Raw genomic sequence first — 56024 nt, 5'->3', positions numbered from 1 at the left:
ACGAACGTTTCGAGACGATGCCCGACTACATGAATCAGACAGTGACCGCGATCAACGAGCGCGACCCCAACATGCCGGACGGCTTGGCCCATGATGCTAATTTCGCCGGTTATCAGGGGCTCAACGTCCTCTACATCACCGGCAATCTCTACGATGTCAGCATCATCAAGCAGGTCAGTGTGCTCGGCGATTCCGACGATGTGACGCAGGCCGCGGCCAGGGTTATCGAGAACAACGAGGATGCGACCGTCCATATCGACACCGGCAGCAACGCCGTCGTCAATCTCGCACAGATCATCGATTACGACAGCTTCGGATCAACGACATATGTCGCCGGCGGCGTCTATTCCGACGCGATACTCATCCAGGGCGGCATTATCGAAAATGACATGTCGCAACCCCAGCACGGCCAGCTTGCAAACGAGGTCATCGCCTTTCTTCACGACGATCCGGCCACAATCGAAAACGAATCCGATGGCGTCATCAATGCCGGCCATGACCTGTCCTGGTCGAACGCGCATTCCGCCGACGTCATGCAGACGGTGACCGCGTAGCTCTGACTGGCGGGGCGGCATGCGCCCTCCGAAGTCGAACCGCAGACACCGTGAGAACACCGAGGGGACGGATAAAAATGGATCATATATCAAGAAAAACCATTGCCGATGGGCAATCGCTGGACCTGCCGCTTGATCAGGACGTGGAAGACAGCAAACTGACAGCCGCCTGCATTTCAGCCATCAACGAAGCCGTGGAAAACCTGCGCCATCTCTCCGGTTCAGACCAGGAATCAAGAGTGACATCAGCGCCCACTCAGTCCCCTCCCTCACAGGCTCTTTACCAGCCGCAGATAAAAGCGTCCCAGGCGGAGCAATTGCGGGATATTCCCTCGGCAAAACCAGCCCCGCAGCCAGACCGGCAACCCGCCTCCCCACCACAACCGCAGGCCAAGGTCGACAGTCCCGACCTGCCTTTCGTCAAGACCATCGACAATAATGTCGGTCCAATTCGTGAAAATGAACGCCGTGCGGCAACGGGTGGTGGCGGCAAAGAGCCAATAGAGAATGGCAACGGAGGTGGTGGTGGCGGCGGTGGAAGCCAGAGTGGCTTTCACAAGCGCAGCGAGCCGATCAACTTCGCCGCAAGCCTTGCCAAAGGCATCGCCGCGGTCCGGCGCAACATGGTGGTGGTGATGCTGTTCACCATCGCCATCAACATCCTGCTGCTCGCCATTCCTCTTTATCTGTTCCAGATTTCCGACCGCGTGCTGACCAGCCGCTCCATGGATACGCTCGTCATGCTGACGGTCGCGGTCCTCGGCGCTGTTCTGTTGCAGGCCTTCATGGATGCCATCCGCCGCTTCATTCTGATGCGCACCGCCGTTGAACTGGAAGTCCAGCTTGGGGCACCCATTCTATCGGCCGCTGCCCGCGCCTCACTGCACGGCAGCGGCAAGGATTATCAGATCCTCCAGGATCTTCAGCAACTGCGCGGCTTTCTGACATCGGGCACGCTGATTGCGTTTCTCGATGCACCGCTGATGCCGCTCTTCATCGTGGTGGTCTATCTCGTCCATCCACACCTCGGCATCATCATCATGGTCTGCTGCGCCGTCCTTTTTGGCATTGCCTGGCTCAACCAGCGTTTTACCGCACGGCAATTTGCCGAGGCATCCGGTTATGCCAGCCGCGCCAACTTTCACCTCGACTCCATGTCGCGCAATTCGCAGATCATCAATGCGCTCGCCATGATCCCCGAGGCGGTGAAGATGTGGGGCCGCGAGACCGCAGGCTCCCTCAAGTCGCATGTGGCGGCGCAGGACCGCAACATCATGTTCTCGGGTGTATCCAAGGCTGCCCGCATGATCACCCAGGTGGCGCTGCTTGGCTGGGGCGCGCATCTGTCGCTGTCGGGTGAGTTGACGGGCGGTATGGTGATCGCGGCTTCGATCATTTCCGGCCGCGCGCTTGCGCCCATCGAAGGCGCAATCGAAGGCTGGCACCAGTTCAACAAATCCGCAGCCTCCTACGGTCGCATCAAGCAGCTTCTGGTCAATTCGCCGCTGAACTTTCCTCGCCTTCGCCTCCCGAATCCCGAAGGGCGGCTCGATGTGGAGCGCATCCTCTTCGTGCCGCCGCCACAGAAAAAGGTGATCTTGAACGGCATTTCCTTTTCGCTGAAAAAAGGCGAGTCCCTGGCAATTATCGGCAACTCCGGCTCCGGCAAGACGACGCTCGGCAAAATGCTCGTGGGCTCCATCCTGCCGACATCCGGCAATGTGCGCCTTGACCTCATGGATCTGCGCAACTGGGACCAGCGGCAGTTCGGCGAAAGCATCGGTTACCTGCCGCAGGACGTGCAGCTTTTCCCTGGCACAATCAAGGCCAATATCTGCCGCATGCGTGACGATGTCGAGGACCGACAGATTTATGAAGCCGCTGTGCTGGCCGACGTACACGAGCTGATCGCTGGCTTTCCTCAAGGGTACGAGACCGTGGTTGCCGCCGATGGCGCACCGCTCTCCGGTGGCCAGAAGCAGCGCATCGCGCTTGCCCGCGCCTTCTTCGGCGATCCGAAATTCGTTGTGCTTGACGAGCCGAACTCCAATCTGGATACGGCTGGCGAACAGGCTCTGGCAAAAGCCCTGCTGCACGCCAAGAAGCAGGGCATTACGACCGTCACCATCACCCAACGTCCGGCGCTTCTGCAATGCGTCGACAAGATCATGGTGCTGAAGGACGGGTCCGTCGCCATGTTCGGTGAAAGATTGGATGTGCTGAAAGCGCTGTCCGGCAACGGCCGTCCGGGCAGCCAGTCCCCGCAGATCGAGGGTTGAGGATCGTCATGTTTAAGAAGAAGAATGCCGTCGCAGAGGTCAAACCGCAGGGTCAGCTGGAATGGTACAGCGAGGTTCCCCGCTCCATTCGCCTCCACAGTTCGATTGGCCTTGCCGTTTTGCTCGCCTCCTTTGGCGGCTTTGGCTACTGGGCGGGCACAGCTCCGCTGTCCTCCGCCATCATCGCACAGGGCAGCTTCGTCGCCACGGGCAACAACAAGGTTGTTCAGCATCTGGAAGGCGGCATCATCAAGGAAATGATGGTGAGCGAAGGCGACACGGTCAAGGTCGGCGATGTGCTTCTCACACTCGACAAAACGACCGCCCTTGCCAATGAGCGCATGCTGCAATTGCGCCGTCTGCGCCTCGAAACCATCGTCACGCGACTGCGCGCCGAAGCTCAGGGGGAAAAGAACTTCAAGGTTCCCGAGATCGTGATGAAGGAGGCGGGCGATCCCGATATCAAATCCATCATCCAAAGCCAGAACATCGTCTTTCACAGCAAGCTCGTAAAGCTGGAAGAGCAGCTGAACCTCATCAACAAGAACATAAAGTCACTTGAGTTTCGGTATGCAGGGTATGATGGGCAGAAGCAGTCTTTCGACCGGCAGCTGGCGCTTCTCACCCAGGAACGCGATTCCAAGGAGCGACTGGCCAAGGACGGCGTCATTCGCAAGACGGACATGCTGGCGCTCGAGCGCGCAATCGCCGATGCCATGGGCGATATCGCCCGTCTGACGGGGGAGATGAACCAGAGCGAAGCGGAGATCGCCAAATTCAAGCAGGAAGCCATCATCGCCGTCAACGCCAACAAGCAGGCGGCGCTGGATGCTCTTGAGACTGCGGAAGCCGATCTCGACAGCGTGCGCGAACAGGTACGCGGCGCCGCCGAAGTGCTGGAACGCACCGTCATCCGCTCCCCCGTCAACGGCACGGTCGTGCGCGCTTATTACCATACACCCGGCGGCGTCATCACGACGGGCAAGCCGATCATGGAAATCCTGCCGGCGCATGTTCCGCTGATCCTTGAAGCGCAGGTGCTCAGAACCTCCATCGACCAGCTGCATGAAGGCCAGACGGCAGCAATCCGCCTCTCGGCGCTGAACCGCCGCACCACGCCGGTTTTAAACGGCAAGGTCTTCTACGTGTCGGCCGACAGCATCGAAGAAAATGCCGGTCTCCAGGTGAAGGATGTCTACATCGTTCGCGTGCAAATCCCTGACGAAGAAATCGCCAAGGTCCATAATTTCCACCCCGTGCCCGGCATGCCGGCCGATGTCCTGATCCAGACGTCAGAGCGTACCTTCTTCGAATATCTGACGAAGCCGATCGCCGACAGCATGTCGCGCGCCTTCAAGGAAAGATGAATAAATTACAGCAGTGTAGACTGTCTTTCGGTGGTGCGTCGACCTATAATGACCTCCTCGGTGCCGGGCTCGGGAGAAGCAAAATGGCGGTAATGTCGGACGTATTGCTGCTGGTCGGCAGGTTGAATTACGTGTGGACCAACACCGAAAGCCTGATGATCTATCTGATCGTCCATCTCCTGAAAGTGGACAAGGAGGCCGCCATCGTCGTGTTCCTCACCCTCAATACCACGCGCGCGCGCATGGACCTGATTGAGCGACTGGCAAAGCTTCCCACCTCCGATGCAAAGGATCGCAAGACGATCCTGTCCATCATGGCACGCCTGAAGAAGGAAGCGAAAACGCGCAACAAATATAATCACTGCATTTATTCGTTCGACGAGAAAGGCGAAATCGCCAGCACGCAGCTGATGCGGTTGGTGGAAGATGACAGACAGGTGCGCTACGGCAAGGTAGAAAAGATGGACGAGAAGGAAATCGAGCACCTCGAAAAATCCATTGCCGACATCGTTGCGGTCAGTAAGGACATGTGGAGTTTCATCCACGCCAGCCCGCATGTCTCAGCGGATTATCTCTAGGCTTTTGTCTGTAGTCGCATGCCGATCGCCGGATGAAGCTCGCTACCCCGCGCTGCCCTTGCCGGAAGACACAGCTTGCCCGCCGCGAAATAGAGCAGGAATGAGCCTATCTGGTACGGGAAGATGATGTCGATCTCGACGAATGACCGGACGACAAACAGTGCGCAGATCGCAAACAGGATGAGGCCCTGCGGATCGCTCCTGCGCATCAGAACCGAGCGAAGATGCCCGAGCAGGGTTCCGTAGAGCACGATCGCGAGCAAAACCATGCCGACGAAGCCGTTTTCGACGACCGTTTCGATATAGGTATTATGGAAATGGAAACCGCTGCGGCCGGTGATGAAGAAATCATTCCAAAGCCGTTCTGCATCCGCAAAACCCACCACCCAGAAACCCTGATACCCGACACCCAGAATGGGATTCTGTTTTGCCGCCTCGATACCCTGCTGCCATAGATAGGTGCGGCCGGTCAGCGTCGAATCCTTGCCGAATATGCCGAGGATCGCGTCTAGCAGGCCAAACTGCAGGGACGCCACAGCCAAGAGAGCGCCGAGACCGCCGAGCGCAAAAAACGTGATCTTGCGGTTGGCAGGGGACAGCATGCCCATCGGAATGAAACCGACGATGAGGGCGACCACAGCCGCCGTGGTGATGGCTGATGTCGCAGACTGCGACGCCACCAAACTATAGGCAGACAACAGGCCCGCAACTCCGGCAATCGGCAACCAAATGCCTCGCTGCTTCAGAACCAACACGGAGGATGCGGCGAAGATGACGCCAAGCGACGCATAAAAGCCGAGCTGGTTCTTAGAGGAGAAAGCACCAACGAAACTATAGGTGCCGTCAAGCGCATCGAAGAGATAGATGCCGAAGAGAAGCGAATAAAGCAGCACAAGGGCGATGCCGATGAGCGCACCCCGTGTCATCGTCCGTATGGAAATTACCCGCATGGCGATGAGCGCGCAGACGATATGCGTCATATATTGGATTGAAGCGCGCATGGTCACGGAGACCGCCTCTGACCAGAAGCTCGACAGGACGGTGAGGATGCCGAAAGCGAATATCCATAAGTAGCGCGGATAATTGCCAAGCACCCGCCGGTAATCTACGAGCACAAGCGGCAGCCACAGGCCATAATAGGCCAGAACCGAAACCATTCCGAAGCGCGACGAATAAGCGAAAACGAAGAATGACAGCGCGATGGCCGCCATTCCGTAGATCTCGTTGCGTTCAGGGTCGATCAGGGCCGATTTGGCAATCCGCATGAAGACCTCACTGCATCAGGATTTCAGACGAAACCTTGATGACATCCCCGGGCTGAAGTAAGGCGTTTTCATCCACTTTCAGCTCTTTCGGCGTGCCGTTTTCCTCACGGACGACGACGTAAGAGATGGTGGCGGACTTGCCCGACGGGTCGAAACGGATCGCTTCTGCCGACTGCGCGAGCGCCTCCGACATCAATTCCCGGCTGGTGGTGAGCTGCAGATTGAGCTTGTCGAGTTCGGCTTCCGTGTCCTGCAATTCCTTGGAGCGCTGCGCCACCCAGTCATTGCGCAGGTTGATCTCATCCTGAGTCGCCTTGTTGATATCCTGCTTGGCGCGCAGCGACTGCGTGTCGATATCAAGCAGCGTGGATTCGACCTCGGCCGCGCGCTCTTCCGCGGAAATACGGCGCTGCGACAGTGCCAATCCCTGCTCGTTCAGCCGGTTGACGCGATCGCGGTCCTCGTTGGCAAGCTGAAGCTGGCGGTTCTGGGTTTCGGATTTTTTCTTCAGGGATTCGACCTCACTCTGCAACAGCGCATGCAGGTCGGTCAGGGCCTTGAGCTGCAGGGTGTAACGCTCGGTTCGAGACTTCATCAGTGCGCTTTCGCTGGCAAGGAGAGTATCGATCTCGGCAATTTTCTCCATCTCCGGCGTCTTGGTGATCGACTGATCGCCCTTGACCTCGGCAATCAAGCGCGCCTGACGCGCCAGCAACCTTGCCCGCTGGTTGTCATAAACGGCGGCATCACCGCGCGCATTGATGAAGTCGCGTGCAAAGCGCTGCCCCGCATCGGACCGTCGCAACCCGCCAGCCAGGCTGACAGCCTTGAGAACGGTGATATTGGGGGCATAGGGGTACTCACCCGGCGTCTGCACGTCACCGCTCAAAAAGATCGGCCGGAACTGCGCGATCTCGACGGAGGCGGAAGGCAGGTTGCGCAGGGCAAACTTGCTTTGAAGCTGGGCGCCGATCTCTTCGCTGACCTCGGACGGCGTTTTGCCTGCGACGTCGAGCTGACCGATGAAGGGCAACGACAGTGAGCCGGATGGTCCAACGGAATAATCACCGTTGATCACATCCCAGTTCCGGATACTGCCATCCGCCGGTTGCCATTCAGCGACACGGATGCGCAGCTTGTCGGCGGTGCCGAGTTTATATTGGGCGCCGTCCGCAGCCGAGGCGGAAAGCGGCGCGGAAAAGGCAACGGAGGCCGCGAGAAGGAGAGCCACAAACGAGCGATGGGCGGGGCGGCGGGCGGCAGAAAAGCCGTTCATCGGGAAACTCCCTGTTAGCGGATCGCCTTACCGGCGATCAGGCCGTCGCGCGACCCGCGGGCCGCGCCGCAAAAGCGGCCGATACGATTAGCACCAATAACGCACCCAAGGACCGGACTTGGGATCCCGGTCAGGGTGCGCGTCGAAACGAAGATCGATAAAGCCGAACTCAATATCGGTATTCAGTAGCTTCCGCGTGACAGGCACACGGCGGGGATCGTCTTGACGATAATGAACACATCCTGGCGCATGGACCAGTTCTGTACATACTGCGTATCGAAGGCGACGCGGGTCTTGTAGGACACGTCGTTGCGGCCGCTGATCTGCCACAGGCCGGTGAGACCCGGACGGGTGCTCAGGTAATAGGCGGCAGCATTTTCGTAGTAGCTGAGTTCCTCATCCACGACAGGACGCGGACCGACGACACTCATTTCCCCACGAATGATGTTCAGGAGCTGCGGCAGTTCGTCGAGCGAGAGCTTGCGCAGAACGGCACCGACGGCCGTGACGCGCGGATCGTTCTTGAGTTTTCGGGTCGCACGCCATTCCTCGGCGGCTTCCGGATTGGCGGCAAGATATTGCCGCAGGATCTCATCACCGTTCATCGCCATCGTCCTGAATTTCAGGCAATGGAAATAACGGCCATTATGGCCCACACGACGGTGGCCATAAAAGATCGGGCCAGGATCAGACAATTTCACCAGCACTGCGATCAACAGGAATATCGGGCTGAAGATAAGCAGCGCAAGTGCAGCAGACGTCACATCGAAGCTGCGTTTTGCGATGCCTCCGATAGGGAAACTGACATCGAAATCTTCGGAGCTGCTGAGTGTCTGTTCAGCCGATTGGGTCGCGGACTTCATAGAGAGAACTCCATTTATGTTTTGCGATTGGTCGGTGCCCGGAGGCGCGTCTTTCCGTCTTAAGGAGATAACAAGTGTGTGTTCGGAATTTGATGCTAATGGATTTTTTGTAAGGCACATTGGCCATCACCGTCTATGCGATTTCTTGCGCAAGCGGCCGATCAACGTTCGGGCAATATTAACGGTTGCATAAAAAAGAAACAAATGTGTCGACGGCCATGTGTTCAGAGCATGGGTGTCGCCTGAACATGTATTGGATTTTGTGCGGTCAGCGGTCTGTTCTTATGTGTTTCTTATGACTTGGCGCGACGGGACAGAAACGATAAGAACAGCCAAGGATCTGGTGAACTATTAAATTTTTTTGCGCCGCAGCAAGATTGTGGCAATGCATATAAAATTTGACATATCGTCGCGCTGTTTTTTGTACGATACCGTGCTTTGAACAAGAAAAAGCGATGGAAAAATCGCTAAAGCGCAGCAAACGCGGCAAAACCGTGGCGAAATACCGCGGTTTCCTCATAGCAGCCGCGCGCTAATCGCATAGCTCAAGGCGCTTTTTTTACCGCGGCGGGGCCTCGCGGCCTGCCATTCGCAGATTTTGGGGCAAAAGTCCGCGGGAATCAGAAGGTCGGAGGCGTGCACGCGCTGATGACTTCGCATGGAACCGGACCGACACAGCGAAAGCGGTGAGGCCTTCGGCTTTCGAAATAATAGGCATCGCCTGGCCCGAGCACGCGCCTTTCCTCGTCGACAGTCACCTCCAGCCGCCCGGAGAGGATGATACCGCCCTCTTCGCCATCATGAACCAAAGGCACCTTGCCGGTATCGGCGCCGGGCTGATAACATTCCTTCAGTATTTGCAGGCTTCGGCCGAAGACATTGTCACCCACCTGCCGGAAGGAAATCGGACCCTTGCCGATTTCGACGAGCTCATCCGCCCGGTAGAACGCCTTGCGGCTTGTTTCGGGCTCGAAGGCGAAAAACTCGGCAAGGCCGATCGGTATTCCATCTAGGATGCGCTTCAACGCTCCGACAGATGGGTTGGAGGTGTTGGATTCGATCAGCGAAATGGTTGAATTTGTGACCCCGGCGCGTCTTGCGAGCTCCCTCTGGGAGATATTGTGGCGAAGCCTCAAATGACGCAAACGTCCACCGATATCCACCGACATGCCTGCTCTCCCGTTGCCCTTGTTCGAAATATCGAAAACATGCCTTCAGGCGAAGAGCAATATCAATAGCTTGGGCACGAATAGAAAAGGGCTTGTTCCGTCGCCAAAATAGCTTTCAATCGCGGCCACGAACAGGAGACTATCATGGACAACCCGAGCCGATCCAATTCCACCTCTCTCGACAGCTACTGGATGCCGTTCACTGCCAACCGGCAGTTCAAGGCAAATCCTCGCCTGCTGACCAGCGCCGAAGGCATGTATTACACCAGCAACGACGGCCGTCAGGTTCTGGACGGCACCGCTGGTCTGTGGTGCGTCAATGCCGGCCACGGTCGCCACCAGATAGCGTCCGCGGTCAAGCACCAGCTTTCGACGATGGATTATGCGCCTTCTTTCCAGATGGGCCACCCGATCGCCTTTGAATTTGCCGAACGGCTGGCGGAAATCGCGCCCGGGCCGGAAGGGGCGAAACTGGACCGTGTCTTCTACACCGGCTCTGGATCGGAATCCGTCGATACAGCCCTGAAGATCGCCATCGCCTATCAGCGCGCTATCGGACAGGGCACGCGGACGCGTCTCATTGGTCGGGAGCGCGGTTACCACGGCGTTGGTTTTGGCGGCATCTCGGTGGGTGGCCTCGTTAACAACCGTCGCGTCTTCCCGCAAATCCCCGCCGACCATCTGCGACACACCCACGATCTCGCGAAGAACAGCTTCGTCAAAGGTCAACCCGAGCACGGCGCAGAGCTTGCGGACGATCTGGAACGGTTGGTCGCCCTGCATGGGGCCGAAACGATCGCTGCCTGCATCGTTGAGCCCGTGGCCGGCTCGACCGGCGTGCTTGTGCCACCGAAGGGTTACCTCGAACGCCTGCGGGCCATCTGCGACAAGCACGGCATCCTTCTGATTTTCGATGAAGTCATTACCGGTTTCGGCCGCATGGGCTCGACCTTCGCCACGAACTATTTCGGCGTTACCCCCGATATCGTCACCACGGCCAAAGGCCTGACCAATGGCGCGATCCCGATGGGTGCGGTCTTTACCAGCCGCAAGGTGCATGACGCCTTGATGCATGGGCCGGAAAACCAGATCGAGCTTTTCCATGGCTACACCTACTCCGGTCACCCGGTGGCCTGCGCCGCCGGCATCGCCACACTTGATATCTATCGCGACGAAGGTCTCTTCACCCGCGCTGCCGAACTGCAGGATGCCTGGCACGACGCCATCCACTCGCTGAAGGACCTGCCCAATGTGATCGACATTCGCACCATCGGCTTCATCGCCGGCATCGAGTTGCAGCCACGTGACGGTGCTGCGGGCGCGCGCGCCTATGATGTCTTTGTGGATTGCTTCGAGCGTGGCCTGCTGATCCGCGTGACCGGCGACATCATCGCTCTGTCGCCGCCGCTCATCGCCGAAAAATCCCATTTCGACGATATCGTCTCCATCTTGGGTGAAGCGCTCAAACGGGCGCAGTGAAATTACTGATCACTAATAAAGAAAAGGCTGCAATATATTTTGCAGCCTTTTTTGACTACCATCAAGCCTGGAACAAATAGAGCATTCATTAAACATATTCTATTATCGTCTTGCAGTATAACAACTGCGTGGGAACACCCTTATGGCTTCGATTCAAAGCAAAATCATATTGGCGAGCATTGCAATATTCTCCATCACCGGCAGCGCCGCCGGTATCGGCATATGGTCAGCGGCTAAGCTGAACAGTAACAGCGAATATGTCGGCCTTTCCGCCGATGTCCTGCGCAACCACATGCAGGCAGACATGATGCATGACGCGCTGCGCTCTGATGTACTTGCCGCCATCCTTTCCTCCGATGCCCGGATGAATCTCGACCTCAAGGACGTCAAGGCCGATCTTGACGAGCATGAAGCCAGCTTCCGCGAGGCGATCGAAGCCAATAAGTCGTTATCATCAGGCACCGATGTCAAAGCCGTTATCGACAGCGTCGAAAAACCGCTTCTCGCTTATATGGATGCAGCCGATGCAGTCGTGGCGCTCGCAGGTACCGATCAGGAAGGGGCCATCAAACTGGTGCCCGAATTCATGCGGCAATTCTCCGCGCTGGAAAAAGCGATGGAAACCGCAGGCGACCAGATTCAGGCTCTTTCCGACGCCGCCTCGGCCAAAAGCGAAAAGACAAAGGCGACGATCGATCTCGTCCTGAAAGGGCTTTTGGTCGCTGCAGCCATGTTCTGTGGCGCGCTTTTCCTTCTCACCCGCAAATCGGTTATCCGTCCGATCCTGCAATTGGCAAAGAACATGGAGAGCCTGGCGGGCGGCGATACGTCACAGCCGCCGTCCGGCATTGATCGCAAGGATGAGATTGGCTCAATGTCCGGTGCGGTCGAAATCTTCCGGCAGTCGGCGATCACAAATCGCGCCCTCGAGGAACAGGCTGCAGCAGCGCGTCTACAGGCGGAAGCTGATCAGGAAGCCGCCCGCCGGCAGGCTGAAGAAGACGCCTCGGAAAGACTGCGTATCGCTACGTCCGGTCTTGCGGCTGGCTTGAAACGGCTGGCTTCGGGAGATCTGGCGTTTCAGCTCGATGACGCCTTCGCGCCGCAGTTCGAGGCGCTGCGCCATGATTTCAACAGCTCTGTCAGGCAACTGGCGGAAACACTTACCGCCATATCAAATGGCGTCGGCACGATAGACGGTAGCAGCCGCGAAATTGCAGCCGGCGCCGGCGATCTTTCGCGCCGCACGGAAAGTCAGGCGGCTTCCCTCGAGCAGACTGCGGCTGCGCTGGATGAGATCACCGTCAACGTCTCGAACGCCAACAAACGCGCCATCGAGGCGCGCCTGGCTGCAACCGACGCCAATGAGAGCGCGCTGAAATCGGTCGAAGTGGTAAGCCATGCCGAAGAAGCAATGCGGCGCATCGAAGCCTCGTCTCAGCAGATAACCGGCATCATTTCCGTTATCGATGAAATCGCTTTCCAAACCAATCTACTGGCGTTGAACGCGGGGGTGGAAGCCGCCCGCGCTGGCGAGAGCGGCAAGGGTTTTGCGGTCGTCGCGCAAGAAGTGCGCGATCTCGCCCAGCGGTCGGCAAAGGCTGCAAACGAAATCCGTGACCATATCCGCCAGTCCTCGGCCGAGGTTGAAAACGGCGTGAAGCTCGTTCTCAATACCGGCACCGCCCTGAAGGATATCGGTGAGCGCATCGCGGGCATTGACCGCCACATGAACGCCATCGCTACATCGGCCAGCGAGCAAACGACCGGTCTTGCGGAAATCAACGCGGCGGTGAATTCGATGGACCACGCGACGCAGCAGAATGCGGCTATGGTCGAACAGTCCACAGCTGCTTCAGCGACGCTCGCGGCTGAAACGGCGAAGCTGCGCTCCCTAGTGTCTCGCTTCCGTCTGGAAATGGAAAAGGACAATACCCGAGCCCGCCGGGTCGCTTAATAGCGAAAGCAACATGGCAGACTTTTCGCTATCCGATACCGGGCGCAACTCACGGCGTATCCGCGCCGTGAGTTGACGTTCTGAAGATCAATAAGCCTGTACCGGCTGCGACAACCCGTCGCCGATGACGCCGTTACCGTACTGCGCCACGGGCACGCCTTCCTGGCCGATTGGAACGCCCTGCTGGGCCGGGCCGAGAGATGTCACGACAATCGGCGTGCCGGCGGGAACGCGGTTGTAGAGATCGACGATATCCTGGTTCAGCAGGCGGACGCAGCCCGATGACACCGACTTGCCGATGGTCCACCATTCGGGCGAGCCGTGCAGGCGGTAGATCGTATCCTTGCCATCCTTGAAAATATAAAGCGCACGCGCGCCGAGCGGGTTCTTCAGCCCCGGCTCCATACCGCCGTTGCGGCTGCTATAGGGTTCGAGCTCCGGCTGGCGTGCAACCATCTCATCCGGCGGGGTCCAGCGGGGCCATTCGCGCTTGTACTGGATCACGCCGCGGCCGGACCATTCAAAGCCGGCACGACCAAGACCAACGCCGTATCGCATCGCCTGTCCGTTTTCATAGGTCAGGTAAAGGAAGTGGTTGGCGGTATCGACAACGATCACGCCGGGACGCTCGCCTGTCGGGTTTGCAACCATCTGGCGCAGAAACTGTCGTGGAATGCGCTTGTAGGGGATTTCCGGAAGAGGAAACTGCTCATCCGGCTTTGGACCATACATCAGCGCATACATGGGATCATCGGCGGGAGCAGCAGGCTTTGCTACTTCGCGCGCCGTGGTGTTGCAACCGGCAAGGCCGGCAAGGGCCAATCCACCGGCTCCAAGCAGGAAGCCCCGCCGGGTCGTCGTCGTTTCGTTCAATTGAAAAACCTCATTAACGTCATCTCACGCTGGCAAAGGGGTCTGCCAGCGCCGCCTCGGGGCGGCTGATTGGGTACTTTGTGCCGGAAACCTGAGACGCCATGGCTTTGGCGCCATTGGATTTCAAGATTGCCCGGAAGCTTGGATGCATGCCGCCGTCTACATACGCGCTGAGGGGGGCGGAAGTTCCCTCGCTCATCGCGGCGGCAAGTTTTTGTTGCTCCAGCGCCAGTTTCGAGGCCACTTCCGGCTCCGGCTGATTGACGACAGGTGGGCAGGCAGCGAGCGGATCGGCAGGCTCACCTCCCGCAAATTCGCTGTTAAAGACATAACGGCGTCCGCATACGGACACCTTGGGCTGGCGGCGCGTGACCTCGAAATAGTCGTAGCCCTCTTTGAGCGTCTTCCAGAAAGACATATTTGGGTCGTCCCGATGCGCCACCATGTTCCGTGCCGTCATGCGGAAGGGGTAGGCCTGAACCTGGAAGCGATCCTGGCCGCCCTGAAGCGCCCGCGCCACGATGGCGTAAATCTCGCCTACTTGGCTGTCCGTCATGGCGTAGCAGCCGGAAGAGGAGCAGGCGCCGTGGACCATCAAAGCCTCGCCCGTGTAGCCGAGGCCCGCTTCCAGCCGGTTCGGGTAACCCAGGTTAAACGAGACGTAGTATTGGGAGTTCGGATTGAGCATGCCCGCGGAAACATGATAGAAACCTTCAGGTGCCTGCCGGTCGCCGGTTTTCGTCTTGGGGCCAAGTTTGCCGGACCAGCGGCACATGGGGTAGGTCTTCAGCAGCGCATAGTTGCCCGTCTTGTCCACCTTCCAAACTTCGAGTTCGCTTTCCTGCTTGAAAATGCGAACGAGGACAGGGCTTTCCGGGCGCATGCTCTTGGCCGACATCTGCGCCATCATTTTTGACGACAGCTTAGGCGGATCTTTTTTGACGCTATCGAGTCCCATCGAGGTGCATGCGGCAAGGCTGCCTCCGATCGCAACGACCGCAGCCATTCGTGCTCCCGCCCTCACCTTTTGCCGTAACCCCGCAGCTGCGAAAGTCAGCAACGTCTGGATGCTCATGGATCTCTCTACCCGCCTGATTTGCCCGCCTTTGCGGCAGAGGCTTAACTACCGAAGGTGGCCACAACACGGCAACCTCGCAATGGACAAAGTCTCGTGAAGAGACGTTACCCATTCGTTAATCATGGGCACACAAGGCCGTGAGGGTAGCTTCCAAAGGCGCAAGCAGCGGCCGGGGTCACCTCAGGAGACCCTGCCCGCCATCGATCCAGACCGGCGTGCCGGTAATATGGCGCGATGCATCGGACGCCAGAAATTCGATCAGGTCGGCAACATCCTCGCTCGTCCCCGCGACACCACCCGTCACCGGAATGTCCCCTTCCGGGAAGCGGACCGGCACCTCGGTCTTTTCGCGGGCGCGGATATCGGTATTTTCGTCGATCGAGGTCTTGATAGCACCCGGACATACGGCATTGACGCGTATCCGGTGTCGCCCAAGCTCCAGCGCCAGTTGCTGCGTCATGGCCACCTGCCCGGCCTTGGTGACGGAATATGCAGTTGCCCCCGGCGATGTGAACGTGCGCGTACCATTGATGGATGAGACGATGATGATCGAGCCTCCGCCTGCGGCCTTCAGATGCGGCACGCTGGCATGGATCGTCAGGTAAGTGCCGCGCAGATTGATGCGGATCGTATCGTCCCATTCGGAAGGCTTCAATTCATCGATCGGCGCCCAGACACCGTTCACACCCGCATTGGCGACGACGACGTCTATTCGGCCGAACTCTCCAGCCAGCGATTCGATAGCAACCCGCATCGCCTCCTCATCGGACACATCAGCGACGAGTATTTTGGCGGGCGCGTCCCCCATCTCCGCCGCGACATCCTGCAGCTCACTTTCGGTGCGCCCGAGAAGGCCGAGCGCAAACCCCGCGGCAGATAGTTGAATGGCGGCGGCGCGCCCGATCCCGGAGCCGGCACCTGTGACGAGAGCAACTTTGCGGTCAGCCACGATCAATATCCTCCCTTTGCCGATGCGATGGACGTGACGGTTGCCGACGCTGGCTTGCCCACTGGGAGACTGGCTCCTTCCTCCACAATCCCGCGATCTTTCGCTTCGCACGCGCTTTCCTGAGCTTCTGGGGCCTCGCCCTGTACAGTGCTCAACGCGGAGAACTGAGAGGGAGCGTCCGTTCCGTGACGCGTTCCGAAAGCCGTAAGCTGAACCAGCAATGCACTTGCGCGCCGCATCGCTTCCACGTCATCGATATCATGCAGACCATCGGCAAGACGCACGGACACATGATCGCCATCGCTACCGACGAACTCGACGGAGGTGGCGCCGTTATTGCGTTTTACATGGGTCGTGGATAGTTGCATGAAGTGCCCTCCGGTTGGCGATCAGCAACGAAAGTCGATGCTGGAAACGATAAATATATGATTTCAAAACAATTCAGGGCGGCAGGGGTTCCCGATGAATGATGCCTTCGGTGCGGAATTGCAGGAGCGTTTTTTTGAGCGCGATGCCGTAGAAGTGGCGCGCGACCTCGTCGGCGCAGAGTTTCGCGTCGGCAATGTCGGCGGCATGATCGTTGAAACGGAAGCCTATCACCCGGATGACCCGGCCTCGCACAGCTTTAACGGTCAAACACCGCGAAACAAGGCAATGTTCGGCCCGGCTGGGCATCTCTATGTGTATCGCTCCTACGGCATCCATTGGTGCGCCAACTTCGTATGCGCCCCCGGATCTGCGGTGCTTCTGCGTGCCATCGAGCCAACAGCGGGTATGGAAATGATGAAAGTCAGGCGCGGAACAGACAAGCTCAAGCTCCTCTGTTCGGGCCCCGGCAGACTTTGCCAGGCATTGGCGATTACGGGGGATATGGACGGGATGCCACTTCAAGCGCCACCGTTTTTGCTGCGCCTCGCGAAGGAAGCCGCCGCGGTCTCAAGTGGCAGACGCATCGGCATCAGCCGCGCAGTCGACTATCCTTGGCGCTTTGGCCTTAGGGGCTCTGCCTTCGTCAGCAAGAAATTTGACGATGTCACCGGGTGACAGACGAAAACACCTTCGGCGGATCGTCATTTTCGTCAGGATTTGGATTGGGCAACTCATCCGGCAGCCTGTCCGGCTCGGGCTCCTTGACCGGAGGAATGTCCGGCTGCGGCGGTACCGGCACTGGCTGATCCGGATAGGGCTCAACGGGAATGGTGGTCATCGCGGTCTCCTGACAAACGCAATTCCCCTTGAAGCGAATTGCGGTTTGGTTTTCGGGAGGCGGCAGTTGCCATCTCCAATCGGGCGGCACAACCTCCAATTTGCCCACCGGTCACATGCCGGTAAGGTCCCTTGGGTTCTGTTGCGCCGCCCAGGGGTCTAACAGGAAACGTCGGAACGACAGCTCCGTTCCGTGTGATAGGGAAGTTTCTGACTTTGCTCAGGCGAAGCCAAGCGCGCTGCGGGAGACATTGCGATCATCGCAATAATCTCTGGAATGGGCTTCGTGCCCATGTTCCCGCGCTGTAGAAACTGTCAGTTCCGGGCTCGAAACGTTGAGAAATGCGTCCGCATAAGTCCCGGTTGCTTCAACGTCATCGATGACGGGCTGCTGTTGCGGTTTTAGAAATTCAAACATCTATCATCCTCCCTCAACACGTCCCCTCAACGCGCCGGCACGGGTCCTGTTCCATCAAGCCCGCTGCATTTCCGATTATACAGAAGATGGGGCAGCCGTATAGACGGCCAAAGACGAACAGCCATCACACGATGTTCACAAAATGGAATGGAATCAGCATTCTATGCTGACAAGCTCAGACGGGGCCGACCGATTCCCGCAGGATCAACTCGACCGGCCAGAGTTCCTGGACCTCCTGCACCGGACGACCGCCTATAATCTGCAACAGCAGGTCCGTTACCCGCATCCCCGCCATGCGCATCGGCGAGCGCGTGGTGGAAAGGGGCGGCATCATGCTCTCCGGCGTCAGGTACGGAAAAACATCGTCGTGAGCGATGACGGAGACATCCTTGCCGATGGTGAGCCCCATCTGCGTTGCGGCGCGGTAGACGCCCTGAGCCGTCATCATTGCACCGGCAACGAAGGCCGTGGGGCGCGGTGTCTGCTCGAGAAGCGAGCGGGCGAAACGAAACGCCGTTTCCTCGCTGAAATGCTCATTCATCATGAAACGCGGCTCCGGCGTTATCCCGTGGGTTGCCAGTGCTTCGCGAAAGCCTCGCTCGCGGTCCTGCACGAATGTGCGGCCAACGGGACCGTTGATCAAAGCGATGGTTCGATGTCCACGTTCCAGAAAATGGATCGTCGGGCGGTAGGTGACATCGTGGTTGTCGATATCGAGCCAGGCATGTTCGAACGCTGTCCTCGAGCGTCCGTGAACGATGAAGGGAATACCCAAGCGGTTCAGCAGTGCAATACGTTCATCGTCAGGGCGCGGTGAATGCACGATGATACCGTCCACGCGGCCGCTCGCGGCAAGCCGGCTGAAGATCGCCAGCTCCTCATCAAGATTATTGTCTACGGTGACGCTGACAAGAATATCAGTCTCTTCCCGTTCGAGCCGCGTCGCCATGCCGCCCATGAATTCGGAAAAGAAATGCCCGCCACCCGACCGGCCCATCACGACCCCAATCGCGCCTGCCCTGCCCGTCGCCAGCCTCACGGCGTTTGCATTCGGCCGATAGCCGTATTTCAAGGCAGCATCCATCACCCGCTGCCGCGTCTCCTCGCGCACCTCGGGGTAACCGCCAAGCGCGCGGCTGACTGTGGTCGGCGAGAGCCCGACCTTTTCTGCAAATTCCTTGAGCTTCATATTTTTTGCCAATTTGCCCCTGCATGCGTCGCCGCCGCGGATTTTTCAAGCCGACAAAAATTGAAAACGATTTCAATTTTCCTCCATCTGAAACCTTACAGTTGATCTCCCTGAAAGGCAAACATCGAAAATCGCGAACGAAATCGCCCGATTTCCAGTGCGCTAGAAAGAGTATTGACAGATTGCTCGGCTTTTGAGAGCCTCGCGCTAGTCAAAAGCGCTTTCAATTTTGAGGACAATCGGGAGCGTCAACGGAGGAGTTTGACAATGAATATTTCAATCAAGACTTTGTTCCTGTGCGGCAGCGTACTTTCCGCTGCTGTTTCGGTGCAGGCGGCGGAGATTTCCATCGCTGCGAATTCCACCGGAAAGAACGTCGCATTTTTCCGCGAACGGATTGCTGCCTTCGAAAAAGAAAGCGGGCACAAGGTCAATCTAGTGACCATGCCTTCTTCTTCGAGCGAACAATTCAGCCAGTACCGGCTTTGGCTTGCCGCCGGCAACAAGGACGTCGACGTCTACCAGACGGACGTTATCTGGGCGCCGCAATTGGCAGACCAGTTCGTGGATCTGACGGCAGCGACCAAGGATGTCATCGGAGATCATTTCCCCTCGATCGTCGCCTCTCAGACGGTGGACGGCAAACTCGTTGCCATGCCGATGTTTACCGACGCGCCGGCACTGTTCTATCGCAAGGACCTTCTTGAAAAATACGGCAAGCAGCCACCGAAGACCTGGAAGGAACTCAGCGAAACCGCCAAGGAAATTCAGGAGAAGGAGCGCGCGGCCGGCCAGAAGGACCTCTGGGGTTTTGTTTTCCAGGGCAGCGCCTATGAGGGTCTGACCTGCAACGCGCTGGAATGGATCGCCTCAGCCGGCGGCGGGCATATCGTAGAAACAAATGGCGATATCTCCGTCAACAATGAAAAGGCCGCCGCGGCCATCGAAACCGCCAAAGGCTGGGTCGGCACCATCGCGCCCCAGGGCGTGCTTGCCTACAAGGAAGAGGAAGCGCGCGGCGTCTGGCAGACCGGCAATTCCGTCTTCATGCGCAACTGGCCATACGCCTACGCGCTTGGCAATGGCGACGATAGCGCCATCAAGGGCAAGTTCGGCGTCACCCCGCTGCCGGCTGGTGCAGAAGGCGAAGCACCGGCCTCGACGCTCGGCGGCTGGAATCTCGCGGTCTCGAAATACTCTGCCAACCAGGAAGCGGCCATCCAGCTGGTCAAATTCATGGCGTCCAAGGACACCCAGAAGATGCGCGCCGTGCAGCTTTCCAACATGCCGACGATCGCCTCGCTCTACGACGACAAGGATGTTGCGGCGGCGCAGCCCTTCATGCCCACGTGGAAGCCGATCTTCGAGACCGCTGTTCCCCGCCCTTCCGCCTCCGCCAAGGTAAAATACAATGAGGTTTCGGCCAAGTTCTGGGGCGCCGTGCACAACACGCTCTCCGGCAACGGTACGGCGGCGGAAAATCTCGAGCTTCTCGAGGTCGAACTGACCGATCTCAAAGGCAACGGCTGGTAACCCGCCCGCACGGGAGGCGGTCACGCCTGATCATCTCCCGTGCCCAAACCGCGAGATATCTTCATGAACGACATCGCCCTTCAAAGGCCGGTCGCGGCTTCCGGCACCGGCTCCGACCTGCAGTCGGAACGACTGAAATCCGCCTGGCTGTTTCTGGCCCCCACATTTCTGGTTCTGGCGCTGGTGGCCGGTTGGCCGCTGGTGCGCACCGTCTGGTTCAGTCTTACCGATGCGTCGCTGACCGCTCTCGAAGGCGCGCAATTTGTCGGCCTCAAAAACTACCTCACCTGGATCACGCTCAGCAGCGGCCGCACGATCTATCGCGGCCTGCTTGCAGACCCCGCCTGGTGGGGTGCGGTTCTCAATACGCTGAAATTCACTGTCGTCTCCGTCAGCCTCGAAACGGTGCTCGGACTAATCGTCGCATTGGTGCTGAACGCGGAATTCAAGGGCCGCGGTCTCGTGCGTGCAGCCATTCTCGTTCCCTGGGCGATCCCCACCATTGTCTCCGCGCAAATGTGGGCATGGATGCTGAACGACCAGTTCGGCATATTGAATGACCTGTTCCTCAATCTGGGGCTGATCTCCAACAAGATCGCCTGGACGGCCAATCCCGAAACCGCGATGGTCGCCGTCTTGATCGTCGACATCTGGAAGACCACGCCCTTCATGGCGCTTCTCATTCTCGCCGGTCTTCAGATGGTGCCGAAGGATATGTATGAGGCAGCGAAGGTGGATGGGATTCATCCCGTCAAGGTGTTCTTCCGTGTCACCCTGCCAATGATCCGTCCGGCGCTGATGGTCGCCGTGATTTTCCGCATGCTGGATGCAATGCGCGTGTTCGACCTGATCTACATCCTGACGCCGAATAACGCCCAAACGCGCACGATGTCCGTGCTCGCACGCGAGAACCTGTTCGATTTCGACAAGTTCGCCTATGGCGCGGCCGCCTCCACCATGCTGTTCCTCATCATCGCCTCGATCACGGTCATCTATATGTGGCTCGGGCGCGTTAACACGGATGGAGCCCAGCGATGACAATGCCAAACATCCTGAAAACCACCGCTTTTTATGCGCTGGTCGCCGTTATCATGGTGATCTCGGTATTCCCCTTCTATTACGCCATCCTGACCAGTCTTAAATCCGGTTCAGCCCTGTTCCAGGTCAATTACTGGCCGCGCGAATTTTCGCTTACCAACTACAACTTCGTCATCGGCAATGGCACCTTCCTGCGCAATCTCGGCAATTCGTTGCTGGTTGCGTCGTCCGTGGTCATCCTGTCGCTGTTTCTGGCGGTTACGGCATCCTATGCGCTGGCTCGTGTCCGCTTCCGCGGCCGCGCGCTGCTTCTCCTCACCATCCTGTCGGTTTCGATGTTCCCGCAGATCGCCGTTCTCGCCGGCTTGTTCGAATTGATCCGCTGGGCCGGCATCTTCAACACGCCGCTCGCGCTGATCTTTTCCTACATGATCTTCACCCTGCCTTTCACGGTCTGGGTGTTGACAACCTTCATGCGCGACCTGCCGATCGAGATCGAGGAAGCGGCGATCGTGGATGGCGCGACACCATGGGTCATCATCACCCAGGTCTTCATGCCACTGATGTGGCCCGCACTCGTTACGACAGGGCTTCTCGCCTTCATTGCGGCGTGGAACGAATTCCTCTTCGCGCTCACCTTCACCTCATCGAACGAGCAGCGCACCGTGCCCGTCGCCATTGCCCTTCTGTCTGGCGGCTCGCAGTTCGAAATCCCGTGGGGAACGATTATGGCCGCGTCCGTCATCGTCACCGCTCCGCTCGTTGTCCTCGTTCTGATCTTCCAGCGACGCATCATCTCCGGCCTCACGGCCGGCGGCGTCAAAGGCTAGGAGAAATTTCATGACCACCATTCAACTGCGCGATCTTCGCAAGTCCTTCGGCGCCTTCGATGTCATCAAGGGCATCGACATGGATATTCGCTCCGGCGAGTTCATGGTCTTTGTCGGCCCCTCCGGCTGCGGCAAGTCCACCCTTCTGCGCCTCATTTGCGGGCTGGAAGAAATCACCGGCGGTACGCTGTCCTTCGACGGCGAAACCGTGAACCGTCTGCCACCCGCCAAGCGCGGCGTCGCCATGGTCTTCCAGTCCTACGCACTTTATCCGCATATGACCGTGTTCGAAAACATGGCCTTCGGCATGAAACTATCCGGTGCAGACAAGGAGCAGCGGCGCAAGCGTGTGGAGGCGGCGGCCGAGATGCTGCAACTCACGCCTTATCTGGAGCGTCTGCCAAAGCAGCTCTCCGGCGGCCAGCGTCAGCGTGTCGCCATCGGCCGCGCCATCGTGCGCGATCCCAAGGTCTTCCTCTTCGATGAACCGCTCTCCAACCTCGATGCAGCGCTGCGCGTCGCAACCCGCCTGGAGATCGCCAAGCTGCACCGCGAAATGCATGATACGACGATGATCTATGTCACGCATGATCAGGTGGAGGCCATGACGCTCGCCGACCGCATCTGCGTGTTGCGCGATGGCCGTGTCGAGCAGATCGGCACGCCGCTCGAGCTTTACGAGAGCCCCGTCAACACCTTCGTCGCGGGCTTCATCGGCTCGCCGAAGATGAACTTTCTGGCAGGCAAATATGCCGAAACCGAGGGCGCAAAAACCATCGGCATCCGCCCTGAACATATTACCATCACAACGGACGGGAACGGTTGGAATGGCGAGATCGTTCATTCGGAGATGTTGGGATCTGACAGCTACATCTATGTCGAGATCGGCTCTGGCGAGCCGGTCGTCGTTCGCGAAGAGGGCGTGACAGGCCGAAAGGCAGGCGAACGCATCACTATTGTGCCGGATGCGGCGCAAATCCACCGTTTTGACGCTGAAGGCAGGGCGCTTTCCCGCAACCCCGCCCGGGGTGCTGCCTGATATTTCACTTTTGCCGGTCAACCCAAGGAGCCGGCTTTCACCAAGGAGCATGAGAATGGCCATCAACACCGTTGTATGGGGCGAAAATATCCACGAACACATCAATGAGACGGTGCGTTCGATCTATCCAAACGGCATGCACAACACGATTGCCGACGCTCTGAACCAGGACGCGGAGATCAACGCCACCACCGCCACACTGCAAGAGCCGGAACACGGGCTTTCGCAGGAGCGTCTCGACAACACCGACGTTCTGGTCTGGTGGGGCCACAAGGACCATGGCGCCGTACAGGATGAGATCGTCGAGCGCGTTGCCAAGCGGGTCTGGGAAGGCATGGGTCTCATCGTCCTGCATTCCGGCCACTTCTCCAAGCCCTTCAAGCGGCTGATGGGCACGCCCTGCGCGCTGAAATGGCGTGAGGCAGGTGAACGCGAGCGCCTGTGGACGATCAATCCGCGCCACCCGATTGCCGCTGGTCTGCCTGAACATTTCGAGCTTGAGAACGAAGAAATGTATGGCGAGCAGTTCTCGGTACCGGAACCATTGGAAACCGTCTTTATCTCTTGGTTCCAGGGCGGCGAGGTCTTCCGTTCCGGTCTGACCTGGCGGCGTGGGGCGGGCAACATTTTCTATTTCCGTCCTGGGCATGAAACCTATCCGACCTACCATGACGCCAACGTCCGGAAGGTCATCAGCAACTCGGTCAAATGGGCCTATAACCCGGCCGGCGCCCTAAAGAGCATTCACACCGCTCCCAACGTCCCCGTCGATCAGGCGCTGGAGCTGATCGAAGAACGCGGTCCGAAGCTGCACAAGGCGGGCGAAGCAGGTTATAGATAAGGGCTTGGAGATAACTGGCCATGAGACTTCTCATTCTTGGAACCGGTGGTATGGCGAACAATCACGCCACCTACTTCTCGCAAATCGCTGGCGTTGAACTTGTCGCGGCGGTGGATGTGGACGATGTGGTGGTGCGGGCATTCGCGCTGCGCCATAACATACCGCTGTCATTCACTTCTCTCGATGATGCGATCGCCTGGGGCGAATTCGATGCGGCGGCCAATGTCACGCCGGACGCCATTCATCATCCCACGAGTCTGAAACTCCTTGCCGCGGGCAAGCACGTCTTCTGCGAGAAACCGCTTGCGGAAAACTATGCCAACGCTGCGGAAATGGCCGATGCTGCCGAAAAGGCCGGGCTCGTGGCCATGGTCAACCTCACCTATCGCAATGTCGCCCCACTTCAGGCGGCACGCGAGATGGTGCTTTCAGGCAAGATCGGCAAAGTGCGCCATCTCGAGGCGTCATACCTCCAAAGCTGGCTCGTTTCCAAGGCCTGGGGCGACTGGATGACGGAAAGCAAGTGGCTTTGGCGGCTTTCCACCAAGCATGGCTCGAACGGCGTGCTCGGCGACGTCGGCATCCACATCCTCGACTTCGCCTCCTATGGTGCTGGCAGCGATGTGGAGCGCATCTTCACGCGCCTGAAGACCTTCGACAAATATGAAGGCAACAAAATCGGCGCTTACGATCTCGACGCCAACGACAGCTTCACCATGACCGCCGAACTGGAAAACGGGGCGATGGGCGTCATCCATGCCAGCCGCTGGGCAACCGGCCACCTGAACGAGCTTCGCCTGCGCATCCACGGCGACAAGGGCGCGCTCGAGGTGATCCACACGCCTGATTACTCCAGCCTGCGCGCGTGCATCGGCGAAGACGTCGAAAAAGCGATCTGGAAGACGATCGATGTCGATCCCGTGCCCACCAACTACGAAAAGTTCGCCAAGGCCGTTATGGAAGGCGGTGTCGCTGATCCGGACTTCCGCCACGCCGCAAACCTGCAAAAGGTGCTCGATCTGTCGATCATCGCCGATCGGGAGCGCCGCGAGCTCGCCGTTTCTGCTTGATGTGCGAAAGAGCGGTGGCGCGAGCCGCCGCTCGAACGCTTCCTGATCATGTCTCATGGGAACTCCGCGCGCTCGCTCCCACCACAAATCTCAATATTCTGTTGCTCTCCGGTTTCGCAACTTGCCTTCAAACCTTCCCAAGGCTAAAAGAACAAAAAGTGAACTACGGGAGGTCTTATGAGCGACACGGCGGCACCCGCACTGAAGGAAATCTTCAACCGCGAAAAACTGCAGCATATCGCTGATCAGACCAAAGCTGTTTATCCGCCCTTCGACGTGTCCGCCTTCATGGCGCTTGCGACGGCGAATCTCGAGGCGCTTGGGATCATGCAGCGCATGCGCCAGGTGGCGACCAGCCTGCATGCAACTCTTCCCGGGGACTACGCTCGCAATATTGAGATTCTCAGCGCTGCAGCTCCTGGCATCGGCAATGGTTTTGCCTCCATTTCGCTGCCGGAATATGTCGCACTGTACGGCCTAAATGATTTTGATCTCTCCATGGAGGCACTGCAATATTTCACGCGTTTCGGCTCTTCGGAATTCGCCATACGGCATTTTCTGCAGAAGGATATCGCGCGTACTATCGCTGTGATGGAAACATGGACGCAACATGATAACGAGCATGTCAGGCGGCTGGCGAGCGAAGGTTGTCGGCCTCGGCTTCCCTGGTCGTTCCAGCTTAAATCGCTCGTTGTCGATCCCTCTCCCGTCACCGCTATCCTAGACGCCCTGAAAGCGGACGAGGCGCTTTATGTGCGTAAATCCGTCGCCAATCACCTGAACGATATTACCAAGGACAATCCCGACTTCGTACTGGCGCTGATCGACACCTGGCCGAAAGACGACCCGCATACGCGCTGGATCATGCGGCAGGCCCTTCGCACCCTCATCAAGAAAGGCGATGCCGCAGCACTCGCCCATCTGGGTGCGCATGGTGAGGCGCAGATTGCGCTCGCGTCTTTTCAGGTATCGCCGGATAAGGTTGTTCTTGGCAATCCGGTGCGGATTGCAACCTCTTTCACCTCGACGGCGAAGAGCTCGCAGAAACTGGTGATCGACTACGCCGTCCACTACGTGAAGAAGAACGGCGGCACGTCCGCCAAGGTCTTCAAATGGAAGGAAGTCGAGCTTCAGCCCGGCGAAACCTGCGCGCTGTCGATCAGCCGCGCCACCAGGGATTTCACCACCCGCAAACATTATGCCGGCACCCACAGGGTCGACCTTATGATCAATGGCAGGCTCGCCGCAGACAGTGCTTTCGAGCTTCTGGTCTGAAGCCGGTCTTTTACCTTTTACGCCGCCGGGAAAATCTTTGCCCGGCGGATGATGACGGAACCGCGATCACCCGCCGTGACGTCGTTTTCCGGCGGCACGTCGAACTCGAGAATGTCCCCGCCATCGGTGCTGACAATCACCCGTCTTTCCCCGGCGCGGTCGAGAACACGCTCCACGCAGGCGGGAATGCCCTCATGGAGATCCTCCCATTCGAGATCACCCGGCCGGGCATAGATATCAACGGCACCGTCGCCGTGGCCATAAGAGAAAGGCAGTTCGTTATCGCCGACATAGATTTTTCCGCCCCGCGCCACACCGGGCACGCGGTTGGCATCGCCGAGGAAACGCATGACAAAAGAGCTGTTGGGTTGGCGGCAAACCTCTTTCGGCGTGCCCTGCTGCACGATCTCCCCCTGGTTGAGAATGACCACGCGGTCGGCAAGATCGAGCGCCTCTTCCTGATCGTGGGTCACGAAGATCGTGGTAATGCCAAGTTCGGAATGGATCTCACGAAGCCAGCGCCGCAGGTCACGACGCACATTGGCATCCAGCGCCCCGAAGGGTTCGTCCAGCAGCAGTACCTTCGGATCGACCGAAAGAGCGCGCGCCAAGGCAACCCGCTGTCGCTGCCCGCCGGATATCTGCGCCGGAAAACGGTCGCCAAGACCCTCAAGCTTCACAAGGCGCAGCAGCTCCTGCACGCGGGCATCGATCGCCGCCCGGTCGCGCTTTACCTTCGAGACCTTCATGCCGAAGGCGATGTTTTCATTCAGCGTCATATGCGGAAACAACGCATAATGTTGGAACACGAAGCCGACACCGCGGTCGCGCACCGGAATATTGGTGGCGTCCTCGTCCCCAAACAGGATGCGACCGCCATCGCTATATTCGAGGCCGGCCACCATGCGCAAAATCGTCGTCTTGCCGGAGCCGGAGGGACCGAGCAGGGCGAGAAGCTCGCCACTTTCGATATCCAGCGAAACATCGCGCACGGCGCGGAAGGTATCGAAGGTCTTCACTACATTTTCGAGGCGGATTTTCATTGAAATCAGGTCTCCGTAGCGATGGCGGCATCGCCGTTGGTCTTTTTACGCCCGCGGCCAGCACCGCGTTGCTCCAGCGCCACTTTTGCAATGATGGTGACCACGGCGAGCAAGGCAAGGATGGAGGCTGACGCAAAGGCGCCAGCCGTCTGGTAATCGTGATACAGCAGCTCGATATGCAGCGGCAGCGTGTTTGTCTGGCCGCGAATATTGCCGGAGACCACAGACACAGCGCCGAATTCACCCATGACGCGGGCATTGCACAACACGACGCCATAAAGCAGCGCCCATTTGATGTTCGGCAAGGTCACCGAAAAGAAGGTGCGCCACCCGGAGGCACCAAGCGAAGTCGCCGCCTCTTCGAGATCGCGGCCCTGCGCCTGCATCAGCGGGATAAGTTCTCGCGCCACAAAGGGTGCGGTCACGAACATCGAGGCGATGACGATGCCGGGCAGCGCAAACAGTATCTTGATATCATGGGCATCGAGGAACGGGCCGAAAAGGCCCTGGAGGCCATACACGAAGAGATAGGCGACACCCGCAACGATGGGGGAAATGGAGAAAGGTATCTCGATCAATACCAGCAGAAAGCGTCTGCCGGGGAAATCAAACTTCGTGATGGACCAGGCCGCCGCAATGCCGAAGGTGGTGTTGACTGGCACCGCGATCAGCGCCGTCAGAACTGTCAACATGATGGCATGGCGGGTATCGGGATGTGTGATGGTGGCCGAATAGGCTTTCCAGCCCTGCGAAAACGCTTCGACGCCGATGATGACAAGCGGCGCCACCACCAGCACGGCGCCAATGATGAGCACGAAGGCGATCAGGCTGCGGCGCACCCATGGGGCATCACCAACGCGCGGCGGTTTGCGGTGCGAAGAAACGATCCTCATGGCTTAGCTCCTCACCGTGTAACGCAAGGCGCGCGACTGTAGAAAGTTGGTCAAAGCCAGCATGACGAATGCGGTGATGAGCAGAACTGACGCGATCGCGGCGGCTGCCTGATAATCATATTCCTCCAGCCGGATAAAGATCAGCAGCGCCGTGATCTCCGTCGACAAGGGCTGGTTGCCCGCGATGAAGATGATCGCGCCGAATTCACCAAGGCTACGGGCAAAGGAGAGCGAGAGACCGGCAAGCAGCGCCGGCGTCAGCAATGGCAAAATGACCTTGCGGAAAATCTCCATATCCGAGCCGCCAAGCGACTGTGCCGCTTCCTCCAGTGCCGGGTCGAGGTCTTCCAACACCGGCTGAACGGTGCGCACAATGAAGGGGAGGCTGGTGAAGGCCATGGCCACCATAATGCCGAGCGGCGTATAGGCCACCTTGATGCCGAATTGGGAAAGAACCGAGCCGAACCAGCCATTGCCCGCAAACAACGTCGTCAGCGCAATACCGGCGACGGCCGTGGGCAGCGCAAAGGGCAGATCGACAATGGCGTCGACGAGACGCCAACCCGGAAAGCGATAGCGCGTGAGCACCCAGGCAAGGGCAAGGCCAAACACGACATTAAAGAGGGTGGCAGCGAGAGCGCAGACAACCGTAACACGATAGCTCGCAACAGCGCGCGGCGACGAGATGATCGACCAATACTCGGCAGGTCCGAGGCTTGCCGCCTTGAAGACCAGCGCCGAGAGAGGCAGAAGCACGATAATGGCGACGTAGGTGAGAGTTACGCCAAGGGACAATTTAAGTCCCGGCAGCACATTCCGCTTCAAACCGCGCCCCCATTAATCATAAAACGACCCGGCAGTGTCCCGCCGGGTCTTGTACTTGTTGCTTGTCGCTGTGATTAGCGGCTGCCGTAAAGCGTATCAAGCGTCGCGCCGGATGCAAAATGCTCTTTCTGGATTTTGTCCCAGCCGCCGAAGACATCGTTGACGTTGACGAGGCGAATGGCAGGGAACTTGTCCTTGAATTCGCCGACGACTTTTTCGTCGTGGACACGATGGCCGAACTCGGCAGCGATACGCTGGCCTTCTTCGGTATAGAGGAAGTCGAGATAGCTTTTCGCCAGCTCACGCGAACCGCGCTTGTCGACCACCTTGTCCACCACGGCGACAGGGAATTCGGCGAGCAGGCTGACGGAGGGCACAACGCCTTCCACCTTGTCGGCTCCATATTGCTTGGCGATGCCGCGGGTCTCGGCCTCGAACGTGATCAGCACATCACCGATTTCACGTTCAACGAAGGTCGTGGTGGCGGCGCGGCCTCCAGTGTCGAACACCGGCGTGTTGTCGAAGATTTTCTTGACGAACTCTTGCACCTTCTTCTCATCGCCGTTGAACTTCTCCTTGGCGTAAGCTGTGGCGGCAAGATAGGTATAGCGGGCGTTACCAGAGGTTTTAGGATTGGGGAAAACCACTTTCACATCGTCGCGGGCAAGATCGTCCCAGTCCTTGATGCCCTTGGGGTTACCGGCGCGCACGAGGAAAGAGGGAAAAGAATAGAACGGCGAGGCGTCGTTCGGAAAATCCTTCTTCCAGTCGGCGGAAACGAAACCCTGCTTCACCAGAAAGTCGACATCCGTCACCTGATTGAAGGTGACCACATCCGCCTCGAGGCCCTCAACGATAGCGCGGGCCTGCTTGGAGGTGCCAGCATGCGACTGATCGACGGTAACACCAGGGTGCTGCTTGATGAACGCCTCGTTCTCGGCTGCGAACACTTCACGGGCGACATCATAAGACGCATTGAGAATGGTGGTCGGAGCCTGCGCCTGCGCTGCACCTGCAAATAGTGCGGCGATGGCAGTACCGATAATGAGAAGACGTTTCATGAATACCCCCGGCAATTCGAATGGCGCCCACAATAGCGGCGAGCCTCAACATCAGCGAGAAACAGAAGTTCCCGGCCGATGACTTAATCGGAAATAACGCCTAAAGAATCGATGTCCGGCAGGCGGCCATTTCATTTAGATCAGGAAGTGGGATTTGTTTTGCACCGCTCAGAGGCGATGATCGGGAAACAGATTGCCTGAATGCCCGGCAAGATAGGGTTCCAAATCCACCTCCCGCACTTCCTCCAGCCGTGCAGGTCGCCAGCGGGGGTTACGGTCTTTATCGATCAGCGCGGCGCGTACGCCCTCATAAAAATCGTGCTGCCGCAATATTTCCGTACCGGCGGCGAATTCCCGTTCCAGACATTCGATGAGGCTCATGCTCTCCCGCCCAAGGCGCAGTAGCCTCAGCGTCAGTTTCAGGCTCGTCGGGGATCGCTTTTGGAGAACGTCTAGCGTTTCGCGCGAAAATGCATCCTGTCGTGCCGACAGCGCAGCGACAATCTCCTCGATGGTGTCGAAGCCGAATGTCGCGTCGATGGTGTTCTGATTTGCCTGCAAGATGCTTTCACCAGCCTGTGCAACGTAAGCGCCGATCGTCGCCTCTATATTGTCGCGGTCCGTGGCCTGCGAGAGGTCCTGGACCAAGTCATCGAGCCGGTGTGAAGGAACAAGATAATCCGCAAAGCCGGCATAAAGGGCATCGGCGGCACCGATGACATTTCCCGTCAATCCCAACCATGTGCCACATTCCCCGGGCGCTTTCGGAAGCAGCCATGATCCACCGACGTCGGGGAAATACCCGATCCCGGTTTCCGGCATAGCGAGTTTGGTGCGTTCGGTCACGATGCGGTGGCTGCCGTGGGCCGAAATGCCGACGCCGCCGCCCATGACGATACCGTCCATCAAGGCGACATAGGGCTTACTGAAATGGGCGATGCGATAGTTGAGCGGAAACTCTTCCCGCCAAAACTCCAGCACCTGCGGGTCGCCGGCCTTGCCGAGATCGTGAATGATGCGGACGTCGCCGCCGGCGCAGAGGCCCCGCTCCCCCTCCCCGGTCAGCACCACGCATGAAATGTCAGGGTCCTCCTCGAAACGCTGCAAGGCCCGCAAGAGCGCGCGCACCATCGGGAGTGTGAGGCTGTTGATGGCTTGGGGGCGGTTAAGCCTGATGACTCCGGCCCCTCCTCGCTTCTCGACGATGACCTCCGCATGCGCCTTCATTCTCTCTTCCAAAACCGCCTCCTCCGCTGCCATTTATCGAGCCATTCTGGCGGCCTTGATGCAATCACGCAACGTTGATCTCGTCCTGAAGGAACGTCTTTCGCCCAAACCGCTTTGACGGGTAAGAAATGCCAGAATTCCGATTTTGCGATGCAGCATGTTTGCTTGACGCCCGCAAAGTCATGGCGTGTAATGAGGCCTGATAATGCCGGCATTGATTCCTGTCGAGCGTGCCGGACGAAGCAGACTGTCGCCTTCCCAAAGGCGCTGTGAACAGCAACTGGAGACGAGCATGCAGGTTTCGGAACAGGAATGGATCAGCAAAAGGGCCTACACACTTTGGGAAAAGGAAGGCCATCCGCATGGCCGTGACGCCGACCATTGGGAACAGGCCAAGCACGAGTTCTCACTGCTGAAATCGTCGGAAGCGACCAAACCGGCAACGCGCAAAAAGGCCGCTCCCAAGGCCGCCGTCGCAGAAGTCGCGCCTGATGCGGAAAATGCTGCAAAGCCGAAGAGCCGCGCGCGCAAGGCTGCCGCAAAGCAACAATAATAAAAAATAGCCCGGCAATTATTTGCCGGGCCATTATTCCTTGATATCTCAAGCGTTACTCCGAACAAGATATCGGATCGCTGACCATCCTTATTGCTGGTCTTGCTTGTCGAGCCCCAGATCGCGCCGCCATTTCATGAGCTGCTCGCGGTTGTCGTTGCTGGGGTTTCCACCAGCGTCTCCACGGGGCGGTTCAGGATTGCGATTGCCCTGATCCCATTCACCATGGCGACGTTCCCAGCGACCGTCATTCGGGCCGCCCTGACGCGGGTCCCGTGGCTCGTCGCGGCGGTTATCGCGCCAATCACCCCGGCGGCCATCCCGCCAGTCGTCACGACGGCCATCTCGCCACTCGTCGCGGCGACCGTCACGCCAGTCATCACGACGGCCGTCCCGCCATTCGTCGCGCGGACGTGGGCGGTCCCAGCCGGCGCTCGGAGGCGGTGCGTTCCAGTAACCACCAGACGGCGGCGGACGACGCCAGCGGTCACGCTCGCGGTAGAAATCGCGGTCACGGTAATAGCGGTCCCAGTAGCGGCCGGCTTCGAAGGTGATGATCGGAACGCCGAGATCGCGATAATAACGGGGCTCGACGTAGACCCGGTTTTGCCGGAACGTCGTCTGGATATAACGACCGGCGACCCAACCACGACCATTGACAAAAGAGACGTCGCACCACGGCGTGTCTGACAGGCAGCCGTGAACGGTCAATGGTGCGCCAACGGGAATCACAACGACGGCCGGATAGGCCGTACTTGGGCCGGAGCGCATGTTTACATTTGCGGTGGCGAAACCGCGCGTCGCAGCCTCGGCAAGAGCCGGCGCGGCGAGCATGGCCACCAGCGCAATTGCGCCAAACAGTTTTTTCTTCACTTCTTTCTCCTCAAGCAAAGGCCCGCTTTGCCCTTGTCGGCATCCACCATTTTCGATGGACGAGCATGCGTTTCGCATACTGCCACGATCAGAAAATACGCGTTGCTGCATGAACGCAGCATGAAACAAACGAGGTACCTGATCAGTTCCACCTGCGGCAAACCGCGCCGATAAAATGCCAAGGGAATAAACCCGCCGGTCTTGACTTCGAAGACCAATCATCCGACTTCCAATAAAACGGCAATATGGAGCTGCACCCATGAGCGAAACCGCACAGACGACCGTCGATCAGAGCGAGGTGGATCGTTTTTCCGCGATGGCTGCGGAATGGTGGAGCCCGACGGGCAAGTTCCGCCCATTGCACAAGTTCAATCCGGTGAGGCTCGAATATATCCGCAACCGTGTCTGCGACAATTTTGGTCGGGATCCGAGGGGGCACCGCCCGCTGGAGGGGCTGCGGGTTCTCGATATCGGCTGCGGCGGCGGTCTTCTTTCCGAGCCGATCGCGCGCATGGGGGCGGACGTTGTCGGTGCCGATCCGTCCGAGAAAAATATTGGCATTGCCTCAACTCATGCCCGGGAGAGTGGCGTCAGCGTCGATTACCGCGCTGTGACTGCAGAGCAGTTGCAGGCAGCGGGCGAAACCTTCGACGTCATTCTCAACATGGAGGTGGTCGAGCACGTCGCCAATGTCGACCTCTTTGTCACCACCTGCGCGAAGATGGTTCGCCCCGGCGGCCTTATGTTCGCGGCCACCATCAACCGCACGCTCAAAGCCCGCGCACTGGCAATTTTCGCGGCAGAAAACGTGCTTCGTTGGCTACCACGCGGCACGCACCAGTATGAAAAGCTTGTGCGCCCGGATGAACTCGAGCGACCGCTGGTAGCAAGCGGCATGGATATCATCCACCGCACCGGTGTCTTTTATAACGTCCTGCAGGATCGCTGGAACCTGTCGCCGGATATGGATGTCAATTATATGATGCTGGCAAAACGGCCAGCATAACGAGCTGTCAGACGGGGATGGCCTGCACCTGCGCAAGCAGTTCCCGCTGCCCGGCAGCGTTGCGTTCGGCAATGTCTTTCACCCTTCCGCGGTTGATCGCAGCTGGAGCACCATCCGCGTCAAAGGCCATCTTGAAGTGAAAGGCGCGCGGCGACGGGCCCTGGTCGTGCAGATGCTCCAGCCGTTCAACGGCCTGCGACCATACCGGTTGGTGGGTGGCGTCAACCCACCAGAGCACCAGCGGCGGCCACTGCTGCGGAATGTTCCAGTGTCTGCCATGTTTCAACGCCTCGGCATGTACCCCCGAGTAGGAATAGGCCATCACCGATTCGATATCCCGCCAGAGTGACAAGGACGAGACGCCGCTCGCGGCACCGTTCTCTTTCAAAAATCGCGGAAAAACCTGGTCACCCCAGCTTGGAGGGCCGGGCTCGCCATCATAGCCAGACCTTGCGATAAACCCCTCTGACCGTTCTGCCGCCTGGAAGTTGAGCGGCTCGCGGCGAGCGAACCCTGCAACGCGTGGATTGTCATAGGGCGCGATCTGTATTCCGAAATTATAAATCGCGAGCCGCATCAACAACTCAATTCACGTCGTCGGGCAGCAGCGGCAACGGCGCGATATCGATCCCTTCCTCCAACAGGGCTTTCGCTTCCTGAACAGAGGCATTGCCGATGATACCGCGTTCATCCGCCTCGCCGTAATGGATTTTTCGCGCCTCTTCGGCAAACTTGTCACCGACATCCTCTGCACTGGCGCGAATGGTGGCGACAGCCTCGCGGATCTTTGCGAGCGCTTCTTTCCGGGCAGCGTCCATGGCAAGCGTCTGGCGTTCTTCCTTCCTGCGGGCCGTGGAGACCAACGGCGCCATTAATGCCTTGGAAACCTGGAGCGAATTGCAGATGGGACAGGACAGAAAACCGCGCTGCAACTGATTGTCGAAATCGTCGCTACCCGCAAACCAGCCCTCAAACTCATGACCTTTTTCACAGGCCAGCGCATACCGTATCACGCCGCTTGACCTCCGGCGGACGTCAGGGGAATAACCGTATCGACGCCGAACTCGCGGCTATTACGCAGATTGGGTATCTTGCCGCGAGCGGCGGCGACCAGCGACGTGTCGATCTCGGCGAATATGATTTCTTCGCCGGTCCCGCCTGCAATCGAAAGCACCCTGCCCCACGGGTCTATGATGATCGAGTGTCCGTAAGTCACTCGTCCATCCTCGTGCACGCCGGCCTGAGCCGCAGCGATGACAAAGGCACCGTTCTCGATGGCGCGGGCGCGCAGCAATATCTCCCAATGCGCTTCGCCCGTCTGTCGGGTGAACGCTGCCGGAACCGTCAGAATTTCTGCGCCCGCAAGCGCTTCCGCCCGGAAAAGCTGCGGAAATCGGACATCGTAGCAAATCGCAAAGCCAAATTTCGCGAGCGGTACATCAGCAACGCGCGCCACGTCACCCGGTTCGTAAGCAGCGCTTTCGCGCCAGCTCTCACCATTATCGAGATCAACATCGAACATGTGGATTTTGTCGTAGCTGCAGATACGCGAGCCATCCGGCGCGAAGAAAAATCCTCGATTGGCAATTTTTCCATCGGGTCGGGCAATGGCGGTCGAACCGACATGAACGTGGATCCCGAGCTCGCGGGCAAGCCGGGCCGCTGTCGCGACGATGATGTCACCGTCGTCATCGCGTAGCTGCGCGCGCAACGCCTGCCTGTCCTTCTGGATGGCCCCGGTCATTTCCGGGGTTTGCACATAGACGGCACCCCCCGCCGCGGCCGCCCGTACAAGGCGCTCCATATCCGCAGCGTTTTTTGCCGTGTCCACACCCGAACTCATCTGAATGGCAGCAGCCTTGAAAGCCATCCTATCCTCCATGCCCGCAAATGATACCGATCAGGCGGCCAGCAGCTCGTCCAGTTTGCCGGCGCGCTCCAGTGCGTGCAGATCATCGCAGCCACCCACATGCTGGCCATTGATGAAGATTTGCGGGAAGGTTGTGCCGCCGGACTTCTCGATCATCTCCTGCCGGTATTCCGGCGTGGTCGTGGCGTTATATTCGGCATAATCCACGCCCTTGCTGTCCAGCAGTGCCTTGGCGCGTGCGCAATACCCACAAAAATCCCGCGTATAGATCGTTACCGGTGCCATGTTTTAAACGCCCTCGCAAACGCGCGGCAAGCCGCACGATAAAGTCCTGTCTTTCAGCTTTCATATAGGCTCCGAAATGGCCATTGCAAAGGTCAAAACAGTCACATCCGCCGCACCGGCCTTGCGTAGAACCCGGCTTGCTGCACCCACCGTCGCCCCGGTGGTGTAGACATCATCCACCAGCACCACCCGCTTGCCATGGACATCCGTCTCACTGCCCGCCGCAAGCGAAAAAGCGCCGCGAACATTGTCTCGCCGGGCGTTCGCCGAAAGCCCGACCTGACGCTCGGTTGGCTTTACACGCAGCAGCGTGCCCGCGAGCATTGGTTTGCCAGATAACTTGGCCAGATGGCGAGCCAGCTCTGCCGATTGGTTGAAACGGCGGCGAAGGAAGCGGCCGCGATGCAACGGCACGGGAATAATGCAATCGCAGTCGGCAACGGTTCCGTCGCTCGCCCGCAGCATCCACGTCGCCATCACGTGAGCAAGATCGATGCGATCCTGGTACTTCAGCCGGTGTACGAGCTTTCGAGCCGTACCATCATGGCTTGCAACGCTGCGCAGGCGATCAAAGGGAGGCGGCTCGGCAATTGCCTTAGCGCTGACAAAACCGTCTCCGTGATCCCGCGCAAAGGGTATCCCGAGAACTTCGCAAAAAGGGCGATCGATAAAGGCCACATCCCGCCAGCAATCCGCGCATAGAGCGGCTTCCCGGCCGGTCATGCAGTTGCAGCCAGCACAGGTCGGTGGGTAGATCATGCGAAACGCAGCGCGCCCCGCGTCCGACATGATCGCGGACGCCGATAACAATCCCGAAAATAGGCTGTCACCGATACCCATGAGGTTGACTTTAGCGCCGAACGGGTGCCTTTGCGAGAGCGATAGTTCACCCCGCCCCTGCGGATAACGACACCCCAAGTGGGACGGGAACAACGAGACGGCCCGCCGATCCGAAGGCGTTTGAGGCCGAGCAGGCAAAACGATGGATATTCTTTTTGACCAGGCCCTGATCGAACAAAACCGCCGTCGGGCGTGGGCAAGACGTGATGACAAGGCGCTATTTCTTCTCGATATGGCAGCGGAGGAACTGGCCGACCGGCTTGCCATCGTCGAGCGTCAGTTCGAGACCGCGATCGAACTTCACGGAGGAACCGGCGTTACGGCCCGGCGCCTGGCCGAGACCGGCAAGGTCGACACCATCCATCGCATCGAGACGGAGCGCTATTTTGCCGCTGACGGTAATTTCCCCGAGGCTGCTTCAATGGAGCATCTGCCGCTTGAGGAGGCCTCCGCCAATCTCATCGTTTCACCACTCGCGCTGCATCTGACAAACGACACACCCGGTGCGCTGATCCAGATTCGGCGGGCGTTGAAGCCGGACGGCCTGTTTCTCGGCGCGATCCCCGGCAGCGGGACGCTACAAGAACTCCGCGACGTGCTGCTGACGGCAGAGGCGGAATTGACCGGCGGCGCGAGCCCGCGGGTCATCCCCTTCGCCGATGTCCGTGACGTGGGGGCCTTGTTGCAGCGTGCCGGGTTTGCACTGCCCGTGACAGATGCGGAAAGCTATACCGTCAGGTACGATTCGATTTTCCCGCTAATGCGCGACCTCCGTGCCATGGGCATGGCCAACCCACTGGCGAGCCGCAGCAGAAAACCGCCGAACCGTGCCTTTTTCATGCGTGCGGCAGAACTTTATGCCGAGCGGTATTCCGATGCGGACGGGCGCATAAGGGCAACATTCTCGATCATTTACATCTCAGGCTGGGCGCCCCACGAAAGCCAGCAGAAACCGCTCAAACCCGGCTCGGCCAAGGTACGGCTCGCGGACGCGTTGAAGACAACGGAGGTGAAGCTCTCGTGAGGCCACCTCTAGGTTGCTCTAGATACTGATACTGTTGAACGTATCGACGATGAACTGAAATACGCCGTTGATATTGCTGCTGAGTTGCGTCGCTCCACCGATCAGCGCCGCCGAAATGATCCCGACAATAAGGCCGTATTCGATTGCGGTGGCACCGTTTTCATTTTTCCAGAAGTGAACAAGCGAATGCAGCAAAGCAGCGTACCTATCTTTAGCGAGCCGCACGGCAACGGACGCAAAATCTTCAAACCGCGTCCATCATACACCCGCGGCTTGAGCAATCCGTTACGAAAGTTGGTAAACTATCAGCAACCGGTCTCGTTGCTGTAACCGGTTACAACGCATGGCATTTCCGGCATAGGCTGGGTGATGCTGCGGCGAATGGAATAGGTGCTGCCGACATCCGGCTTCTTGATCGAACCCGTGCTGATCATATCGAAATTGTCGGGAAACTGCGCCACGCGCGTGGAAGATTTGCCGGCAAGCATGGGAGTGACGATCAGGGAGAGCGCTATAACGGCCGTGCCGAAAAGCAATGCGACATTCAAAACGCCGGTACGACGAGTCTTGTTGGAATAAGAATGACGACCTTCCACCGTCTTCCAGAAATCCTCGTTCATGACCAACCTCGTCTCGCGCAGTTTACCGCTTCTTTAGCTTAACAATCTGCCAGAGGGTGCTGAACGATCTCTTAACGAAGCCCCGTTTTGGCACGGCAAAATGCTGCAGGAACAGCATTTTCACGAAGCTGTGACGGCGGAAAAATCAGCGTTTGCGCCAAGCACTGCCTTTACAGCAGGTCCTGCAGGAAGGGGATGAGCGGTTCATCGGCCGGTGGCATCGGATAGTCGCGCAATGCCTGCGGTTTTACCCACTTGATTGCCTGCCCTTCGCGGCCATGCGCAATACCTTCATAACGGCGGCAGACGTACAGCGGCATCAACAGGTGGAAAGTCTCATAAGTGTGGCTCGCAAAGGTCAAAGGAGCCAGGCAGGCGACCTTCGTCGTGACGCCCAGTTCCTCGTCCAACTCACGCACCAGGGTTTCTTCCGGGGTCTCGCCCTGCTCAACTTTCCCGCCCGGAAATTCCCACAGGCCCGCTAGTGACTTGCCTTCGGGTCGCTGGGCCAGAAGAATGCGGCCATCCTGATCGAGAAGCGCACAGGCAGCGACCAGCAGAATTTTTTTGCCCACCTCGCTCATGCGGCAGCTCCCTTGCGCCAATAGCGGTAACGGTAGGCTTCGGCAAAACCGAATTTCTCGTAAAGCGCGATTGCCTGCGCGTTGTTGCGCTCCACCTGCAGCCACGCACTCTTTGCACCGCTTATCCGCGCCCAGCGGAGAGCCGACGACAGGATTTGCGTGCCGAGACCCTTTCGACGTTGCGATTTCGCTACATCGAGGGAGAGGATGCCCGCGAGATCGTTGTCCTGCACGCAGATGACGGTGGCGAGGGGATGGCCTTCCACTTCCTCATTGATGAACAGCCCAAGATTCGGCTTGATGGAACTGACGATTTCCGCAATCGCCGGACGCAGCGCCGGGTCGCCATCACTGACCTTGAGGCTGGCCTCGACAAAACGGCCGACATCGTGGCTGGGTAGACTGACAAGCGTTTCCGGCAGCTCCATATCTGACAGATCCGCGGTCATGACCATGACCTCTTCGAAAACCGACCAGCCATCCCGCACCAGAAATTCGGTGAGCTGCGGCGGCATCAGTGTCGTCTCGCGAACAACCAGCGCACGCCCGAAATCTTCGAAACGCTTGCGCGCCTTTTCCAGCCGCACGGCGCTATTGCCATAGTCTGATGGATCAAGCGGCACAACGCAGTTGATACGCTTGGAGGGATGAGAGCCTGTTAAACGTACCTGCCAGCTGCCGTCGTAAATAACCGACGAGGCGGGCCACGCTCGAAAGCTCACGGCTTCCAGACGGCGAACCAGCGGCAGATTAACGGCCTTGTTGTCCTGCATTCTCTTCGGCTCCAACGGTCAGCTCCGGTAGTCGCCGTTGATCGCAACATATTCCTTGGTCAGGTCGCAGGTCCAGACAGTGGCAGTGCCGTTGCCGAGACCGATATCGACTTTCACCGTGATGTCTTCCAGCTTCATGACGGCGCTGGTTTCTGCTTCCGAGTAATCAGGGTCGCGCTCGCCATTAACAGCCACGCGCACGCCGCCGAACCAGATGGCGAGACGATCACGATCGGCCATCTCACCGGACTTGCCGACCGCCATGACGACGCGGCCCCAGTTGGCGTCTTCGCCGGCAACGGCGGTCTTGACCAGCGGCGAATTGGCGATGGAAAGGGCGATCTTCTTGGCGGCGACATCGCTTTCTGCGCCGGTCACCGTGACTTCCACCATCTTTCGCGCGCCTTCGCCATCACGAACCACCTGCAAGGCGAGATCCTTGAGGAGATCGTTAAGCGCGGCGCGGAAGGAAGACAGGCGCTCGTCGTCAGCGCTCGTTACCTCCGCCTGGCCATCTTCCGCGGCAGCACCCGTCGCAAACAGCATCAGCGTGTCCGACGTGGACGTGTCGCTATCAACGGTCACGGAGTTGAAGGTCGGGCCGACACCGGCAGAGAGCAGCGACTGCAGGGCGGCGGGATCGATATCCGCATCCGTCACCACGAAGGAGAGCATCGTTGCCATGTCAGGGGCGATCATGCCGGCGCCCTTGGCGATACCGTTGATGGTGACCCTGACGCCGCCGATCTCGGCGGTGCGGGTTGCGACCTTCGGATAGGTGTCAGTCGTCATGATGGCCTTGGCCGCTTCCTGCCAGAAATCGGCAACGGCCTTGCCGTGCATGTCGCCGAGAACGCCGGCGAATTTCGAGGCGTCCAGCGGCTCGCCGATAACGCCGGTCGACGCGAGGAAAACCTCGCCTTCAGAGCAGCCGACAGCCGCGGCGGCGGATTTCGCCGTCAGTTCGGTCGCGGCCTTACCCTTGAGGCCGGTAAAGGCGTTGGCATTGCCAGAATTCACCACCACCGCACGCGCCGCGCCGCCGCCAAGATTGGCGCGGCAGAAATCAACAGGAGCCGAAGGGCATTTGGATTTGGTGAAAACGCCTGCAACGCTTGCCGGCTTGTCGAACACCATCAGCAGAACGTCGGTGCGGTTCTTGTACTTGATGCCGGCGGCCGCCGTCGCCATGCGAACACCACGCAACGCGGGCATATCAGGATAAGATTTCGGAGCGAGCGGGGAAACGGCAACGGACATGGGAAGCGCCTGAAATTCTGGAATGGGGTCTGGATGTGGCTTTAGATGAAACGGGGCGGCCCTTGAGCCGCCCCGTAACCTCAATTTTTACTGCTGCGGCTGAGCCTGCTGTTCCTTCGAGGCTTCGTCGTAGCCCTTCTTCAGCGCCTCATCCATGATGTCGATCTTCTGGTCGGCCTTGGCCTTCTCGATGAGGGCAACATACTTGTCGCGCATGACAAGCTGACGAACCTGCGGCTCGACCTGCTCGAATGCCGGCGGCGGAGCAACACGCTTGTCTTCAAGCTTGATGACGTGGAAGCCGAACTGGGTCTTCACGGGCGTCTTGGTGTAGGCACCCTTTTCGAGGCCAAAAGCGGCTTCTTCGAATTCAGGCACCATGCGGCCCTTGCCGAACCAGCCGAGATCACCGCCGTCATCCTTGTTGGAATCGGTGGACTTTTCCTTGGCGAGCGCTGCGAAATCCTTGCCCGAATCAAGCTGCTTGATGATGTCCTTGGCTTCGTCCTCGCTGGCAACGAGAATGTGCGCGGCCTTGATTTCTTCTTCCTGGGGCAGGGCTGCGACTTCCTTGTCGTAGCGGGCCTTTACTTCGTCATTGGTGACGGCATCGACCACGTGCTTCCGGAAGTAGGCGTTGTGCAGCTCACGGTCCTTGATGAAGTCCATGCGCTTTTTGAAATCGTCGGTCTTTTCAAGGCCTTCGGCAGTCGCGTTCTTGACGAGAAGCTTGACGTCGATCGCGCCGGAAAGGGCTGCGACCTTCTTCTGTTCATCGGGAAGCTGCGCGAGTTGGGGGTCGAGGTTGCTCATGGCAAGGTCGAGTTCGGACTGGTGGATTTCCAGATCGCCGACCTTGGCGACAACCTTGTCTTCCTGTGCGAAAGCCGGAAGCTGGAGGCCGAGCGTGGCCACAATCACCGCAGCCGCAATTTTATTATAGCGCAACATTTTGAACCTTTCGGGGACAATGCCGGCTCCAGACATGGTTTCCGGCTCTGAAAAAACTTCCAAACACCGGAATGTGGCCATTCTGTAACGGGCAGAACCGTTGACATCATTTGCCCCCCCTCTTATCTGTCACGCAACCTCGCGTCCAGATACGTTGAAGGGCGAAGTCCGTCATTTGTGCTGAAAACAGCGTGACGGAGCAAAGCGCCCGGCAAAACGGAATTTCAGAAAGGGCCAGTAAGATGGTCAGTCTCGGCGGAATAGCCCGCAAGTTGTTCGGTTCGGCAAATGATCGCCGCGTCCGCTCCTATAAAAGCAAGATCGCAGCCATCAATGCGCTTGAAGAGGCCACGAAAGCGCTCTCCGACGAAGCGCTGGCGGCCAAGACCGCCGAATTCCGCCAGCAGCTGGCAGACGGCAAAACGCTCGACGATCTGCTGATCCCGGCTTTTGCCGTGGCCCGCGAAGCATCGCGCCGCGTTCTCGGCATGCGTCCCTTCGATGTCCAGCTGACAGGCGGTATGATCCTGCATGGCGGCGCCATCGCGGAGATGAAGACGGGTGAAGGCAAGACGCTGGTGGCGACACTCGCGGTTTACCTCAACGCGCTCGCCGGCAAGGGCGTCCACGTCGTGACCGTCAACGACTACCTTGCCCAGCGCGACGCGGCCACGATGAGCCGGCTCTATCGCTTCCTGGGGTTGACGACGGGCGTCATCGTCCACGGTCTCGACGACGACCAGCGCCGCGAGGCTTACGCCTGCGATATCACTTACGCGACGAATAACGAACTTGGCTTCGATTATTTGCGCGACAACATGAAATACGACCGCGCCCAGATGGTGCAGCGCGGCCACAACTACGCGATCGTCGACGAAGTCGATTCGATCCTGGTCGACGAGGCGCGCACACCGCTCATCATTTCCGGCCCGCTGGACGACCGTTCCGATCTCTACAACACCATCGACGCTTTCATTCCGCTCTTGACGCCGGAAGATTACGAAATCGACGAGAAACAGCGTTCGGCCAACTTTTCCGAAGAAGGCACCGAGAAGCTGGAGAACCTGCTGCGACAGGCAGGGCTGCTGAAGGGCGAATCGCTATACGACGTCGAGAATGTCGCAATCGTTCACCACATCAACAATGCGCTGAAGGCCCACAAGCTCTTCACCCGCGACAAGGACTACATCGTTCGCAACGGCGAAATCGTCATCATCGATGAGTTCACCGGCCGTATGATGCCCGGTCGCCGTTATTCCGAAGGTCAACACCAGGCTCTCGAAGCCAAGGAAAAGGTGCAGATCCAGCCGGAAAACCAGACGCTGTCTTCCGTCACGTTCCAGAACTATTTCCGCATGTACACGAAGCTCGCCGGTATGACCGGTACGGCGTCGACGGAAGCGGAAGAGTTCGGCAACATTTACGGTCTCGACGTCATCGAAGTGCCGACCAACCTGCCGATCCAGCGTATCGATGAGGATGACGAGGTTTATCGTACCGGCGAAGAAAAGTTCCTGGCGATCATCAGCGAGATCAAGGCAGCGCACGAGCGTGGCCAGCCGGTTCTCGTCGGCACCACCTCCATCGAAAAATCCGAGCTTCTGGCAACCATGCTGCGACAGTCCGGTTTCACCGACTTCCAGGTTCTGAACGCCCGGTATCACGAGCAGGAAGCCTATATCGTCTCGCAGGCCGGTGTTCCCGGTGCCGTCACCATCGCCACCAACATGGCCGGCCGCGGTACCGACATCCAGCTCGGCGGCAACGTCGAGATGCGTCTGGAGCGTGAACTGGAAGGCATGGAGCCTGGTCCGGAGCGCGACGCGAAGGAACAGGAAATCCGCGCCGAGATAAAGGTGCTGAAGGAAAAGGCACTCGCGGCCGGCGGTCTTTACGTCATCGCCACGGAACGCCACGAAAGCCGCCGTATCGACAACCAGCTGCGCGGTCGTTCCGGCCGTCAGGGTGACCCAGGCCGTTCGAAATTCTACCTGTCGCTTCAGGATGACCTGATGCGCATCTTCGGCTCCGAGCGCATGGACTCGATGCTGCAGAAGCTCGGCCTGAAGGACGGCGAGGCCATCGTCCATCCGTGGATCAACAAGGCGCTGGAACGCGCCCAGAAGAAGGTCGAAGCCCGCAACTTCGAGACGCGTAAAAACCTTCTGAAATATGATGACGTTCTGAACGATCAGCGTAAGGTCATCTTCGACCAGCGTCTCGAGCTGATGGAAGCCGACAATATCGGCGAAACCGCAGCTGACATGCGCCACGAAGTCATCGAAATGCTCGTGACCAAGCATATCCCCGAAAATGCCTATGCCGAACAGTGGGATATCGCCGGTCTGAAAGCCGGCATCGAGCAGTTCCTCAACCTTGACCTGCCGGTTGAGGAGTGGGCGAAGGAAGAAGGCATCGCCGAAGACGATATTCTTCAGCGCGTGACCGAGGCCGCCGACAAATACGCCGCCGAGCGCGCCGAACGTTTCGGCCCCGAGATCATGACTTACGTCGAACGCTCGGTCATTCTGCAGACGATCGACCATCTGTGGCGCGAGCACATCGTCAACCTCGACCACCTGCGCTCCGTCGTCGGTTTCCGCGGTTACGCTCAGCGAGACCCGCTGCAGGAATACAAGGCGGAAGCTTTCGAACTGTTCCAGGCGCTGCTCGCCAATCTGCGCGAGGCCGTTACCGCCCAGCTGATGCGCGTTGAGCTCGTGCAGCAGGAACCGCAGCAGCCAGAACTGCCGGAAATGACGGCGCATCATCTCGACCCCGTCACGGGCGAAGATGAAATGGCGCAGAGCACGCAGGCTGCTTTTGTGCCGGCCGAGGAACGCGATCCTAACAACCCCGCCACCTGGGGGCGCATCGGCCGCAACGAAATGTGCCCCTGTGGCTCCGGCAAGAAGTACAAGCACTGCCACGGCGTTTACGAGCAGGCGTAAGTCCGCACTCGGCCGCATGACAATTGATCGCCCGTAACCTTCGTTACGGGCGATTTTGTTTCGAGCTGGTCATCGCCAGCGAGCGGGCTGTTGACTGGCCACTGCACTTTCCATAAGTGAGCCTGATCATCTTCTGGACAAAGCTTCCATGGCCCCTCGCGATCTCGCCGCCTATATCTTTCTCGCGCTTGCGTGGGGAGCATCATTTCTGCTGCTCTTGCATGTCGTTGCGGCTTTCGGCTGGATCGGTGCAGTGACGCTTCGATCGCTCATGACGGCTGCGGCGCTCTTCCTGATCGCAAAGACTGTGCGCCGTAAGCTGACATTCTCCGCTGGCTGGCTTGGATTTACGGTCGTCGGTGCGACAACCGTCGCAGGGCAGTTGATTGGATTGTCCTACGCCACGCCGCAGATCGGTACTGCCATGGCGGCGATCCTGGTCGCGACCATTCCGCTCTTTTCCATGCTCATTTCGCAGCTCTGGGGGCTGGAACGCCTGACGCGTCAAGGCATGGCGGGTCTTGTCATCGGTTTTGCCGGCATCGTTCTGCTCGTTGGTTTTCCCGCCGTTCCCGTAACGACCGGCTTTATCATCGGTTGCGCCGCCGCGGTCGCTGCGTGCATCTGTGCCGCCTATGGCAGCAATTTCGCCAGCCGCCACCTGAAGGGTGTGGGGTCCTGGGAAATCACCATAGGCTCCTTCCTCGCCGGCGGCCTGATGACCCTGCCGCTTCTCTTTGCCGTCCCTCTCCCGAAAACACCTGCCCTTGTCGATTACGGTTATCTGCTGGTGCAGGCGGTCGTCATGAGTGGCCTCACCTACATCACCTACTTCAAGCTCGTCTCATCGATCGGCGCAACGAAGGCGATCAGCGTGGAATTTGCCGTCACCGTCGTTGCCGTTCTTGTCGGTGCGCTGGTGCTGGATGAACCGCTTTCGCTCCCCCAGCTTTTCGGTGCCGGCATTATTATTTTCGGCTGCGCCCTCGTGCTGGACCTCCTTCCCAAGAAGAAGGCGCCGCCTACGCCCTCCGGCGCTTGAAGGGTACAAAGACCTTGCTTGCTAACCGGTCATCGCGCAGATATTGGCACATGACCCAGCCGCTCCCAACCCTTCGTTAAGGATGAGCGGCTTATGATCAAGACGCCTTTTCAACTGGAAATGATGGCGTGTGGATCATGGCTCTCCTCAGCGCGGCGGAAAAAGCCTTACCCGCAGGCGTGCGAGCGACGCTATCGCCGCTGCTAGGAAAACTGGCTATCCTGCTTTCCGGTTCAGATGAGGTGTCCAGGGCGCAGCGCATGGCTCTGGTGGCGTTTGCGGTGCGCATCGTCAGCGCTGGCATCGCCTTCATCTCCCAGATCATCCTCGCCCGCGTGATGGGAGAGTTTGAATATGGCATTTTCGCCTTTGTCTGGGTGCTGGTGATCCTCTTCGGCAACCTTTCCTGCCTCGGTTTCCACACCACCGTCATCCGCTTTTTACCCGGTTACCGTCTGGAAGGGGCGCATGACAAGATCATGGGTCTAACCTCGACCGCCCGTGTCTTCGCCATGCTCTCGGCCAGCGTGGTTGCGATCATCGGCTTCATTTTTCTATACTTCTTCGGCGAAAGGATCGCCGATTATTATCTCATTCCCGTTTCGCTGGCCCTGTTTACCCTGCCGATGGTCGCGCTGGGCGATGTGCTGAACGGGACGGCGCGGGCCAACGGATGGGCGATTTCCGCGCTTAGCCCCACCTATATCGTTCGCCCGCTGCTGATCCTGCTGTTCATGATGGTGGCGATCGGTTTCGGCGCGGAAAAAACAGCAACAACCGCCATGCTTACGGCCCTTCTTGCCACGTACGTCACCACGCTTTCACATTTTCTCTTCATGAACCGGCGGCTCAACAGCCACTTCCGCAGCACGATGCGCAGGGTCTATTTCCGGCACTGGATAAGGTTCGCCTTTCCCATGTTCCTGATCGACGGCATCGGCTTCCTGATGACCAACTCGGATGTCGTGATCGTCGGGCTTTATCTGCCGCCGGATCAGGTCGGCATCTATTTCGCCGCGGCAAAGACCATCGTGCTGATGCAATTCGTGTTCTTCTCGGTGCAGGCGGCCGCTGCTCCGCGTCTGGCAGCCCTGATGTCCGCTGACGACCGGCCTGGCCTTGCCGCTTTCTCCAGCCAGGCGGCACGATGGGCCTTCTGGCCGTCACTTGCGGTCGGCAGCGTCGTGCTTCTGGCCGGTCCCTTCCTGCTGTCGCTCTTTGGTCCTGGCTTCGTCCAAGGCTACACGTTGATGTTTTTCCTTTTTTCCGGCTTTCTCGCCAAGGCATTGATTGGGCCCGGAGAAACATTGTTGAACATGGCCGGCAAACAAAAATTGTGCGTTGTTCTTTATATTGTTATCTTCGGTTGCAATATTGCACTCAACATGGCGCTCATTCCGGTCTATGGTCTCGCAGGGGCCGCGGCAGCGGTGGCGATAGCCATGTGCATCGAAGCTGTGCTATTGCATATTGCCATCCGCCGCACACTCGGGATCGTTCTTTTTGCCTTTAACGATATCCGGGCGGGTCAAAACACGCAGAAGACGGTGTAACGACAAGCATGTCCAGTGATCCAAACAATCCGGATTTTAGGGACCCGCGCATCGCGGCACTGATGGCGTCTGCAGAGCGTGACCGTCCCGTGGCTGACAGCAGCCGGCGCGTCGGCCGCGAAGGACGGGAGTTCTGTATCTATCCGGGTCAACTCGGCTATGAGATGCAGGAAGAGCTCGACTTTCTGTCGAACCGCGTCATGGAGGCGAATGTCTTCTTCACCGGCCGCCTGCTCGCCCCTGCCATGCCGCGGATTGAGGACAAGTCCGTTCGTTTTGCCCTCATTCGCGACGAGAATGGCGCCAGAAGCCGCATGCGGTTTCTCATGCCCTTCACCGTGGAGAAGCCGGGCTTTTCCATTGGGCCCTCCATTATTCGCGTCTGGGCCAATCCGTTCGGGCCGCTTGGCACGCCGCTCGTCGATACGGAAGGGGCCGCGGAAACCCTCGACAATCTTTTCGATGCGCTCTCCGACACCAATATGCGTCTGCCCAACGTGCTGGTTTTACCGGATGTTCGGTTGGAAGGGCCTTTTGCCCGCATGTTCAGGGCCATCGCACTTAGCCGCAACCTGCCTGTAACGACGACGGGAAACTATCACAGGCCGATGCTGGAAAGCCTGCTGGATGGCAAAACCTATCTGCGAAACGCCGTGGCGCCGCACCATCTGCGCGAGATGAACCGGCAATGGCGCCAGCTCGAAAAACTTGGCGCCCTCGCCTATACCGTCACACGGCAGCCAAAAGATGTCCGTTATCGGATGGAAGAGTTCCTGGCGCTTGAGGCCAGTGGTTGGAAAGGGCGCAAGCGCACCGCGCTCGTCAACGACCGATATCGCGCCGCCTTCGCGCGCGAAGCGATCACCAATCTGGCCGAAGCGGATGCAGTGCGCATCCACACCATCGACCTCAATGGAAGCGCCATCGCATCCATGGTGGTCTTCATCGCCGCCGGCGAGGCCTATACCTGGAAGACCGCCTTCGACGAAACCTATTCCCAGTTCTCTCCCGGCAAGCTATTGGTGGAGAAACTGACCGACTGGCATCTGGACGACGCCAATATCCTGCGCAGTGACAGCTGCGCGGTGCCAGATCACCCCATTATGAGCCGCTTCTGGCAGGAACGTCAGGAAATGGGCACGCTCGTTGTCGGGCTGACGCAGAATAGCGACCGCGATGTGCGACAGGTTTCCGCCCAGGTGGACATGTACCGCAACACCCGAAATCTCGCCCGTAGCCTCCGGCAAAAGATCCTGTCTTTCGGTCGTAAGGGCAATTGAGCCGAAGGACGCCAGAGCGCCCTTCGGATTAACGACGGATCCAGCGACCGCTTACCGCGATGCAGTCCGGATCATCTTGCAGAGTTGCGTCAGAGCCGCATCGTATCCGCCACCCAGAATATCGACACAACGGCGGGCGAGCTTGATCCGCTCGGTCCGTGACATGTCGTTGTAAGACTGGATAACCTGACGCATGGCGCGCGGCGTCATCGTGCCCGGCCTGCCGGGGTTGTTCGGGTTTCCGATCCCCGGGTTTCCGGGATTCCCAGGATTGCCCGGATTACCGGGATTGCCGGGGTTACCCGGATTGCCCGACGAGCCTGAGCCGCCAATTCCCAGCCCGACATCAACGCCTATTCCACGCGATCCGCCAACGCCAGCGCCGACATTCGCATTGATACCGTTGGAACCACCGACCGATGCGTTCACGCCAGCATTTATGCCGCTCGAACCACCCACCGATGCATTAACGTCTGTATTGATGCCGTTACTGCCGCCGACAGAGGCGTTGACATTAGCGCCTAGACCGCCGCCGCTCCTGCCGCCGACATCGGCGTTGGCATTAATGCCGCCGCTGCCACCAACGGAGGCACCGACCCCCAGGCCACCACTACCATTACCACCCACACTGGCATTAACCCCGTTCTCGCCACCGATCCCGATATCCAGCGCATGGGCGTTGACCGGCAAGATCAGGCAGGCAGACAATAATAGGTTACGCGAAAAAGCCCTCATAATTTCCTCCATATGAGTTAGCCGCTCCCTCCCCGCGTGGAAAACCCACAACACCAGTATAAGTTCAATTAGCAATTGCGTATATACTAATTTATTAGAGATATCTAAAATTATCGAAAATCCGCAATCAAAGGTGTTTCATTTTGAAACAGACTCGTACCGCGAACCCTTCAAATCGCGGATCTCTGAACGCCGCATCGGCTAGCGAACCAGGGTTTAGGCGCCTCGCCGATTTGCGCGGAGCGTTCGCCAAACCGAGAGCGCGCGCGACTTACCCAACCATTTTAATGAGCGTCAGATTTCCAGCTTTTGGGGTTGCACGCATGGCCTTGACCATGATAGACGCCGTGGCATTACCACCGTTGCCCCAATGGCGGAATTGGTAGACGCGCCGCACTCAAAATGCGGTTCCGAAAGGAGTGCTGGTTCGATCCCGGCTTGGGGTACCACTACCTGAAAATCACATTGATTTTCCTGCGTTTCTGGGCCGAAGGGCCCAAGCATGTTGCGCCGCTTAAAAAGTTCGACAGTTTACATTGCCGCTCGTCAATCACTTGATTGTCTACAGCAAACGGTGTGTGCCGGTGCGGATTCGCCCCGGCGGCCCAGCAAGCTGAATATCACACCCAAAGCGGCCGACTTGACACTACTTCTTCTGATCCAGCGCGTGACGACCGAAGTCTGGGGCGTCGACGTCCTGGCCCGCTTGCACGATGGAGCGGCGGATGGCGCGGGTGCGGGAGAAGAGTTCGAACAGCTTGTCGCCCTCACCCCAGCGAATCGCTCTCTGCAGGGAGGCGAGGTCTTCGGAGAATCGGGCCAGCATCTCAAGGATGGCATCCTTGTTGTGCAGGCAGACATCGCGCCACATCGTTGGGTCGGAGGCAGCGAGGCGGGTGAAGTCACGGAAGCCAGAGGCGGAATATTTGATTACTTCCGATTCCGTCACCGTTTCAAGATCATCCGCCGTGCCCACGATGTTATAGGCGATGATATGCGGCAGATGCGAAACGATTGCCAGAACCTTGTCGTGGTGTTCGGCATCCATTTCATCAACCCGCGACCCCAACGCCCGCCAGAAATTCTTCAGCTTTTCCAGCGCTTCAGCGTCCGTTCCCGGCAGCGGCGTAAAGATGCACCAGCGATCGCGGAACAGGCCGGCAAAGCCGGCGTCCGGACCGGATTTTTCGGTGCCGGCCAGCGGATGGCCTGGAATGAAATGCACGTGATCAGGCATGTGCGGGGCCATCTGCGCGATGACCGAGGCTTTGGTGGAGCCGACATCGGTGACGATCGCGCCCGGCTTGAGGTGCGGCGCGATCTGCTTTGCGACCATTTCCGACGCACCGACCGGGACCGAGACGATGACCAGGTCGGCATCATCAACCGCTTCTGCCGCCGAAACGGTGTAATCCGTGCCGAGCGCCAGTTCTTCAGCCCGTTTCAGCGTGTCCTCGCTGCGGGTGGAAATCGTCACTTCGCGAGCAAGCGCCAATTCCTTGATATCGCGGGCAATAGACGAGCCAATGAGGCCGATCCCGATCAGCGCGATGCGCTGGAACATGAAATCAGCCATTACGCCTGCCCCATAAACTCGGTCAGCGCTGCGATGACGCCAAGATTGGCCTCTTCGGAACCTATGGTCATCCGGAGCGCGTTCGGGAAGCCGTAACCGCGGACAGCCCGCAGGATGTAACCGCGACGGCTCAGGAATTCATCGGCGTCCGCTGCCCGCTTGCCGTCCTGATCCGGGAAGTGGATGAGGATGAAGTTGGTGACGGAGGGTGTGACGGTGAGGCCAAGGCCTGTGAAGGTCGTCACCAGCTTTTCCATCCACAGTGCGTTGTGCGCGACAGCCTTTTCGACAAAGGACTGGTCGCGGATGGCAGCAGCACCGGCAGCGATAGCCGGCGCGCTCATGTTGAACGGGCCGCGCACCCGGTTCAGCGCATCGATGATGGTGGCCGGGCCGTACATCCAGCCAACGCGCAGGGCCGCGAGACCGTAGACCTTCGAGAAGGTGCGGGTCATCACCACATTGTGGTTGCCGGAGACAAGCTCAAGACCAGCCTCATAATCGTTCTTGCGCACATATTCGGCATAAGCCGCATCCAGCACCAGCAGAACGTGCTTCGGCAGGTTGGCCTGAAGACGGCGAATTTCGGTTACGGGAACATAGGTTCCGGTGGGGTTGCCTGGGTTGGCGATGAACACCATCTTGGTCTTTGGCGTTACGGCGGCAAGGATTGCATCGACATCGACAGCGCAATCCTTTTCCTTCACCGTGACCGGGGTTGCACCGGCGCCCATGATCTGGATCTTGTATACGAGGAAGCCGTGCTCGGTGATGATCGCCTCATCGCCCGTGCCCAGATAGACGTGGCACAGCAGGCCAAGCAGTTCGTCCGAACCATTGCCGCACATGATATTCGCGATGTTGAGACCATGGACATCGGCAATTGCCTGACGCAACGCGACCGCCTGACCGTCAGGATAAATTTCCAGATGGCTGGCGGCCGTCGCGAAAGCCTCGATCGCCTTCGGGCTCGGCCCAAGCGGCGTTTCATTGGAAGAGAGCTTATAAACCTTCGCAACGCCATCCACATGTTCCTTGCCGGGAACATAAGCGGCGATATCCAGAATACCCGGACGCGGAACAGGTTGGCTAAGCTCTGCACTCATTTGATCGACCTTTGGAAAAACGCCGGAGAACCCGGCAACAACAATGCCGGAGGCATTAGACCGGAATGGGCGCTTTGTCGAGGGTCAGCGCGGCTTTCGCTGGCTTGCCGCCGTGCGTGTTGTGGGCACGCCCTGTGGCGCAAGCACGGGCACGAAAACCCGCCGGGACGCGCGCTGTGTGACGGGCAATCCCTGATAGAGGCGTTTTTGCGCTTCCACCACGATGACACCGGAAAATAGTGGCCAGAGACGCCGGCCGGTATGTTCGAGGTATCGACGGAATTTCAAGACCGGCCGGCTGGTCGTCGGTGGGAAAAACAGCGCCTCGGCGGTGGCGCCGGGCGTGAAATTCGTCTCGCGCAGCAGGGCGGTCAGCTGCCCGCGCGAATAAGGCCGGCCAGAGCCAAAGGGCGTGTGCTCCATGCGTGCCCACACACCACGCCGGTTCGGCACCACGATGACAAGACGGCCACCGGGCGCCAGCACCCGCCATATCTCCTTCAGGCTCTCGCGAGGATTTTCGGCAAATTCCAGCGCATGAACCATTAACACCCGATCGATCGACGAATCGGGCAACGGCAGTTCCTCATCGAACACCAGTGCCGTGGAGGAAAGCTCACTCGCCGGCCAGTTCACAGCCCCCTGCCCCGCCGGCATGAAAGCAAAGGTGCGTTCCGTATCGTGTCGAAAACGGTCCAGAAAAGGCACGGCGTATCCGAGACCGACCAACCGTTCCTCCGGCAAAGGCGGCCACAGCGTCGAAAGCGCCATGGTGATCGCCTGCTCGGCAGAGCGGCCAAGCGAAGAATGGTAGAATTCACGCAGATCGACGATATCGGTATTCATGGCGAGAATGTAGCATCAGGCAGTTGGACTTCAAGGCGTCTGGCCCTACATAGAAGGACAGGCGGACGAATGCGCCGGTTCTTGCCGGCAAATGGAGAGGATATGATGAAAGCTTTGGAAATAGACGTCTTTCTGTGCCGCAGCGATAATTTTGGGGTTCTGCTCCACGACCCGGTAAGCGGGGCGACCGCCGCAATCGACGCGCCGGAGGAAGGCCCGATTCTGCAAGCGCTCGACGGCCACGGCTGGAAGCTCACCCATATTTTTACCACCCACCATCATCAGGATCACGTCGAGGCTAATCTTGCACTGAAGGACCGATTCCAGTGCGAAATTCATGGCCCTTATGATGAGGCGGTGGCCATACCGGGCCTCGACCGCTCTCAGGCTGATGGCGACGAATTCGAGTTTGCCGGACGTCGGGTTCAGGTCATTTCGACACCCGGCCACACCGCCGGGCACATCTGTTATTACCTGCCGGACGACGGCCTGCTATTTGCGGCTGACACGCTTTTCGCCATGGGCTGCGGCCGCTTGTTTGAACGCCCGGCTGCGGATATGTGGCATTCCTTCCAGAAGCTCATGGTCCTTCCTGACGACACCAAGGTCTATTTTGGTCACGAATACACGCTGAGCAATGCCCGTTTTGCCCTGACGGTCGATCCTGACAATGCTGCGCTGCGCGACCGTGCGGAGCGCGTGGAAAAGGCGCGGCAGGCAAACGAGTTCACGATCCCGACGACCATCGCGCTCGAGAAACAGACCAACCCTTATATGCGGGTCGCGGATGCTGGTATTCGCAAACATCTGGGGCTTGAGGGCGCCAGCGATGCCGACGTCTTTGCGGAAATCCGCACGCGCAAGGACAACTTCTGATGACGAGAGATTTGTCAGCCCAGGCCATCGTTCGTGAACTTGGACTGGAGCCACATCCCGAGGGCGGCTTCTACCACCAGACTTTCCGCGACAAGGCCGGCGGTGAGCGCGGCCACTCCACCGCGATCTATTATCTCCTCGAAAAAGGCGACCGCTCTCACTGGCATCGGGTGACGGATGCGGTGGAGGTTTGGCACTATTATGCCGGGGCGCCAATCGCGCTTCATCTTTCACAGGACGGCCGGGAAGTGCAGACCTTCACGCTCGGTGCGGACATTCTGGCCGGCGAGCGCCCGCAGGTCATCGTGCCAGCCGATTGCTGGCAATCGGCTGAAAGTCTCGGCGACTTTACGCTCGTCAGCTGCACCGTCTCGCCGGGCTTTGTCTTCTCGAGCTTCGTCATGGCCGATCCCGACTGGTCGCCGGGAGATGCGCTGTGATTCTCAGCGCATTGCCCGTCAAATGAGCGGATGCCACTCGCTTCTTTTCCCAGTGGGGAGGAGAAATACACGGCAGCATCTGTTTTTTACGCCACCATCAGCTTTCGTCAGCCACCATACTTCGTAGCGGTGATGTACACCTGTCCCACCCGTGTCGGAATGACGGCGTAGACGGGCGCGTAGACATCCATATTGTTCGACTTGGCGAACCAGATCTCCATGGAGATTGATTTCAGATACTCGATGTCCTTGCGACCCTGCCGGTAACCCGACTTCGGCACGTATCTCGCCTTGCAGACGATTGCGTCGCCGCTGAAGCCATTCGTCTTGAATGGTTTCGTGCCGCTCGAGCTCAAGACGAGATCGAGTCGCGACTCGCCGTCATAGATTGGCAGGCGAGTCGGGCAGATGCGGCCGCCGGCTGGAATGATCAGCCCGGAGATCGGATCGAGAACCGAGCGAAGGTCGCGATCCTTCACTTCGACCCAGTTGTCCGGCCGGGGCTTCGGCTCCGGTTTTACCGTCGTCGATGTGACATTACCGTTACGATAGACGACGTCATAGGTGCGCACCCGCTTGCCGTCCTTGTAGACCAGCGAATATTCGTTGGCCTGCAGGCGATGGCCGCGCTTGGCGCCGGAAACGGTCGTTTTTCCGGAAATGTCCTTCAGAACGCTGGCAAGGCCCGCGGCGCTGAAGGAGCCTGAGATCGAGTAATTCGGTCCATCCATGCGAGTCGAAAAGCTCGCCCTTGCGATCGGCAAAATGCCGAGATTGATACTATATTCGCTCGTGTGGCGCGCTTCGGCGGCGGACAAAGGCGAAACGCCTGCGAGCGCCATGGTAGCGGCCATGAAAATGCTTTTTCCTCTGGCAATCATTTTGATATCACCTTAAAAGAGGCGCGGAAGCGGCCTTATCGGGCGATCATATACGCTGACTTGTGGCAATAAAAAAGCGGACGACGGTTGAAAACGCCGGAATTTCCTTTGATTTGATCGCGAGCGGCTTGACTGTTTGGTCTCGTCTGACTATAGAACCGCAACTTTCCAATCATGGCCAGTTGGATCGCCAGCCCGGTTTTGCCGGTGGTGAGCCAGTGGTGAAACAGACGAAACGAAATAGGTGTACCCATGTCCCGTGTATGCGAATTGACCGGCAAGGGCGTCCAGACGGGCAACAACGTCAGCCACGCCAACAACAAGACCAAGCGCCGGTTCCTTCCGAACCTCTGCCAGGTCACGTTGATCTCCGATGCTCTCGGCCAGCGCTTCCGTCTGCGTGTTTCCGCAGCCGCTCTGCGCTCGGTTGAACACCGTGGCGGTCTCGATGCCTTCCTTCTGAAGTCCGGCGAAAACGAACTGAGCATGCGCGCTCGTCTCCTGCGCCGCCAGATCGCCAAGAAGACGGCTGAGGCTGCTTAATAGCGGCTTCGACATCATCTGATATTCAGAGGGCTTGAATGGCTTTTGCCGCTCAAGCCTTTTGTATGTTCAAGATTTCACGTGCATCGCGATTTGCGACAACCACACTGGATGTCGGCGCAATGTTTGGCTCCAACTGGTGGCATCACCCAGGATAAAAAAATGCCCTATCTTCGCTACACGCTGATCTATGTGCTGCTGATGACGCTCGTCGTCGTGGCGTCCAATATTCTGGTGCAGTACCCGCTGTCGGGCTCGCTGTTTGGTATCAACCTCGGTGATCTTCTGACTTGGGGCGCCTTCACCTATCCGGTTGCCTTCCTTGTCACCGATCTCACGAATCGCCAGTTCGGACCATCAATCGCACGCCGCGTCGTATTT

Annotated in this window: 60 protein-coding genes and 1 tRNA gene (2 of these 61 cut by a window edge); 26 read left to right on the top strand and 35 right to left on the bottom strand. The window is 58.7% G+C overall.

Features of this window, described 5'->3' with window-relative positions; translation table 11 throughout:
• From FS804_RS16095 to FS804_RS16080, 4 genes are all read left to right on the top strand, one after another.
• Nucleotides 1–554, top strand: partial view of a hypothetical protein gene (locus tag FS804_RS16095; RefSeq protein WP_144577700.1) — the final stretch only. 1462 nt of this gene lie to the left of the window's left edge; 554 of the gene's 2016 nt are visible here — the last part of the coding sequence; the start codon falls outside the window, past its left edge; the stop codon is at nucleotides 552–554.
• A gap of 77 nt (nucleotides 555–631) precedes the next feature.
• Nucleotides 632–2833, top strand: a complete 2202-nt coding sequence (locus FS804_RS16090; protein WP_144577698.1) for a type I secretion system permease/ATPase — start codon at nucleotides 632–634, stop codon at nucleotides 2831–2833.
• Nucleotides 2834–2841: 8 nt separating this feature from the next.
• Nucleotides 2842–4200: an HlyD family type I secretion periplasmic adaptor subunit gene (locus FS804_RS16085; protein ID WP_063950050.1), complete on the top strand. Its 1359-nt coding sequence runs from the start codon at nucleotides 2842–2844 to the stop codon at nucleotides 4198–4200.
• An 83-nt stretch (nucleotides 4201–4283) separates the two neighbouring features.
• Nucleotides 4284–4778 carry a hypothetical protein gene (locus FS804_RS16080; RefSeq protein WP_144577696.1) on the top strand — a complete coding sequence of 165 codons (495 nt, stop codon included), beginning with the start codon at nucleotides 4284–4286 and terminating at the stop codon, nucleotides 4776–4778.
• Here the strand turns inward: FS804_RS16080 and FS804_RS16075 are convergent.
• From FS804_RS16075 to FS804_RS16060, 4 genes are all read right to left on the bottom strand, one after another.
• A complete protein-coding gene (locus tag FS804_RS16075) occupies nucleotides 4775–6043 on the bottom strand; it encodes an O-antigen ligase (protein ID WP_144577695.1) in 1269 nt (422 codons plus the stop codon). The genes FS804_RS16080 and FS804_RS16075 overlap by 4 nt on opposite strands.
• 7 nt (nucleotides 6044–6050) lie before the next feature.
• A complete protein-coding gene (locus FS804_RS16070; protein WP_063950053.1) occupies nucleotides 6051–7319 on the bottom strand; it encodes a polysaccharide biosynthesis/export family protein in 1269 nt (422 codons plus the stop codon).
• Between the two features lie 182 nt (nucleotides 7320–7501).
• Nucleotides 7502–8182, bottom strand: coding sequence for a sugar transferase (locus FS804_RS16065; protein WP_063950054.1), 681 nt, complete (start codon nucleotides 8180–8182; stop codon nucleotides 7502–7504).
• A 620-nt stretch (nucleotides 8183–8802) separates the two neighbouring features.
• Nucleotides 8803–9351: a cupin domain-containing protein gene (locus FS804_RS16060; protein ID WP_003500658.1), complete on the bottom strand. Its 549-nt coding sequence runs from the start codon at nucleotides 9349–9351 to the stop codon at nucleotides 8803–8805.
• A gap of 144 nt (nucleotides 9352–9495) precedes the next feature.
• Here FS804_RS16060 and FS804_RS16055 point away from each other — a divergent pair, with 144 nt between their 5' ends.
• Both FS804_RS16055 and FS804_RS16050 read left to right on the top strand, forming a co-directional pair.
• The gene (locus FS804_RS16055) at nucleotides 9496–10830 is read left to right on the top strand and encodes an aspartate aminotransferase family protein (protein WP_144577692.1); all 1335 of its coding nucleotides are present in this window, start codon (nucleotides 9496–9498) and stop codon (nucleotides 10828–10830) included.
• Between the two features lie 142 nt (nucleotides 10831–10972).
• Nucleotides 10973–12787, top strand: coding sequence for a methyl-accepting chemotaxis protein (locus FS804_RS16050; RefSeq protein WP_144577690.1), 1815 nt, complete (start codon nucleotides 10973–10975; stop codon nucleotides 12785–12787).
• Between the two features lie 87 nt (nucleotides 12788–12874).
• On the opposite strand, the gene FS804_RS16045 is transcribed toward FS804_RS16050, so the two are convergent.
• The 4 genes from FS804_RS16045 to FS804_RS16030 form a co-directional block, all read right to left on the bottom strand.
• Entirely contained in the window at nucleotides 12875–13660 is a 786-nt protein-coding gene (locus FS804_RS16045; protein ID WP_063950057.1) for a L,D-transpeptidase, read from the bottom strand.
• Nucleotides 13661–13679: 19 nt separating this feature from the next.
• A complete protein-coding gene (locus tag FS804_RS16040) occupies nucleotides 13680–14666 on the bottom strand; it encodes a murein L,D-transpeptidase family protein (RefSeq protein WP_144577688.1) in 987 nt (328 codons plus the stop codon).
• Nucleotides 14667–14913: 247 nt separating this feature from the next.
• On the bottom strand, nucleotides 14914–15687 hold the full coding sequence (locus FS804_RS16035) for an SDR family oxidoreductase (RefSeq protein WP_371417885.1): 774 nt from the start codon (nucleotides 15685–15687) through the stop codon (nucleotides 14914–14916).
• 2 nt (nucleotides 15688–15689) lie between these two features.
• Nucleotides 15690–16055, bottom strand: coding sequence for a hypothetical protein (locus FS804_RS16030; protein WP_077224913.1), 366 nt, complete (start codon nucleotides 16053–16055; stop codon nucleotides 15690–15692).
• A gap of 94 nt (nucleotides 16056–16149) precedes the next feature.
• Here FS804_RS16030 and FS804_RS16025 point away from each other — a divergent pair, with 94 nt between their 5' ends.
• Complete coding sequence (locus tag FS804_RS16025) at nucleotides 16150–16731, top strand: DNA-3-methyladenine glycosylase (protein ID WP_063950060.1); 582 nt, start codon at nucleotides 16150–16152, stop codon at nucleotides 16729–16731.
• Here the strand turns inward: FS804_RS16025 and FS804_RS16020 are convergent.
• From FS804_RS16020 to FS804_RS16010, 3 genes are all read right to left on the bottom strand, one after another.
• Nucleotides 16721–16894 (bottom strand): hypothetical protein, encoded by a 174-nt coding sequence (locus tag FS804_RS16020; protein ID WP_077224914.1) that lies wholly within the window; start codon nucleotides 16892–16894, stop codon nucleotides 16721–16723. The two genes, FS804_RS16025 and FS804_RS16020, sit on opposite strands and share 11 nt — an antisense overlap.
• 219 nt (nucleotides 16895–17113) lie before the next feature.
• Nucleotides 17114–17311, bottom strand: a complete 198-nt coding sequence (locus FS804_RS16015) for a hypothetical protein (RefSeq protein ID WP_144577686.1) — start codon at nucleotides 17309–17311, stop codon at nucleotides 17114–17116.
• A 175-nt stretch (nucleotides 17312–17486) separates the two neighbouring features.
• Nucleotides 17487–18500, bottom strand: coding sequence for a substrate-binding domain-containing protein (locus FS804_RS16010; protein ID WP_144577684.1), 1014 nt, complete (start codon nucleotides 18498–18500; stop codon nucleotides 17487–17489).
• A 267-nt stretch (nucleotides 18501–18767) separates the two neighbouring features.
• Between FS804_RS16010 and FS804_RS16005 the strand changes: the two genes are divergently transcribed.
• The 7 genes from FS804_RS16005 to FS804_RS15975 all read left to right on the top strand — a co-directional run bounded on the left by FS804_RS16005 (nucleotide 18768) and on the right by FS804_RS15975 (nucleotide 26126).
• Nucleotides 18768–20033 carry an ABC transporter substrate-binding protein gene (locus FS804_RS16005; RefSeq protein WP_063950063.1) on the top strand — a complete coding sequence of 422 codons (1266 nt, stop codon included), beginning with the start codon at nucleotides 18768–18770 and terminating at the stop codon, nucleotides 20031–20033.
• Nucleotides 20034–20096: 63 nt separating this feature from the next.
• Nucleotides 20097–21071 carry a carbohydrate ABC transporter permease gene (locus FS804_RS16000; protein WP_144577682.1) on the top strand — a complete coding sequence of 325 codons (975 nt, stop codon included), beginning with the start codon at nucleotides 20097–20099 and terminating at the stop codon, nucleotides 21069–21071.
• Nucleotides 21068–21901 carry a carbohydrate ABC transporter permease gene (locus FS804_RS15995; RefSeq protein ID WP_063950065.1) on the top strand — a complete coding sequence of 278 codons (834 nt, stop codon included), beginning with the start codon at nucleotides 21068–21070 and terminating at the stop codon, nucleotides 21899–21901. Before FS804_RS16000 ends, FS804_RS15995 begins: the two co-directional genes overlap by 4 nt.
• A gap of 10 nt (nucleotides 21902–21911) precedes the next feature.
• Nucleotides 21912–22940 (top strand): ABC transporter ATP-binding protein, encoded by a 1029-nt coding sequence (locus tag FS804_RS15990; RefSeq protein WP_144577680.1) that lies wholly within the window; start codon nucleotides 21912–21914, stop codon nucleotides 22938–22940.
• 55 nt (nucleotides 22941–22995) lie between these two features.
• Entirely contained in the window at nucleotides 22996–23781 is a 786-nt protein-coding gene (locus FS804_RS15985) for a ThuA domain-containing protein (protein WP_144577679.1), read from the top strand.
• 20 nt (nucleotides 23782–23801) lie between these two features.
• On the top strand, nucleotides 23802–24851 hold the full coding sequence (locus FS804_RS15980) for a Gfo/Idh/MocA family protein (protein ID WP_063950068.1): 1050 nt from the start codon (nucleotides 23802–23804) through the stop codon (nucleotides 24849–24851).
• Nucleotides 24852–25028: 177 nt separating this feature from the next.
• A complete protein-coding gene (locus FS804_RS15975) occupies nucleotides 25029–26126 on the top strand; it encodes a DNA alkylation repair protein (protein ID WP_144577677.1) in 1098 nt (365 codons plus the stop codon).
• A 17-nt stretch (nucleotides 26127–26143) separates the two neighbouring features.
• Here the strand turns inward: FS804_RS15975 and FS804_RS15970 are convergent, their stop codons facing one another.
• From FS804_RS15970 to FS804_RS15950, 5 genes are all read right to left on the bottom strand, one after another.
• Nucleotides 26144–27169, bottom strand: coding sequence for a sulfate/molybdate ABC transporter ATP-binding protein (locus FS804_RS15970; RefSeq protein ID WP_144577675.1), 1026 nt, complete (start codon nucleotides 27167–27169; stop codon nucleotides 26144–26146).
• 5 nt (nucleotides 27170–27174) lie between these two features.
• Nucleotides 27175–28062, bottom strand: a complete 888-nt coding sequence (cysW, locus tag FS804_RS15965; RefSeq protein ID WP_144577673.1) for a sulfate ABC transporter permease subunit CysW — start codon at nucleotides 28060–28062, stop codon at nucleotides 27175–27177.
• A 3-nt stretch (nucleotides 28063–28065) separates the two neighbouring features.
• Complete coding sequence (gene cysT / locus FS804_RS15960; RefSeq protein ID WP_063950072.1) at nucleotides 28066–28887, bottom strand: sulfate ABC transporter permease subunit CysT; 822 nt, start codon at nucleotides 28885–28887, stop codon at nucleotides 28066–28068.
• Nucleotides 28888–28961: 74 nt separating this feature from the next.
• Nucleotides 28962–29948: a thiosulfate ABC transporter substrate-binding protein CysP gene (cysP, locus tag FS804_RS15955; protein ID WP_144577671.1), complete on the bottom strand. Its 987-nt coding sequence runs from the start codon at nucleotides 29946–29948 to the stop codon at nucleotides 28962–28964.
• A 168-nt stretch (nucleotides 29949–30116) separates the two neighbouring features.
• A complete protein-coding gene (locus FS804_RS15950) occupies nucleotides 30117–31175 on the bottom strand; it encodes an enoyl-CoA hydratase/isomerase family protein (protein WP_144577669.1) in 1059 nt (352 codons plus the stop codon).
• A 292-nt stretch (nucleotides 31176–31467) separates the two neighbouring features.
• On the opposite strand from FS804_RS15950, the gene FS804_RS15945 reads away from it, so the two are divergent.
• Nucleotides 31468–31728, top strand: a complete 261-nt coding sequence (locus FS804_RS15945; protein WP_144577667.1) for a DUF2934 domain-containing protein — start codon at nucleotides 31468–31470, stop codon at nucleotides 31726–31728.
• A gap of 90 nt (nucleotides 31729–31818) precedes the next feature.
• On the opposite strand, the gene FS804_RS15940 is transcribed toward FS804_RS15945, so the two are convergent.
• Together FS804_RS15940 and FS804_RS15935 are read right to left on the bottom strand one after the other, a co-directional pair.
• Nucleotides 31819–32601, bottom strand: coding sequence for an SH3 domain-containing protein (locus tag FS804_RS15940; RefSeq protein ID WP_233282513.1), 783 nt, complete (start codon nucleotides 32599–32601; stop codon nucleotides 31819–31821).
• A complete protein-coding gene (locus FS804_RS15935) occupies nucleotides 32598–32819 on the bottom strand; it encodes a hypothetical protein (protein ID WP_063950075.1) in 222 nt (73 codons plus the stop codon). The genes FS804_RS15940 and FS804_RS15935 overlap by 4 nt, the downstream gene beginning before the upstream one ends.
• Nucleotides 32820–32860: 41 nt before the next feature.
• Between FS804_RS15935 and ubiG the strand changes: the two genes are divergently transcribed.
• Complete coding sequence (gene ubiG / locus FS804_RS15930; protein WP_144577665.1) at nucleotides 32861–33607, top strand: bifunctional 2-polyprenyl-6-hydroxyphenol methylase/3-demethylubiquinol 3-O-methyltransferase UbiG; 747 nt, start codon at nucleotides 32861–32863, stop codon at nucleotides 33605–33607.
• Nucleotides 33608–33614: 7 nt separating this feature from the next.
• On the opposite strand, the gene FS804_RS15925 is transcribed toward ubiG, so the two are convergent.
• From FS804_RS15925 to FS804_RS15905, 5 genes are read right to left on the bottom strand one after another with little or no spacing between them, the layout of a single operon-like run.
• Nucleotides 33615–34184 (bottom strand): DUF3291 domain-containing protein, encoded by a 570-nt coding sequence (locus FS804_RS15925; protein WP_144577663.1) that lies wholly within the window; start codon nucleotides 34182–34184, stop codon nucleotides 33615–33617.
• Nucleotides 34185–34191: 7 nt separating this feature from the next.
• Nucleotides 34192–34620, bottom strand: coding sequence for a DUF1178 family protein (locus FS804_RS15920; protein ID WP_144577661.1), 429 nt, complete (start codon nucleotides 34618–34620; stop codon nucleotides 34192–34194).
• Entirely contained in the window at nucleotides 34617–35477 is an 861-nt protein-coding gene (locus tag FS804_RS15915; protein ID WP_144577659.1) for a carbon-nitrogen hydrolase family protein, read from the bottom strand. Before FS804_RS15915 ends, FS804_RS15920 begins: the two co-directional genes overlap by 4 nt.
• 30 nt (nucleotides 35478–35507) lie before the next feature.
• On the bottom strand, nucleotides 35508–35762 hold the full coding sequence (gene grxC / locus FS804_RS15910; protein ID WP_144577657.1) for a glutaredoxin 3: 255 nt from the start codon (nucleotides 35760–35762) through the stop codon (nucleotides 35508–35510).
• Between the two features lie 60 nt (nucleotides 35763–35822).
• Nucleotides 35823–36602, bottom strand: a complete 780-nt coding sequence (locus FS804_RS15905) for a ComF family protein (protein WP_144577655.1) — start codon at nucleotides 36600–36602, stop codon at nucleotides 35823–35825.
• Between the two features lie 142 nt (nucleotides 36603–36744).
• Between FS804_RS15905 and FS804_RS15900 the strand changes: the two genes are divergently transcribed.
• Nucleotides 36745–37626, top strand: a complete 882-nt coding sequence (locus FS804_RS15900) for a methyltransferase domain-containing protein (protein ID WP_144577653.1) — start codon at nucleotides 36745–36747, stop codon at nucleotides 37624–37626.
• A gap of 18 nt (nucleotides 37627–37644) precedes the next feature.
• Here FS804_RS15900 and FS804_RS15895 read toward each other — a convergent pair whose 3' ends face one another.
• The 6 genes from FS804_RS15895 to FS804_RS15870 form a co-directional block, all read right to left on the bottom strand.
• Complete coding sequence (locus FS804_RS15895) at nucleotides 37645–37821, bottom strand: Flp family type IVb pilin (RefSeq protein ID WP_063950082.1); 177 nt, start codon at nucleotides 37819–37821, stop codon at nucleotides 37645–37647.
• A gap of 110 nt (nucleotides 37822–37931) precedes the next feature.
• Nucleotides 37932–38246, bottom strand: a complete 315-nt coding sequence (locus FS804_RS15890; protein WP_144577651.1) for a hypothetical protein — start codon at nucleotides 38244–38246, stop codon at nucleotides 37932–37934.
• A 170-nt stretch (nucleotides 38247–38416) separates the two neighbouring features.
• On the bottom strand, nucleotides 38417–38830 hold the full coding sequence (gene mutT, locus FS804_RS15885; protein WP_063950084.1) for an 8-oxo-dGTP diphosphatase MutT: 414 nt from the start codon (nucleotides 38828–38830) through the stop codon (nucleotides 38417–38419).
• Nucleotides 38827–39603: an N-acetyltransferase gene (locus FS804_RS15880; protein WP_144577649.1), complete on the bottom strand. Its 777-nt coding sequence runs from the start codon at nucleotides 39601–39603 to the stop codon at nucleotides 38827–38829. Before FS804_RS15880 ends, mutT begins: the two co-directional genes overlap by 4 nt.
• A gap of 18 nt (nucleotides 39604–39621) precedes the next feature.
• On the bottom strand, nucleotides 39622–40863 hold the full coding sequence (gene argJ, locus FS804_RS15875; RefSeq protein WP_144577647.1) for a bifunctional glutamate N-acetyltransferase/amino-acid acetyltransferase ArgJ: 1242 nt from the start codon (nucleotides 40861–40863) through the stop codon (nucleotides 39622–39624).
• A gap of 87 nt (nucleotides 40864–40950) precedes the next feature.
• Entirely contained in the window at nucleotides 40951–41814 is an 864-nt protein-coding gene (locus FS804_RS15870; protein WP_063950173.1) for a peptidylprolyl isomerase, read from the bottom strand.
• A 242-nt stretch (nucleotides 41815–42056) separates the two neighbouring features.
• Between FS804_RS15870 and secA the strand changes: the two genes are divergently transcribed.
• The 4 genes from secA (at nucleotide 42057) to FS804_RS15850 (ending at nucleotide 48640) form a co-directional block, all read left to right on the top strand.
• Entirely contained in the window at nucleotides 42057–44765 is a 2709-nt protein-coding gene (gene secA / locus FS804_RS15865; RefSeq protein ID WP_063950087.1) for a preprotein translocase subunit SecA, read from the top strand.
• 148 nt (nucleotides 44766–44913) lie between these two features.
• A complete protein-coding gene (locus FS804_RS15860; RefSeq protein WP_144577645.1) occupies nucleotides 44914–45807 on the top strand; it encodes a DMT family transporter in 894 nt (297 codons plus the stop codon).
• 137 nt (nucleotides 45808–45944) lie between these two features.
• Entirely contained in the window at nucleotides 45945–47360 is a 1416-nt protein-coding gene (uppV, locus tag FS804_RS15855; RefSeq protein ID WP_144577642.1) for a Wzx-type polysaccharide biosynthesis protein UppV, read from the top strand.
• A gap of 8 nt (nucleotides 47361–47368) precedes the next feature.
• Nucleotides 47369–48640 carry a GNAT family N-acetyltransferase gene (locus tag FS804_RS15850; RefSeq protein ID WP_144577640.1) on the top strand — a complete coding sequence of 424 codons (1272 nt, stop codon included), beginning with the start codon at nucleotides 47369–47371 and terminating at the stop codon, nucleotides 48638–48640.
• Between the two features lie 51 nt (nucleotides 48641–48691).
• Here the strand turns inward: FS804_RS15850 and uppQ are convergent, their stop codons facing one another.
• Nucleotides 48692–49375, bottom strand: a complete 684-nt coding sequence (gene uppQ, locus FS804_RS15845) for a polysaccharide biosynthesis GNAT family N-acetyltransferase UppQ (protein WP_144577638.1) — start codon at nucleotides 49373–49375, stop codon at nucleotides 48692–48694.
• A 364-nt stretch (nucleotides 49376–49739) separates the two neighbouring features.
• Between uppQ and FS804_RS15840 the strand changes: the two genes are divergently transcribed.
• Nucleotides 49740–49824, top strand: a tRNA-Leu gene (locus FS804_RS15840).
• Nucleotides 49825–50021: 197 nt separating this feature from the next.
• Here the strand turns inward: FS804_RS15840 and FS804_RS15835 are convergent.
• The 3 genes from FS804_RS15835 to FS804_RS15825 form a co-directional block, all read right to left on the bottom strand.
• Nucleotides 50022–50951, bottom strand: coding sequence for a prephenate/arogenate dehydrogenase family protein (locus tag FS804_RS15835; protein WP_144577636.1), 930 nt, complete (start codon nucleotides 50949–50951; stop codon nucleotides 50022–50024).
• On the bottom strand, nucleotides 50951–52057 hold the full coding sequence (hisC, locus tag FS804_RS15830) for a histidinol-phosphate transaminase (RefSeq protein ID WP_144577634.1): 1107 nt from the start codon (nucleotides 52055–52057) through the stop codon (nucleotides 50951–50953). Before hisC ends, FS804_RS15835 begins: the two co-directional genes overlap by 1 nt.
• 84 nt (nucleotides 52058–52141) lie before the next feature.
• A complete protein-coding gene (locus FS804_RS15825; protein WP_144577632.1) occupies nucleotides 52142–52903 on the bottom strand; it encodes a class I SAM-dependent methyltransferase in 762 nt (253 codons plus the stop codon).
• A 105-nt stretch (nucleotides 52904–53008) separates the two neighbouring features.
• On the opposite strand from FS804_RS15825, the gene gloB reads away from it, so the two are divergent.
• Together gloB and FS804_RS15815 are read left to right on the top strand one after the other, a co-directional pair.
• On the top strand, nucleotides 53009–53779 hold the full coding sequence (gene gloB, locus FS804_RS15820; RefSeq protein ID WP_144578112.1) for a hydroxyacylglutathione hydrolase: 771 nt from the start codon (nucleotides 53009–53011) through the stop codon (nucleotides 53777–53779).
• A complete protein-coding gene (locus FS804_RS15815) occupies nucleotides 53779–54219 on the top strand; it encodes a cupin domain-containing protein (protein WP_186376827.1) in 441 nt (146 codons plus the stop codon). Before gloB ends, FS804_RS15815 begins: the two co-directional genes overlap by 1 nt.
• Nucleotides 54220–54326: 107 nt before the next feature.
• Here the strand turns inward: FS804_RS15815 and FS804_RS15810 are convergent, their stop codons facing one another.
• On the bottom strand, nucleotides 54327–55100 hold the full coding sequence (locus tag FS804_RS15810) for a DUF3108 domain-containing protein (RefSeq protein ID WP_144577630.1): 774 nt from the start codon (nucleotides 55098–55100) through the stop codon (nucleotides 54327–54329).
• A 35-nt stretch (nucleotides 55101–55135) separates the two neighbouring features.
• Nucleotides 55136–55354 (bottom strand): hypothetical protein, encoded by a 219-nt coding sequence (locus FS804_RS15805; protein WP_144577628.1) that lies wholly within the window; start codon nucleotides 55352–55354, stop codon nucleotides 55136–55138.
• Here FS804_RS15805 and rpmB point away from each other — a divergent pair.
• On the top strand, nucleotides 55353–55643 hold the full coding sequence (gene rpmB, locus FS804_RS15800) for a 50S ribosomal protein L28 (protein WP_003509888.1): 291 nt from the start codon (nucleotides 55353–55355) through the stop codon (nucleotides 55641–55643). The genes FS804_RS15805 and rpmB overlap by 2 nt on opposite strands.
• Before the next feature lie 162 nt (nucleotides 55644–55805).
• Nucleotides 55806–56024: the start of a queuosine precursor transporter gene (locus FS804_RS15795; RefSeq protein WP_063950097.1), read on the top strand. It continues 420 nt past the right edge of the window; 219 of the gene's 639 nt are visible here — the first part of the coding sequence; the start codon lies at nucleotides 55806–55808; its stop codon lies beyond the right edge, outside the window.

Source organism: Agrobacterium sp. DE0009, assembly GCF_007680755.1.
Lineage (GTDB): Bacteria > Pseudomonadota > Alphaproteobacteria > Rhizobiales > Rhizobiaceae > Agrobacterium > Agrobacterium tumefaciens_B.
The sequence above is the reverse complement of the archived record's forward strand: the minus strand, read 5'-3'. Positions and strand labels throughout refer to the sequence as shown.

Coding starts and splice junctions, on each gene's coding strand:
- FS804_RS16090 (WP_144577698.1), top strand. CDS start 632: ATGGATCATATATCAAGAAAAACCATTGCCGATGGGCAATCGCTGGAC.
- FS804_RS16085 (WP_063950050.1), top strand. CDS start 2,842: ATGTTTAAGAAGAAGAATGCCGTCGCAGAGGTCAAACCGCAGGGTCAG.
- FS804_RS16080 (WP_144577696.1), top strand. CDS start 4,284: ATGGCGGTAATGTCGGACGTATTGCTGCTGGTCGGCAGGTTGAATTAC.
- FS804_RS16075 (WP_144577695.1), bottom strand. CDS start 6,043: ATGCGGATTGCCAAATCGGCCCTGATCGACCCTGAACGCAACGAGATC.
- FS804_RS16070 (WP_063950053.1), bottom strand. CDS start 7,319: ATGAACGGCTTTTCTGCCGCCCGCCGCCCCGCCCATCGCTCGTTTGTG.
- FS804_RS16065 (WP_063950054.1), bottom strand. CDS start 8,182: ATGAAGTCCGCGACCCAATCGGCTGAACAGACACTCAGCAGCTCCGAA.
- FS804_RS16060 (WP_003500658.1), bottom strand. CDS start 9,351: ATGTCGGTGGATATCGGTGGACGTTTGCGTCATTTGAGGCTTCGCCAC.
- FS804_RS16055 (WP_144577692.1), top strand. CDS start 9,496: ATGGACAACCCGAGCCGATCCAATTCCACCTCTCTCGACAGCTACTGG.
- FS804_RS16050 (WP_144577690.1), top strand. CDS start 10,973: ATGGCTTCGATTCAAAGCAAAATCATATTGGCGAGCATTGCAATATTC.
- FS804_RS16040 (WP_144577688.1), bottom strand. CDS start 14,666: ATGGCTGCGGTCGTTGCGATCGGAGGCAGCCTTGCCGCATGCACCTCG.
- FS804_RS16030 (WP_077224913.1), bottom strand. CDS start 16,055: ATGCAACTATCCACGACCCATGTAAAACGCAATAACGGCGCCACCTCC.
- FS804_RS16025 (WP_063950060.1), top strand. CDS start 16,150: ATGAATGATGCCTTCGGTGCGGAATTGCAGGAGCGTTTTTTTGAGCGC.
- FS804_RS16020 (WP_077224914.1), bottom strand. CDS start 16,894: ATGACCACCATTCCCGTTGAGCCCTATCCGGATCAGCCAGTGCCGGTA.
- FS804_RS16015 (WP_144577686.1), bottom strand. CDS start 17,311: ATGTTTGAATTTCTAAAACCGCAACAGCAGCCCGTCATCGATGACGTT.
- FS804_RS16010 (WP_144577684.1), bottom strand. CDS start 18,500: ATGAAGCTCAAGGAATTTGCAGAAAAGGTCGGGCTCTCGCCGACCACA.
- FS804_RS16005 (WP_063950063.1), top strand. CDS start 18,768: ATGAATATTTCAATCAAGACTTTGTTCCTGTGCGGCAGCGTACTTTCC.
- FS804_RS16000 (WP_144577682.1), top strand. CDS start 20,097: ATGAACGACATCGCCCTTCAAAGGCCGGTCGCGGCTTCCGGCACCGGC.
- FS804_RS15995 (WP_063950065.1), top strand. CDS start 21,068: ATGACAATGCCAAACATCCTGAAAACCACCGCTTTTTATGCGCTGGTC.
- FS804_RS15990 (WP_144577680.1), top strand. CDS start 21,912: ATGACCACCATTCAACTGCGCGATCTTCGCAAGTCCTTCGGCGCCTTC.
- FS804_RS15985 (WP_144577679.1), top strand. CDS start 22,996: ATGGCCATCAACACCGTTGTATGGGGCGAAAATATCCACGAACACATC.
- FS804_RS15980 (WP_063950068.1), top strand. CDS start 23,802: ATGAGACTTCTCATTCTTGGAACCGGTGGTATGGCGAACAATCACGCC.
- FS804_RS15975 (WP_144577677.1), top strand. CDS start 25,029: ATGAGCGACACGGCGGCACCCGCACTGAAGGAAATCTTCAACCGCGAA.
- FS804_RS15970 (WP_144577675.1), bottom strand. CDS start 27,169: ATGAAAATCCGCCTCGAAAATGTAGTGAAGACCTTCGATACCTTCCGC.
- cysW (WP_144577673.1), bottom strand. CDS start 28,062: ATGAGGATCGTTTCTTCGCACCGCAAACCGCCGCGCGTTGGTGATGCC.
- cysP (WP_144577671.1), bottom strand. CDS start 29,948: ATGAAACGTCTTCTCATTATCGGTACTGCCATCGCCGCACTATTTGCA.
- FS804_RS15950 (WP_144577669.1), bottom strand. CDS start 31,175: ATGAAGGCGCATGCGGAGGTCATCGTCGAGAAGCGAGGAGGGGCCGGA.
- FS804_RS15945 (WP_144577667.1), top strand. CDS start 31,468: ATGCAGGTTTCGGAACAGGAATGGATCAGCAAAAGGGCCTACACACTT.
- ubiG (WP_144577665.1), top strand. CDS start 32,861: ATGAGCGAAACCGCACAGACGACCGTCGATCAGAGCGAGGTGGATCGT.
- FS804_RS15925 (WP_144577663.1), bottom strand. CDS start 34,184: ATGCGGCTCGCGATTTATAATTTCGGAATACAGATCGCGCCCTATGAC.
- FS804_RS15915 (WP_144577659.1), bottom strand. CDS start 35,477: ATGGCTTTCAAGGCTGCTGCCATTCAGATGAGTTCGGGTGTGGACACG.
- grxC (WP_144577657.1), bottom strand. CDS start 35,762: ATGGCACCGGTAACGATCTATACGCGGGATTTTTGTGGGTATTGCGCA.
- FS804_RS15905 (WP_144577655.1), bottom strand. CDS start 36,602: ATGGGTATCGGTGACAGCCTATTTTCGGGATTGTTATCGGCGTCCGCG.
- FS804_RS15900 (WP_144577653.1), top strand. CDS start 36,745: ATGGATATTCTTTTTGACCAGGCCCTGATCGAACAAAACCGCCGTCGG.
- FS804_RS15890 (WP_144577651.1), bottom strand. CDS start 38,246: ATGAACGAGGATTTCTGGAAGACGGTGGAAGGTCGTCATTCTTATTCC.
- mutT (WP_063950084.1), bottom strand. CDS start 38,830: ATGAGCGAGGTGGGCAAAAAAATTCTGCTGGTCGCTGCCTGTGCGCTT.
- FS804_RS15880 (WP_144577649.1), bottom strand. CDS start 39,603: ATGCAGGACAACAAGGCCGTTAATCTGCCGCTGGTTCGCCGTCTGGAA.
- argJ (WP_144577647.1), bottom strand. CDS start 40,863: ATGTCCGTTGCCGTTTCCCCGCTCGCTCCGAAATCTTATCCTGATATG.
- FS804_RS15870 (WP_063950173.1), bottom strand. CDS start 41,814: ATGTTGCGCTATAATAAAATTGCGGCTGCGGTGATTGTGGCCACGCTC.
- secA (WP_063950087.1), top strand. CDS start 42,057: ATGGTCAGTCTCGGCGGAATAGCCCGCAAGTTGTTCGGTTCGGCAAAT.
- FS804_RS15860 (WP_144577645.1), top strand. CDS start 44,914: ATGGCCCCTCGCGATCTCGCCGCCTATATCTTTCTCGCGCTTGCGTGG.
- uppV (WP_144577642.1), top strand. CDS start 45,945: ATGGCTCTCCTCAGCGCGGCGGAAAAAGCCTTACCCGCAGGCGTGCGA.
- FS804_RS15850 (WP_144577640.1), top strand. CDS start 47,369: ATGTCCAGTGATCCAAACAATCCGGATTTTAGGGACCCGCGCATCGCG.
- uppQ (WP_144577638.1), bottom strand. CDS start 49,375: ATGAGGGCTTTTTCGCGTAACCTATTATTGTCTGCCTGCCTGATCTTG.
- FS804_RS15835 (WP_144577636.1), bottom strand. CDS start 50,951: ATGGCTGATTTCATGTTCCAGCGCATCGCGCTGATCGGGATCGGCCTC.
- hisC (WP_144577634.1), bottom strand. CDS start 52,057: ATGAGTGCAGAGCTTAGCCAACCTGTTCCGCGTCCGGGTATTCTGGAT.
- FS804_RS15825 (WP_144577632.1), bottom strand. CDS start 52,903: ATGAATACCGATATCGTCGATCTGCGTGAATTCTACCATTCTTCGCTT.
- gloB (WP_144578112.1), top strand. CDS start 53,009: ATGAAAGCTTTGGAAATAGACGTCTTTCTGTGCCGCAGCGATAATTTT.
- FS804_RS15815 (WP_186376827.1), top strand. CDS start 53,779: ATGACGAGAGATTTGTCAGCCCAGGCCATCGTTCGTGAACTTGGACTG.
- FS804_RS15810 (WP_144577630.1), bottom strand. CDS start 55,100: ATGATTGCCAGAGGAAAAAGCATTTTCATGGCCGCTACCATGGCGCTC.
- rpmB (WP_003509888.1), top strand. CDS start 55,353: ATGTCCCGTGTATGCGAATTGACCGGCAAGGGCGTCCAGACGGGCAAC.
- FS804_RS15805 (WP_144577628.1), bottom strand. CDS start 55,354: ATGGGTACACCTATTTCGTTTCGTCTGTTTCACCACTGGCTCACCACC.